This is a genomic window from Truepera sp. (assembly GCA_032027045.1).
Classification (GTDB): domain Bacteria; phylum Deinococcota; class Deinococci; order Deinococcales; family Trueperaceae; genus JAAYYF01.
In genome coordinates this window covers 1,267,649-1,324,768 of record JAVSMU010000001.1, presented here as the reverse complement: position 1 = coordinate 1,324,768, position 57,120 = coordinate 1,267,649, and the positions used below count along the sequence as shown (strand labels likewise).

Below are 57,120 nucleotides of genomic sequence, written 5' to 3'. Positions count from 1 at the left end.
CGAGCGGCTTCTCCACGGTGCAGGGGAACGCGGGCCATCCGGAGGCCACCGGTGGGAAGGATGACCTTGCACGCGGGGTAGAACGGCTGGCAGGGGTGACGCCTGCCTACAGGCCCGGCGAGAAGTGGGACTACTCGAACGCGAACTACGAGATCCTTGGTCGACTTGTCGAAGTCGTGAGCGGCCAGGAATACCAGACCTACGTAGCCACCAACATCCTGGAGCCTGTCGGCATGGACCACAGCTTCGTTTCTGACGGTAAGGTCCATGCGTCGATGGCGACCGGGCACCGACCGTGGTTCGGCAGGAAAAAGCCGCTCGCCGACAACACGACAGGCCGCGCGACGGCTCCGCAAGGCGGAATCGTGGCGAGCGCGAACGATCTGGCGCGCTATCTCGCAATGATGATGAACGGCGAGGACGATGTGCTGAGCGCCGCCGGCAAGGCGCTGATGATGCGACCCGCCAGCGCCGTATCGCCGGGGTACGGCTTTGGCTGGAACGTGTATCCCGATGACGGGGTGGTGTGGCACGACGGGGTCAGCCCCGGCGTCGAAACGCTCGCGACGATGCTCCCTGACCAACGGAGGGCGGTCGTAGTGCTCGTCAACGGCGGCAGTGGTATGGGCTTCGGAGAGACGGGGCACCTGCGCGTGGGCATCTCCGATAGGGCACTCGGTCTCAGCTACGACAGTTACGGGTCCGGCTGGTCCCGAAAGGTTCTGTTCATCAGTCTTGTGATCCTGCCGTTCATCTACGTCTTCGGCATGTTCAAGGCGTGGGTCGGCCGCGCCAAGGTTCGCGCCAAGCGCCGCGCCAAGGCCGGCGCTTTCGGCCTGTTCAGCCTCTGGTTCCCGCTGCTCACCACCAGCGCCGCGGCGTGGGTTCTCCTCGTTCTGGTGCCGAGCCTGTTCGGTACCCCGATCCGGACCCTGGTCTACTTCCAGCCCGATTTCGGTCTGGCCTTCGTTGCCTCCGCCATCACCGGTGTGCTGTGGGCCGTGTTCAGACTCGGCGTGGCCTACACCGGCGCAGCCTCGCCCGATTGAACCGGCTCGGACGCCTGGTTGATTGGCCGCGAGGTCGCACTCCTGGAGGCCGCACTATCTCGTGCTACACTGAACCCGGGTTACACGAGGAGCGGTTGGAAGATGGCGAACCTGACGATCACTGTGGACGAGGAACTGCTCAAGCGGGCGAGGATGCGCGCGCTCGAACAAGGCACTTCCGTCAACGCAGTGTTGCGCGACTACCTGGAAAGTTATGCGGGCCTAGCAGCCGAGCGTAATGCAGCGGCTAGAGCCATCCTCGAACTGTCCGAAACCGCCCAATCGCGCCACGAAGGGCCTCGTTGGACACGAGACGAGCTTCACCAACGCTAGATGGGACGCGTCTTCTTCGATACCAGTGTCCTCGTCTATCTCTTCGACCGGGCTGCGCCAGAGAAGCAAGCCCGGGCCCGGGAACTTCTTGACAGGCACAGCAGGGACGGCAGCCTCGTCTTGAGCACCCAGGTGCTACAGGAGTTCTTCGTAGCCACGACCCGCAGGCTGTCGACGCCGCTTGGCCTTTCGGAGGCCCTTGGGATAGTCCGGAAACTTGCAGTATTCCCGATCGTTCGAGTGGACCCAGACCTGATAGTTAGTGCGGGCGAGAGGACCACGCGCGAGATGGTCTCCTTCTGGGACGCCCTCATCGTCGAGGCGGCTCTGGCAGCGAGTGCAACCCGGCTGTTCTCCGAGGATCTGCAGCACGGCCAGACGATATCGAGCCTGATCGTGGAGAACCCTTTCACCTGACCGGGCCAACTTCCGGGTCGCCAAGTAGGTAGGGCTGCGCCTTAATAACGGTGCCACCAAGACGTGCCACAGCATCTGCAACCATGGTCTAGCGCCGGCGAGCACGCTCGTGACCAGCACATGGACGCTGGTCGAGTTCGCGAGCGCCCTCACTCGGCTCAAGCGAACGAACCGGCTGGAAGGCGACCCGCGGGTCATCGCCGCGACCCTCGAGAGTCATGCGCGCAACGTCTATAGGATTCTCAACCCCGATTCGCACGACTTTCTGATTTCTGAGTGCGCGTGAACTCCTGCTCCACGACCCCCGGCTCGGGCTCCGAGGCCCGGACGCCTTGCATCTGGCGGTAGTGAAGCGGCAGGGAGAAACGCTATACACGCTCGACCGGAGGCTGCTCGAGTGCGCCTGCGCCCTAGCCATCCCGGCCACTGACGCCGGCGTGTTGGAGGCGTGATCGCTGCAGGTCGGCCTGAGGCAGCTTCTTCTCGGACGATCGGCTCCGATCTGAACCGGCCCAACGCTCCTCGAGTCAAGCAGCTCTTGGCAAGCCGAAACCTATTCGCCCGTTGCCGGCACGTCCCGGCCGGCAAGCTCGAGGATGCGCCCCAGGCCGCCGGCGAAATCGTCCAACCGGGGCCAGTCCGGTGGGAAGGGCTGAGACCGGGTGACGTCGTTGGTGATCACGACCACTGGCACGCCGGCGGCCACCGCTGCGGTGGCGCCGTTCAGGGAGTCCTCCAGCGCAAGGGCCTCCTCGGGCCTTACGCCCAGCTGCGCTACGGCCAAGCTGTAGAGCTCGGGATCGGGCTTGACCCGGCGTACGTCGTCCTGGGTGGCGAGAACGGGGAAGAGCCGCAGCAGGTCGTGCTTCTCCAGCCACTCCTCAACCCAGGCCCTGCCGCTGCTCGTGGCTATCGCCAGCTTGAGACCACGCTCCTGCGCCTCGCGGATGACCTGGGGGATGCCGGGGCGCACATCCAGTTCGTTCACCGCTGCCAAGATTCCCGCGCGTAGGCCGGGGTAGAGCTCGTCGCGGCGGAGCCGGACCTCCTCGGGCAACGCGGCCCACGGGTCGAACGCCCCCCAGGTGCCGATGCCCCGCTGCCAGTCGCTCAGCTTCAGTTCCAGGCCGTGCTCCCGGTAGAACCCTTGCCAATGGCGGAACTCGGCCGTTTCGGTATCCAGGATCGTGCCGTCGAAATCGAAGATCACTGCCTGTAGCATCGGCCTACTCTACGTCGCTAAGCGATTTGTTCGGTAGGCGACCAGTCTCGCTCAAGGGTGGAGGATGGTTACGCCGACTGGCGCGAAGCTCCCCATCGACGCGAGCACCTCGCCCGCTGCCCCCAGCGGCCGCCGCGCGCCTATCAACGCCTCGAGCGGCGCGCGGCTACTGGCTATGAAGTCGAGCATCTCCGGGTAGCGCCTTGCCTGCATGCCGTGCGTGCCCAAGATGCTGAGCTCGCGCTTGATTGCAAGTTCGAGCGGTACGTTGGGAGTAGCGTCTTGCCCCAGCAATAGACCGAGCTGGAGGTGTCGGCCGCGCTTGCGCAAGGAGCGCACCCCCTGGCCGGCCGTCGACGCGCTCCCCAGTGCGTCGACGCTGACGTGGGCTCCGCCTCCTGTCAGTTCGAGGATTGCCTCTACGGGGTCGGTCTCGGAGACGTTCACGACGGCGTGGCCCCCCAATTCCTGGGCGAGATCGAGCTTCTCCTGCACCGTGTCGACGGCTATCACGCGAGCGCCCATGCGTGACGCGATCATGACGGCGGAGAGGCCCACGCCGCCGCAGCCGAACACCGCCACCGACTCACCGGGCTTCACGCGCGCGTGCGCCGTCAGCCCCGCATACGAAGTGGTGAAGCGGCAACCGAGGCTGGCGGCAACGTCGAAGCCCAACTCTTCGGGCAAGGGGACCAGGTTGACGTCGGCCCACGGGACCATCACCAGCTCCGCGAAGCTGCCCCAGCCGTCGAAGCCGGGCTGGTACTCGTGCTCACAGAGGTTCTGGTGCCCGGCCCCACACTCCACGCAGGAGCCGCAGCCGCAGCAGAACGGTGCGGTTACGCGCTCGCCGCCCTGGAACCGCTGCACTCTCGCGCCGACCGCGCGCACCACGCCGGCGAACTCGTGCCCTGGCACGTGGGGGAAGGCCACTGTCTGGTCGTGGCCCACCCAGGCGTGCCAGTCGCTGCGGCAAACGCCAGTGGCGCGCACCTCCACCAGGGCGCCGTGCGGCGGGAGGTCGGGTTCCGGCACCGTTGTGAGGACGGGAGCGGAGTTGGGGGCGTCAACGAGGATAGCGCGCATGCCCGATGCTAACCCTGTGCTTCGGCGGCCTGCGCGCGTGGTCTCCTGGCCCGGCAGCTACCTCTTCACCACCACCTCGAACTGGGCGTGCTCCACCCAGTCGTACCAGAGTGCTACTCGTGGCTCGACGGGCGACGGGTTGTCGACACGCCCCCAGTTCGCGAAGGCGAACAGGGTAACCAAGTACTCGTTCTTGCCGCGATCGAAGAAGGCTACCAACCAGGGCGGTGAAGCAGCCATCAGCGTGGGATCGCCAGGTGCACGCCAGTTGCACAACCCGTAGTAGTCGTTTACCCAGCCGGGCTCGGCTGACCCTCCAACGAACTTGGCGTTGGGATCGATGACGACCGTGTGGTTCGGCCCGCGCAGGCGGAAGTCCTGGTTGCCGTTGCGTACGTCGCCCTGGCCGCCTACACCGCGAAGGTAGATGGTGTAGCTCGTGGCGCCTTCCTCGGCCTTGAAGCGGAGGTTCATCTCGGCGCACGGGAAGCTCAAGCCGTCCATGTGCCTATCCGGATGAGTGGAGCCGTACGTGACCTCCAGCCGAGGGTCGAGGAACCGATCATCACCACGGACCTCGGCTGCCATGCGCGCGATGGGGCTCGCGCCCGCGGGGATGCTGACAGCGCCCTCCTCGACCTCGAAGATCTCGACCGTGACGGTGTCGCGGTCACTGTCCTCGATGCCGTTCGGGGAGTCATGGAAGTACCACACCTCCCGCGAGGACGTCGTGAAAGTGGTTCCGCTCTGCAGCAGGTCGTCGATCTCGCCGTGAAGACCACTGGTTGTCCAACGATAGAGGTAGTCGCCGGTCGTCGAACCCTTGGGGATGACGGTGAACCGAGCCGATGACTGGTTGCGGGAGACTATTGCGGACGCAGGCGAGAGGGCGAACAGGGCGGGGGCCGATACGGCGGTCCAGTCGATGACGCTCGGCGAGCTCGCCAGGTCGTGCATGATCTTGGCGATGTCTCCGCTGACGAGCGCGCTTTGCACCGCCGCCGCGACGGCGGTGGCACCGGCCCGAGAACTGAGGCGCTTCTCCATGGCGTCGATGGTGGCCTTGTTCTTGGTGCTCTCGTCCAGGGCGTCTTTCACGACGTTCAGCATGTCGAGCCTGTAGGTGCGGTTCTCGATCAGCTCGGCCATCAGGAACCTCAAGGCGTTGCCGTAGCCCGCCTGCCCCTGGGTCAGGTAGACGCCGAGTTGCGCGAGGTGTTTATCGTGGATGATCCGCACCCGCTCACGGGCCTTGTTCAGTTTCGCGGCGTCCAGCTTGGCCATGCTCCCGAGACCGTAGACCTCGATGAGGGGCAGGAGAAGGTCGTCGAGGAACAGCTCGACGGACTTCTCCACGACGATCTCGTCCCAGGCGTCATGAAAACCTGTGAATCGCTCGTCGGACATTATGGGCCAAGCGGCGTTGGTTGTGCTGGGTCCGATGAGGATCAGTTGGTAGTGCGTGCGGCTGGCGCCGTCGTGGCCGACCAACGCCAGCGGTGTGCTGAGTACGTGCGACCAAGGCGAAGCGCCGGTTACCACGTCTAGCAAGGCGTTAAAGAACTCCAGCTGGCCGGTAGCGGGCACCTCCACTCTGCCTACCAGCACCGGTGGATTGGTCGGGTGCTTCGTGCGATCGGCGTCCTCCCAGGCGACCTCGTAGGCGAGCAGCGCTGCAGGCCGGCGGTAGGAGTTCTGAGCGACTACTCCGGAGCCGGCGGGGTTGTGCAGCACCTTGACGCCGGCCTGAGCCGCGCTCGGTTCGATGACGATGTTGTCGCCCTCGACGGCAGCCGGAACGATCAGCTCGAAGCCAACCAGCGCTTGCGGTTCGCCGACTGCTGAAGCCACCAAGTTTGGCGGGGTGGGGGGCGCTAGGCCTGCTACTCCCGCGGCGCCCAGAACATCTCCGTGAGCGGCCTGAAGGGCAGCCAGCACCTCGTCGTCCGGGTCGGCCACACCGTTGCCGCCTGCCAGGAGCTGGCGCTCCAGTTCGGTGGCCAGCCTGGCGGCAGCGGGTGCGCCAGTCAACAGCGAGCGCACCTTGTCCTGCTGCTCCCTAGGGAGCCACATGCCACCGACCAGGTAGTAGAGGAGAGAGTCTGCCGTGCTGGCGAGCGAGATGTCGATGGAGTCGCTGCCGGCGCGGGTCTCGTCGTCGCTGTCGGTGACGCCGAGAAGGAGCAGGCGACCTGCCGCGGTCTCCACGCCGATCTCGACCGCAGCGCCGCCGAACACGTTGATGGTGAACTCACCGTTGGCCGAGACAGGTGCCGTGCCGTTCGCGCTGCTGACCGTCAGTGACGCTAGGTTGACGCCGTGGCCAGTAGGTAGCGAGATCTTGCCGGCTATCGTGCGCACCCTAGCCGGGTCGGGTTGCTTAGGGCTCGATGGTCCGCCGCAGGCGGTCAACACCGCCAGCAGAAACGCAGCCAGGATGAACGTGATGTTTAGGTGGGCCGAGCGGTTGGATTCGCGCATGCCGCAACGTACGAGGTAGCACATTAATGTGCACCTAATTTGCGCCAGTGCCGCCCGTTCGAGTGGCGGTCACACCGCAGAGACAGAGGGACTTCCATGGCCGGTGGGAGCGACATGCCTTCGGAACATCGCTATGTTGCATCAACGCATCAAGTTATGCGGTGATATGATGTGACGTGCGAACGACGATAACCCTCGATCCCGACGTTCATGGCGCCGTCCAGCAACTGATGCGCGAGCGCGGCCTGAGCTTCAAGGAGGCGGTGAACACGGCTATCCGGCTAGGGCTGATCGGCGACGGGCACGGCGATCAGTTCACGTTCCCGACGCACCGCATGGGGCGTGCCAGGATCCATCTCGACAAGTCCCTGGCGGTGGCGGCCGCGATGGAGGACGAGGAGCTGCTCCACAAGCGGCAGTTGCGCAAGTGACGGTAGTCGATGCCAACGTGCTGCTCTACGCCGTAGACGAGGAGGCGGAGAATCATGAGCTCGCGCGGAGCTGGTTGTTGGGCGGCCTCAGGAGCAGAGAGACCGTGGTGCTCCCATGGGTTTCCCTGCTCGCCTTCCTACGCATCTCGACGAGTCCTAGGATCTATCCGACTCCGCTCACGGTCGAGGAAGCCAGCGAGGTAGTCGATGCCTGGTTGAGCCGCCCGAACGTGGTGCCGGCAACGGGTGGGCGTGAGCATTGGGGGATCCTCCGCCGCCTCCTCGAGACCAGTGGCGCTGGTGGCAACCTCGTGACTGACGCTCACGTCGCCGCGTTCGCGCTCGAGATGGGGGCGACTGTCACGACCTTCGACAATGACTTCGGGCGCTTCCCGGGCGTCGAGTGGCGGCGACCGTCGTAAGTAACGGAGGCGCCCCCGAAGTCGGTGCCCGCTGACGACTTGACCGCCTCGCCGCTTCTCGCTCCGCACTTCCGTGCCTTCCATTACAATGCAACGTCAATTCCGAACGCGGAAGCCCGGAGGCACTCGTATGGGAACCCTGCTCGCCCTTTTCCTAGTGATCTCGTTGAACCTGGCGCCCGGGGGCAGCCAGTCGGTCACCATCGACAACTACGTCGTGGAGGGTGTCGGTATCTACCCGGACGCGACCACGCTCCTCATGACCAAGAACGACGACGCGACCTGGTTACTTCATGACGCACAAGGGAACCCATGGTTCACGGTCGCCGTGGACGGTCCGATGCTCTCGATTTCGAGCGCCGGTAGCAGCGGCGACGCCGTCGACATCGGAGCCGCCCTCGGACTCCCGGCAGAGCCCTGGTGGTCGGGCGACGCCGTGGAGCCCGCGGGGCTCCCCCCGATCCTCCTAACGCACCTTCCCAATGGCGTCGACGTTGCGGTCGATGGGCAACTGGCCGCCGAGATTCGGTGGTAGTCGACCCAGGACGCCTCGGGCGTGAGCAGGTCGATAACTGTTAACTGAGCGCTCCTCCCGCTAGTGGTGTACAGGGCGGGCAGAAACCAACGCATTCGCGGCTCCTTTCGGGCATAGCGCGGCAGGGGAGACCCGTGCCCCTGAAGGCGCTTTGTCGCTCCTCAAGACTCGGGTCGGGGTGCTACGTGGCTCCGTCCCTGCGCTTTGGCCCGCCGACGCGATCCGCGTTAGGGTGCCACGTAAGCCGCCGTAAGGAACGAGTCTCTCTCGAGGAGGTAACTATGAGAACCCCTAACGCCTTTCGCCTCGGGGCGTCATTCTTGATCGCCACCGCTTTCACGCTGCTGCTCGCCATGACAGCAAGCGCCATTGCGCAGGAGGGCGGTCCGGTACGTTTCGAAGATCCCGCCCTGGAGCGCGCCGTGCGTGGCCAGGTCGTCCTGGACGAGGGTGAACCCCTGCAAGCGTCGGACGTAGCGCAGATCGAGCGGCTGTGGGTGGAGTGGCCCGACGACGCAGACCGCATCGAGTCGCTGGCCGGCATCGAGGCCCTGACGGGCCTGACCTACCTGAACCTGCGCGATCACGACGTTCAGGACCTGCAACCGCTAGCGGGCCTCACCAACCTGGAGTCACTGTCTCTCGATAGGAACCGCATCACCAACCTGGAGCCGCTGGCCGGGCTCCAGAGGCTCGACCGCCTGGTTCTTAGTAGGAACCAGATCGTGGACGCCAGTGGCTTAGCAGGCCTGAACGAGCTCGAGTTCTTGGACCTGAGCGACAACCACTTGCGCGACGCCTCGGGCCTGGCGGGCCTGGACCAACTCTCGACCCTCTTCCTGCACGACAACGCACTATCAGACTTGAGTGTGTTGACGGAGTTGCCGAACCTGATGCGCGTATCCCTGTGGGGCAACCCGAACCTCGACACCTGCGCCGGTTCGGCACCGCGGCAGGTGATCGATGAACTCACGGCCCGTGGCGTGGACGTAGCCTACGTGGAGCGCGGCGCCGGCGGTGAGGCGTGCGCTGAGTATGCCTCCGCCGCTCCCGTGACGATAGCCGTGGAAACGGGTGGGCACGAGGAGTCGGTGTTGGTGGCTGGTGGCCGCCTGGCCCGCCTGAACCCCGACGGGACCCGCGTGGTCGTCTCGTGCGTGGGCACCGTGCAGCCGGTGTACGTCATCAACGAGGAACGCGGCGTCTACTGGTACGGACTCATGCAGGACCTCGCACAGGAACTCTCCAGCTTCATCGCCGTTCACCTCCTTCCGGACGATCCGGAGGTCAGGTATGCCGTCGACGTCCGCGTCGAAGAGGCCGGCGAAGAAGACGTGGCCGGGTACACCGCGCAGCACTACCGGGTGGAGTGGCGCCCGAACGAGGAGGAGGGCGGCGCCGATCACGACTGGGCGCTGATGCAAGAAGTGTGGGTGGCTCCGGAGCTGGGCAGCGAACTCCAAGCGACGGGCTGTTATCAGGTGGCCGCGTTCCTCGAGACTTTCCAGCTCCTCCAGGGCACCTTCTCGTCGCAACGGTTCTACGGTCTGGCGGGCAGCCAGGATTATGGGATGGCTGTGACTGCCGGGTTCCCCGTGCGCGCCGTCATGTACGTGCCCGCCTCGGGCGACACCGTGGTGACGGAAGTGACCGGCGTGGACGCGGTGGCGCCGGCCGCCGGCCAGTTCGATCTGCCCGAGGGCTTGAAGCGTGTGAACGGTTTAGGCGAGGTTTTCTGAGCTGAACGAGGGTCACTGAACGACAGTCACACTCGGTGTTCCCCATGGTGGCCGGGTCCTACTACCGGTTCATGCCGGTACACTGCCGCGGCCAGCCCAGTGTGCGGCGGCGTCGCCAAAGGCGTTACGGTGGTCGGTGGAGGCGGTCAGATGACAGACGTAGACGCGAGCCGCGCTGGGACGTTCCTGCTGGGTGGCGACCTCGAGGTCAACCGCATCGGCTACGGTGCCATGCGTGTCACCGGCGAGGGCATCTGGGGTGAACCCGCCGACCGTGAGGAGTGCCTGGCGACGTTGAAGTTGGTGCCGGAGCTGGGTGTGAACCTGATAGACACGGCAGACTCCTACGGCCCGCTCGTCTCCGAGCAACTCATCCGCGCGGCTCTGCACCCATACCCGCCTGGGCTCGTGATAGCCACGAAGGCGGGCCAGGTGCGGCCGGCACCGCACAAGTGGGTGCCGCTTGGCCGCCCGGAATACCTGATCCAGCAGGCGCAGATAAGCATGCGTGTGCTGGGCGTGGAGCAGATCGCGCTGTGGCAGCTGCACCGCATCGATGACCGCGTGCCACGCGACGAGCAGTTCGAAGCCATGAAGACCTTGATGGACAACGGTTGGGTGCGTCACCTGGGCCTAAGCGAGGTGACGGTGGAGGAGATCGAGGCGGCGCGCCGGTTCTTCCCGGTGGCGTCGGTTCAGAACCGCTACAGCATCACCTACCGTAAACACGAGGCCGTGCTCGAGTACTGCGAGGCGAATGGCATCGCGTTTCTTCCGTGGCGTCCGCTCGAAGCGGGCCACCTGGCGGGGAAGACGTCGCGCATCGGTGAGATCGCGAAGCGTCATGGAGCGAGCGAGATGCAGGTGGCCTTGGCGTGGCTGCTCAGGCGCAGCCCGGTCATGCTCCCGATCCCAGGCACGTCGCGCCGTACGCACTTGAGAGAGAACGTGGCCGCTGCCGCCCTCGAGCTGAGCGACGACGAGTTCGAGGAGTTGTCGGCGCTGGGTGAGTGAGGCGGGCTGCGCCACGCGCACGGTTGCAAGGGTCTGGATGCACCTGGCGGCTCGCTGCTCTAGAGTCACTTCATGCCCGGCCACCCGTTCGTACCGATCGATTTCGAGCCGCCTCTCAGCCTGGTAACGGACCGGTTCCGGCTGGAGCCCCTAGGCCCGCAGCACAACGAATCCGACCATGCGGCGTGGACCTCGAGCGTCGACCACATAGGCGCAACGCCGGGTTTTCGCAATAGCCACTGGCCCCCTCGCGAAGGGATGTCACTCGAAGCCAACCTCGCGGACCTTCGCCTTCATGCGGCCGATTTCGCTGCCCGGCGGGGGTTCACCTTCACCGTTCTAGACCCTGAAGCCGATGACGTCATCGGTTGCGTCTACCTGTATCCGGCGAAGTCCCCTGACCATGAGGTGGACGTCAGGTCGTGGGTCCGGGCCGATCGCGCGGACCTCGATGGGCCGCTTGCCGACGCGGTCGCACGGTGGCTCGAGGCGCGGTGGCCCTGGGTTCGGATCGACCGTCGCGGCCGTTGAGGGTGATCGGTGACTCTACAGACACTCATCAAGTGTGACGGCCGGCTTCGTGCGCTCCGTCGTGAGCAGCAAGGTCGAGGGAGGGGAGGGCTCTGCGTGGAGCCGACCCTGATGCTAGATGAGACTTGCTTGCTGACGAGGCACGAGGGTGGCCACATTGGTGCAGGGAGGGACCTGGGATGAATGGTACATACCGAGTCGTGGTGGAAGATCGAGGTCGAGTAGCCTTGCCGACTGAGTTGCGCGAGCGGTCCGGACTAGTAGCCGGTACAGTCCTCACGCTGTTCGAGACTCCTGCCGGTTTGGTGCTCATGTCGCGAGAGCAGCTTCTGCAGCGAGTTCGGGCGGACCTCAGCGGCCTCGACCTCGTCGGTGAGCTCCTAGACGGGCGTCGGGCTGAGGCTGAGCGCGAGGACTTCGCCTCCGATTGAGCGTCAAGAAGTTGGATGCTTCGGCTCGGCCCCGCTTTCCTTCTTGAGGTCCTTGACGCCTTCGATGCTCTTTAGCAGCTTCGAGTTCTGCCAGCCGGACCCAGCGACCTCATCGTCTTCCATGGTCGTGCTGACCACGTACTCGGTTACGTCGAGGATGCCGGGCGCCTGCATCACGCCGCCAAGGGTGAGGAACTCCTGGACGATGAATCTTCTCATGCCTCACCTTGCGTCTGGAATCGTGCCGTTTGTTGGTGGTACGCCAGCTTCCAGTGCCCGTCTTCGTTCGCGTAGACGCTAGCGACGACAGCCTCGTATTGCGCCGCGCCTCGGCGCGCGCGTGCACGGTACGAGACGACGACGCCGTCGTCACCGAGGCGCCGTACATCTGGTTCAGCGAACTCCACCTCGTCCCAGCGTGGGCCGGCGGCGATGCCGTCGATGGCCGCTTTCCTATCGACCAGGCCCATTCCCGGCAGGGCCATGCGGCAGTCGGCGGTAAGAAGCTGGCGGTAGAAGTCGGCGTCGCCGAACCAGAAGCGCCGTTCGAGTTCGAGCATGTCGGAGTCGGTCATGGTGGCGATTCTAGACGGGGCTCGCGTCCTTCGCCAGACTCTTGCACCAATCAGAGGTGAATGAAATGGTCGAGCTATTAGACGTTCCTCCCCTGATGGATAAGGCTAGTCTCGCTCTATAGGCTGAAGAATCGGCGGAGTATGGCGAGTACCTCCGAAAGCTTCACGTCCTTGACGCGCCCCACCTCGCCGATGATCGAGTCTTGCTGAATCGTGAACAACTTGCCGATGCGGATCATGCTCGCAGATGAACAGCAGCAAGGATGGCGGAACGATCGTGCAAGCTGGCCTCGTGAGTCGGGCCGGTTGCAACGCGGCCGGTGATCATGGGATTACATCTCTAGGCGGCCTTCGTCCCGGAGGCCAACCCCCGGGGCCGGCAGGCGCTCGGGCACTTTTTCAAGTCTTCGTTGCCATGTAGGCCGCCTCGACGATCTCAGCGCCGTAAATGCGCTGCAGGCGCCGCACCGTGAAGTGTCCTTTCGCAACGCTCTGATAGTAGTCGAGGAACAAAGTGTTGATGCCGGCGCCAGTGAACGCCCCCAGAACGGGCACGATCTTGGCGGTCTGCGCTTGAGTAAGCCTCACCCCGAAGCGCGTCGTGATGCGCTGGATCATCTTGACCAGCACCGGAATGGCTTCCTCCGTTGCTTTTGCACCGCCAGTGCGAGCGGCGTTCTCCGCGTACTTAGCCGCGCTGTTGATGACTTGCGCCTGCCAGGCCCGGGTCGCGAAGTACGCCGAGTCAGCAGCGTCATCATCCGCCGACCGCCCGCCCATCGAGAAGACCGCCAAGCACTCGAGGCGTGTGGCGATGAGTGTGATGTCTTCGCCGTTCTCGCGTGCAACCTCGCCGATGGAACGCATCATCGTCAGGGTCGAAGCAGGCAGCTCCACCGCAACACCCGACAAGCCGAATAGACCACCAGCCGCCCCAGAGAGCGCCACTGCGCCCTTATATCTCTGGTTGCGGGCTCGGGCTGCACCGTTCTTCATCCCAGTGAAGGCAAACCCGACCGCCTTCTCTAGCGCTTTACCAATGAGCGTACCTATCCGCTCCCTCGCGGCTTTCGGCAACTTGTCATATGCGAACTCAATGGGTCGCCCGACGGCATTCGAGAGTGAGATGACGAACGGAACGTCCTCCAGGCGCCGCTTCGCGTCCTTCAACTCGGCCAGATGTTCCTCTGATAGCGGCACGCATCCTCCCCATATACGCCCATGGCCACCGGGCGCTAACCGTGTACGAGGTGCACAAGCTTACCAACTGTCAACGCGCCAGAAGCCTCTCGCCATCAAGAGCGGGGGCGACACCCGCAGGGGAGAAGCAGCATGACCGGCTCCTTTCAGGGTTGGTTCGTCGGCGCTGACGAACCGCACAGGGACGTCGAGCGACTTCGTCGCCTGGTTAACCAAGGTGGTCTGCCTACCTGCCGGGGTCCGGTAACGGCCTGTATGAAGCGACGCGGCTCCGCTAGCCGTCGAGTGAGAACGGCGACGTGGGGGCGCTGGTAGATGGCATTCGGAACACTCATTGCGTTGAGTAATTTTACTCAATACACTGAGTAAAGCGGGGTCAAATGCCTCAGCCAGCTCGGTCCGAGGTCGTTGCGAGAATCGTTTAGGTGACCGGTCTTGCGCTTATACCAACTGATCCCTTGTCCTGCCTTCTCCCACAACGGCGAATTTTTCCGGTGAGCCGGTGTTATCCGTCCGTTTGGATCTATGAAGAACCGCTCGGTTGAGTCGAGGGAGCTCGCGTGCTCTACGTGATCTTGGGCAGAGAAGACGCCTTGAAGGTAGTGAACGGCGTATGGAACCTGACGGAAGAGCGGCCATGAACGCCCCTCTGTGGCCCAGCCGCTGAAGCAGAACTCGGGTACCGAAGTTCGTCTTTACGGAGTCCAGCGAAAGAGGGATCATCAATCAGCTATGAGGCAGCCAGTGATCGTAGCCAAGAACACCTCTAAGAACCAGATCACACTCCCAAAGGAGATCGTGGATAGGTTCCCGGGCGTCGACTACTTCGCAGTACGTTCCGAAGATGGGACCATCGTATTGGAACCGTTCGTGCAGAGCCGGGCTGACGAGGTGCGTCGCAAGCTAGCCAGTATAGACATAGGCGAAGACGATATCGCCAACGCCGTGGCATGGGCGCGGGGCCAGTAGGTAGGAGTCAGGGTCGTCATCGACACGAACGTCGTGGTATCGACGTTGGTGTTCCAAATGACCGCTTCAGCTGGTCGAGAGCCGCTTGGCGCACCGGAGAAGTGGTTCCTGTCGTTTCGCGCTAAACGGTCGCGGAACTCATGCGGGTGCTTGCCTACCCGAAGTTCCAGCTCGATGAAGCGGAGATCGCTGAGCTGCTGAGCGACTACTTGCCGTTCGCGGAGATCGTGCCTGGCCAAGTAGCACCGGAACAGTTGGGCGAGACGATGCGTGTGGCTGACCCTCACGACCAACCGTTCGTGGACCTTGCCGTTCACGCGCGGGTCGAGGTTCTCGTGTCGCGCGACGCGCACTTGCTGGCCTTGGCCGACAAAGGCGACCTCAGGGTGATGGCGCCAGCTGAGTTCCGGACCTGGTGGGCGAACCGCGCGCGTTGATGGCGAGCAAGGTGGCGGCCGCATAGCGCTTCGAGGCACCGAAGGAGTGAAAAGTCTGATAACTAGCCTTATCAGACTTATGCAATGGTGTGCGCATGAGCCCAGATGATGACCGCGACGCCGGTCCCAGCACCGCCCTCGACCGTTACACAGGCGACCAGTTGGCCCGGGCCGAAGGCTGGGCAACGCTCCCGGCCGACGAGCTCAAACGCCGCGCATCCAAGGCCGCCGCCGAGCGGGATCCGGACGAGCTGTGGGCGCTCGTCGAAGCGTACCTATTCCTGCACGGCTCCAAGGGCGCGCGCGTCAGTCAACACACGCTGCGCACCTATAGGCGCGGCGTACTGGACCTGCTGGCCGCGTGGCAAGGTGAAAACCTGTTGCGCCCGAGCCGTGATGCGGGCGTCTTGTACCTGAGGCGGCTAGAATCAGGCATCTCTCCAGGCGGTAAGCGCGCCAAGGTGCCCTCGCCGGCCACGTTACAAGTGAAGCTGTCGGCCGCGCGGACGCTCTACAAGGCCCTCAGGTGGTCGCAGGCCACCGAAGCGCGGCCATTCGAGGACGTCAGCGCGGGCAAGGACCCGACGCCTGCTTGGGAGAAACGCCGACCCTACCGGGACTCCGAGGTCGAAGCCCTGCTAGAGCTGGCCGAACCCGCCGAACGCGTCATGGTCCTCTTGGGCGCGCACGCCGGCCTGCGTATCGGCGAGATGAGCGACCTGCGGTGGACCGATCTCGAGCTGGAGCGTGGCACGCTGCGCGTACGGTCCGGCAAGGGCGGAAAGGCCGCAGACGTCAGCGTCACGCGGCGCCTCGCCGAGGCGCTGGCGGTGCTCGCGAACAGCCCGGAGACGCCCAATCGGCAACGTGCCCACGACCGCGTACTTCCTTGGGCTGCGGATCATGCCCGGAGGCGCTTCCGGAGGCTATGCGCGCGAGCCGGCGTGAAGTACCAAGGCGCAGCCGTTCATGGATTGAGACATAGTGCCGGCACAAGATATTACCAACAGACGAATGACCTTGGGCGCGTGGCGGCGCACTTGCGCCATGCAGACATCCAAACCACGCGCATATACGCGAAGATAGACACCGAAGCGATCAGCGACGACATCGAAGATTGGTGAACCGGGTCCGAGCCCGAACTGCCGTTCAGAGGCATCTCCCCCACTTACAAGGCCTCTCCCCCGCCTAGGTCAGCGGCTCGTGCCCGAACGGCGCAGAAGTACGCCGGCCGCCAAGGCGGCCACGGCGGCACCGGCCAGTATGACCAACGGACGCAACGAACCGCGTTCAGTGGCGGCAGGTTCGCCTGCTTGGGCCCCAGCGCGTGAGCGAGTCGTGGGGCGTAGCAGTCGGAGAAGCCCCGACGTCGCCCTCAGGGCCGCAACGGTCCCGGTCGCCGGCGCGGCCGCCGCACGCAATCGCGCCTTCGCACGATCTACTTCCGAGAGCTCTTCCTGTTCGCGAACCACAGCAGACCTCCTCCCAGAATGAGAAGCAGTGCGCCGCACGCCACGGTGGCCCACGCCTGCCCCCAGACCGGCGCAAGAGCCAGGTACAGCGCCCAGCCGAAGAGGGCGAACGCCAGTGTGAGCAGGAGGGCGCCGCCCGCGCTAAGGGCGAGCTTCGTGGCCGCGGCCACGAGACCCTTGCGGGCCGCGCGCCCTTCGGCTTCGAGCAGCCCCAAGAAAGCGATGGCGTAGTCGGTGAACCGTTCAAGCATCGGCTACCGCAGTCCTATTTTCGGCCCAATAACCAGCCGACCGCTAATCCGACCCCGAACACCGTGAGAACGGAAGCTACCGGGCGCTCCTCGATCTTGCTCTCGACGCCATGGAGCACTTTCTCCCCCGACTCCACCGCGCCGCTAGCCACGCCCTGAAGCTTCGATATCAGTCGTTCGGCTTCCTTCTCAAGCTTGCTCCGGAGCGCATCGACCTCGTCACCGGCGAGCCTACCCCCGCTCTTGGCGACGTCTTGCACGTCCTTCTGCAGGTCCTTCAAGGCTTTCTTGAGTTCATCGAGTTCCTTGGCAACATCACGCTCGGCCATGTTCTTACCTCCTTGGGTTCAGCCACCAGCGACGAGCACGTTCGCCTGCCTGGCGGCTAGAGCTTGTCGAGCCAATCGTCGACCTGGCGCTTTGCCTGTTCCTTGGTAATGCCGTAGCGCTCCTGAATGCGGCCTTCCAGCCGCTCCAGGTTGCCTTCGGCCTTGTCCAGGTCGTCGTCGGTGAGCTTGCCCCAACGCTGACGTACTGTTCCCTTGAGCTGCTTCCATCTTCCCGCAACTTGGTCTCGGTTCATCCGTAGCTCCTTCCGAGGTCGGTGGCGCACGGACCGGCTGCTTGCGGCGGTCCGTTCAGGCCTTTGGCCTCAGTAATCCAGCGATCAGGGAGATCACGAAGATGATGGCGAAGATGTAGAAGAGGACTTTGGCGATGCCGGCTGCGCTGGCGGCGATGCCGCCAAATCCGAACAGCGCCGCGATGATCGCGATGATCAGAAAGATGACTGCCCAGCGTAGCATGTCGTTGTTCCCTCCATCTGCGCGTCTTGCGCGCTAAGTAAGACTAGCGCCTTCCCATTGCGAGTCAGCCGCAGTGCGCACATTCTTGGAGTTGGCGGCCCGCACTCGGAGTGCGAACCAATGCAGTTCTTGCTGAGAAGGAGTATTAGCGGAGAGGGTACTGCGCGCTAGCATGTCGCTGTTGCTCCGGTGTGCCGAATAGTACCGGCACATTACACTTCGGCCCGCAGCGGCTGCGGCGTAACGCTGACGAACGAGGCTCGCCGGCGCGCCCGCAACCGGGTCTCCCGCCGAAGCTAGCGGAGCCGGCACAGTGGAGCCAGCGAGGGGCAGACCCGCGTGTAGTCAGGCTGATCCCGCGGGCGGACCCGGTGCGCCGACGACGACGTCAGCCCCAAGAAACCACACTTCCGCTAATGATCCGTTGCACCCCGGTGGGGCCCAAGACCAGAAGCGAGCCCGAAGCGTCGACGCCGTGGGCCACCCCAGCCACCTCGCCTGCGGCCGTGGCTACTACGACTTGCATTCCTGTGAGAAGGTCCAAAGCCGCGTACCGGTCGGTCAGCCGACGGTTGCCGGCCTGAGCGCTGTTCCCTGCCGGCAGGGCCTCAGATCGCGCCGATGCCGGATCGCCCTCACCTGCGCCGGGCGGCTCCACGTCGCGGGCGGCTTCGCCCAGCACGAGGTCCTCCAGCCCGCGCCTGGCACCGGCGAGGGCGAGATCGCCCACCGTGCTCACGTCCCAGCCTCCGAGGGCCCGCGCGCCGGCCGGCACCTCGTTCGCCACGTTGATTCCGATGCCCACGACCAGGTGCCCACGCACGTACTCGCTGAGCACACCGCCCAACTTGCCGTCCGCCAGGTAGAGATCGTTCGGCCACTTCACCTTCACTGGCGCGCCCGCGGCGCAAAGCGCCTCGGCGATGCCGATGGCTACCGCCAGCGCGGTGTAGGTGCGCCTCAACTGCCCGGTCGGGTCGGCAAAGGCAACGCTCTGATAGCTCCCGCCGGGCGGTCCGGTCCAGCGCTTACCCTGCCTGCCCAGGCCGGCGGTCTGTTCTCGCGCGCGAACCACCAGGCCGTCCACGCCCTCACCCCGCCGGACGCGCTCCTTCAGCAGCTGCTGGGTGGACGGCAGCGACGCATACGTTTCGGTCCTCACGGTGTGGAGCCGCGGCCGATTCTCACCGCTCCCGCTCACCGGGACTCACCGGGCCAGGTCACCGGGACTCACCGCTCCGGGCCAGCGGGTCTCACCATTGCCCGCTCATCGCAGCGCGCCGGCGGCCTCACTTGCCGCTTCTTCACGCCTGATGCTGAACACGCGGCTTACACCCTGCTCGGAGGTGATGCCCCACAACGTCTCGGCGATCTCGAAGGTGGCCTTCTGGTGCGTTATCAGCACGAACTGTGTGCCCTCTGCGGCCAGGCGGCGCACGAAGGAGCCGTAACGCCGGATGTTCGCTTCGTCAAGCGGCGCGTCCACCTCGTCCAGTACCGCCACGGGCAGGCCGCCCGCGTCGTCGGCTATGAGGGAGAAGAGGAATGCCAGTGCGCCCATCGTCCGCTCCCCTACCGAGAGGAGGTGCAGTGACTGCGTCTGTTTGCCTGGTGGCTGAAGCCGGATGCGCAAGCCGGTGGGCCGGTTGCCCTCGGCCTCGACCTCGATGCCGCCCTGGCCACCCTCGCCGAAGAGCTGCCGTACGTGGCCGCTGAACGACGCCTGGAGGCGCTGCAGCGCGGCGTTCAGGCGCGCGCTGGTCTCCTTGTCGATGCGCTCGAGGGCCGCCTGGAGTTCAGTGACGGCGAGCGCGGCCTGGACGGCCTCGACCTCGAGGTTCTCCTTGCGCTCGACCACTTCGGCTAGGTCGGTCACCGCCCTGTGGTTGACGGCGCCCAGCGCCTCGAGCGCCTCGGAGACCTCACGCAAACGGGCGCGGGCGGCGCGCTCGCTCACGTCCACCAGCTCGATGCCCGGGGAGAACGACCGCAGCTCTTCCTGGGCCAACTCCAGCGCCGTCTCGCGCCTCGCGGCCTGCACCTTGGACTCTTCGAGCTCCTGCGCGCGGCGCGCTTGGGCCTCGGTCTCGGCGGTCAGTAGCGCCTCGGTCGTCGAGAGCGCCTTGCGCGCCTCGGCGAGGGCACCCTCTTCCGGTGTTAGGTCGGCGGGGACGGCAGACTTAGCGAGGTCACGCGCAGCGGTGGCCTCCGTCAGCTCCCGCGCCAGCACGGCGCCACTCTCGGCCATCAGTTCTATCTCGGCCCGGAACTGTTCAGCGCGCTCTTCTCCGGCGGCGAACCTTGCGCGGGCTTCGGCGTACAGGCGCCACCGCTCCTCGCTCATGCTCACGGCCTGTTGGGCCTCGGCAGCAGCCAGGCGCCGCTCTTCGAGCTTGGAACGTGCCTTCTCCAACGCGGCCACGGCCTCGGTCAACCCGGCTTCGGCCGTGGCAACCGCCTCCGCAAGGTCGCTCCCGTCACCGGCAGGGCGTTCGGGCAACGCCTCGAGGTCGGCCCGCAACTGCCGGCGGCGCGCGCTCAAGTCGGCGTGGAGGCTGTCGCGGCCGGCGCGACGCTCACGTGCGGCGGCCAGTGCCTGTGCTGCAGCGCGGTGTTCCTCGGTCACGGTCTGAAGTTCGGCCAGAAGGCCGCGCGCGAGGGCCTGCTCCGTCGCGAGCCTCGTGGCGGCCTCCTCCGCGCTCGCCGAGCTGGCCGCAGCCGCGGCCTCCGCCTCTTCGAGTTCCGCCGCGGCACCCAGCACCGCGGCGTGTTGGGAACGCTTGCCGCCGCTCATGGCGCCGGTGGGCTCGACGATCTCGCCTTCTCGAGTCACGAGCCGTGGGCGGCCGCCGGGTAGCTTGGCTATGGCGGTTGCCGCGTCCAGGTCGCTGACAACCAGGGTGCCACCCAGGAGCATCTCGAAGAGTGTCTCGTAGCGCGGGTCGCTCACGATGAGGTCGGTGGCGGGAGCGACCACGCCGGGCATACCGCCGGCGCTTCCGAGTCCACGGTTGGGTTGTGCCCTCAAGAGGTCGAGGGGCAGCACGGTAACGAAGCCCCCCGCCTGCCGCACGTGGCGCAGGACCGCCTGGGCGGTGCCGGCGTCGTCCACTACCACGTACTCGGCGCGCCTGCCGAGGGCCGCCCCGATGGCCTCCTGGTGTTCGGGAGCCACGCTCAAGAGGTCGGCGACGGCGCCGATTACGCCGGCGATGCCGGAGTCGAGCGCGTTGCGGGGCCCCTGCGCGAACCCCCTGCGAGCCTCGAACGCCTGACGACTGCGGGAGGCGGCGCGGCCGCGCGACATGGCCTCGGCCGCTGCCAGCGCGTGCCGCTCGTGAGCGCTCTGCAGGGCGGCTCGGTGGGCCTCCAGGCGGGACTCGGCCGCGGCCAACCGTTCGCCGGCCGAGGCCTGCCTCTCCGCCAGCCCCGTCAGGTCGTCCTCCGTGTCCTGATCGAGCGAACCGAGTTGTGCCTCCACTTGCGCGAGACTAGTTTGGACCGCCTCGCGCCTCGAGGCGAGGCCGGCGGTCTCGCGCTCGAACGTCACGTAGGCGGCGCGCAGTCGCTCGAACTCCGCGCGGTGGGCCCGCTCGACCTCCGCTGCGGTGGACAACTCCTCGGCCGCCTCGCGCTCCGAGCTCGAGGTTTCCGCGGCACGCTCGGCCACCTCCCGCGGCGACTCGTCGGGGGGCGCGGGTGGGGTGGCTTGGGCCAACTTCTCCAGTTCGGCCTTGGCAGAGCCAGTCCTCGAGTCGAGGGCGGCGCTCCGCTCGCTTAGGCGCGCCAGGCGTTCCTCGGCAACGCGCAGGTTGCCACGGCGGTACTCCAGCTGCGCGGCGGCCTCCCGGTAACGCTCCTCGGCCCGGTCACGGTCGCCGGCTGCAGCCTTGCCCACCTCGCGCAGGTCCGCGAGCCTCTCACGACCCTCCACCAACGAGGCCTCGAGCAGACCGCGCTTCGTCTCGAGGGCCCGCAGTTCGGTAACGAGCGCGTTTTCGCGCAGGCTGGCCAGCGTGAACCTCAAGCTGAGGTGCTCTGCGCTCAGCGCGGAGTGCAGCCTGGCGCCTTCCGCCTCCGCCTCCAACTCCGAGCAGCGGCTCGCGAGCTCGTTGAGGACGTCCTCGAGGCGAACCAGGTGCTGCGCTGCGGTCTCGAGGCGCAGGACCGTCTGGTCGCGCCGGCCGGCCAGGCGTGCCACCCCTGCCGCCTCGGCAACGTAGTCGAGGAGCTTCTGCGGGTCCGCCATGAGAACCTGACTGACCTCACCCTGTCCGATGATCGCCAGGCCAGAGCGACCGAGACCGCTACCGGTGAGCGCCTCCTCGACGTCCAGGAGCCGAGCGCTGCGGCCGTTCAGGCGCAGGCGGGTGGTGCCCTCGCGGTCGATGCTACGGTAGACCTTGACACTGACGCGATCGTCCCTGAGTTCCACCTCGACCTCTGCGAGGCCCACGGAACGCTTCCCGCTGGCCCCATGGAAGATGAGGTCCGTCTTGTCCGCGGCGCGGAACTCTCGCGCTCGGCCGCCACCCGTCGTCCAGCGCAGGGCGTCGATCACGTTCGACTTGCCGGAGCCGTTCGGCCCGATGATGGCCGTCACGCCAGGCGCGAACTCGATGCTGACGCGGTTCCCGAAGCTCTTGAAACCCTGAAGGGTCAGCGACGCTAGGCGCACTCGATCAAACCCCTCACGCGCTCGCGCCTAGTCCTCGTCGTCTTGCGGACGCGGCAGGGCGCGGTTCTTCAGCGTGTCCAGGCGGTCGCGCAGCTGGCCCTGTAGGTTCGTGATCCGCCCCTCCATGCTCGCTTGCAGTTCGTCGAGGCGGTGCCTGAGGCGGATGATCTCCTCCACCCCGGCCAGGTTCACGCCGAGTTCTTGCGTCAGGCGCCTGATCTCGCGCAGCTGCTCGATGTTTCGCTGCGAATAGAGCCGCGTCTTGCCCGCGCTGCGGCTTGGTTCTATCAGGCCCTTACGCTCGTACAGGCGCAGCGTCTGCGGATGCATGTCGACGAGTTCGGCAGCCACGCTGATGACGTAGAGGGGCTTGTCCTGGTCGATGGCGCGTTGGTCGTCCACCGCTCCGCGTTCCTTATCCTGGGACTTGTCCGGCGCAACGTCATCTGCATCGTGGCCGCCGCCGCCGGCAGCGGCCGGCGCCAGCAACTCGTAGATACGTGACCAGCTCAACTGGGTTCGCCTCCTCCTGCAAGCTTACGAAACCAGCGGCCTGCCGCGCGAGCCGCACCTTCCAACCAAGAGAGTTCAAGGGTCAAGCGCAAGTCGCCCCTAATGCCACCGGACCCGGGCAATCCCTGACCCTTGACCAGGATCGTGGAACCGCCGGCGCTACCCGGGGGCACCTTGACGGGGACGCCGTCGAACATGGCGGTAGCGCCCCTCGAAGCCTCGAGCGGTGTGAGTACCAGCCGGCCGATCACATCGTTCCCGCGGGCCGTTGCGCCGACCGGCGGGACCCAACCGATCTGCACCAACACGTCACCTGGCGGGTTACCGGGCCCGCCCACACCGGCGAGGCGCAGCCTGCTGCCGACGCCCGCTCCGGCCGGCACCTTCACCTGCACCCTTGCACCGCCCCGCCGCACGCCGCGGCCGCCGCAATCCGGGCAGGCGGCGACGCTGGCAACCCTCGCACCGGCCTCGAACGGTCCCGGCGACCGGGCCCCGGCGGTGGCCGGGTCAAGGCGGCCCGTCCCCTTGCAGGTCGGGCAGACGCAGGGTCCAGGCACCGTCACCAGCTTCGAGGCGCCCGAATGGAGTTCGCCCAGGCTCAGGCCCAGCCTCAGCTCGTACGTCTGGCCGGCAACGAGCCCCGCTCCTCGGAGCATGCCCGCCATCATGCCGAACAGGGCGTCGAAGACGGCGTTACCGGTGTGAGGTACGCCTCCCCCACCACTCCAATCGACGTGGATGTCGGCCTCGCGGAAGACTTCCCTCCAATCGACGTTGCTGGTGTCGTGACGGTAGCCCGCCGGTCTCGTGGGTCCGTACCGGTCGTAACGAGCGCGCGACTCGGGGTCGCGAAGCACCGCGTACGCCTCCGAGAGCTCCTTGAAGCGTTCCTCGGCCACCTTGTCGCCGGGGTTGCGGTCCGGGTGGTACTGCAGGGCCTTCTGCCGATACGCAGCCTTCAGCGCGTCGGGCGTGGCGTCCTTGGTCACGCCTAAGACCTCGTACGGGTCGCGGGTGCTGGAACTCACAGCACTGAGCATACTTTGCTTGAGCGCTGGAGACTGAAGTCGTGGACGCCGGGCAACTGGTGATATCCTGATCGCTGGCCGAGCCCGCAGCAGTTCGCTCGCGCCAAGACGGGAGGTGAGGCGTGAACCGGAGTTCGAGGAAGCTATTCATGGCGTTGGCCCTTGCGGTGTTACTGGTAGGGGGCCTGTCGGCATGCCGTAACGAGACGCAGAACCGCATCAGGCGCAGCATCCAGGAGTACACCGCCCAGCGTATGTACATAACGGTCTATTCATACGACGGGAAGGTCGTGTTCAACGGCCTGGTCGATGGAAAAGTCACCCGGTCGGGCAACGCTTCCGAAGGCGGCACGGGCGCCGAGTCGCTCGGCGCTTATATCTACTGGTACGACGAGCGGGGCCGGTACCTGCAGACCGACCTCCCCTACCTCCTGACGAGCTACGACCGTAACGTCGACAAGGCGCCCTAGCGCGGCGCTGTCCCGGAACTCCCAACGCACGGTTAAGGGTCCGTGGGTCAAGGAGCGTCGAGGGAATGTCGCTCATTGCTAGACTCGTCAGAGAACGCAAGGAGGCCACATGAAACACAGAACCGTTGCTCTCGCCTTCGTGGCGCTGGCCGTCACCCTGCTCGCCACGGCGTGCACCGTGACCGTGCGGCCGGGGGGCTTCTCCGGCGGCGACCTCTCGCTCTCCGGAGTCATCCAGAACTTCGAGCCCACGCGCGGCCCTCGTTCCACGTATTACGTCGGTGAGGACGTCCAGTTCCGGCTCGTTACCAACCAGGCCGGGTACGTGACGCTCACGGCCCTTGACCCCGACGGCAAGGTCTACGTGTTCGAGCGAAACATCCCGGTGCAGGCCGGCACCACCTACCTGCCGCTACCCAACGCCCGGCACGTTTATTCGGTCAACCCGCCGGCCGGTTTGCAACGGGTGCGGGCGAGCTTCACGTCGCAGCGCACCGACGGTAGCGTCAGCTACTCCGGACGCTACGGCGCCGGCGAGTGGACGAGTGCCATCCAGATCGAGATCCGACCGTACCCGGTGCGCGACGTGGTGGAGACGTCCTTCTACATCCGCTGAGGCACGCCGCAAAACAACCAGCGAACGCTACTTTCGCGTCACGGCGCCGCCAACGGGCCGTGACGCTCTCTTGGTGGAGTACAATGCGAGGGCTGCGGCCGTGTGCGGCCGCGGCGCCCTTCGAAAGGAAACGCGACTTTGGCAGGACACAGCAAGTGGACCCAGATCAAGCGGAAGAAGGGTGCGCTCGACAAGCAGCGTGGCAAGGTCATCAGCAAGCATGTGCGGGCCATCCAGTCGGCCGTGCGCACAGGCAACAGCGGCGACCCAAGCGTCAACCTGCCGCTAAGGAACGCCTTGTCGGCGGCCAAGTCCGATAACGTGCCCGTCGACAACATCGACCGGGCCATCGAGCGTGCCTTAGGCGGCGGCGAGGGTGGAAACTTCGAGCCTGCCTTCTACGAGGGCTACGGACCCGCCGGAGTGGCCATGCTCGTCGAGACTCTCACCGACAACAAGAACCGCACCGCCGGCGAGGTCCGCCACGTGTTCACCAAGCACGGCGGCAACATGTCGGGTTCGACTGCGTGGCAGTTCGACACCAAGGGAATGATCACCGTCGACGACACGAGCAGCGCAGTAGAGGACGCCGCCATAGAACTGGGCGCCGACGACCTCGAGGTCGACGACGGCGTTTCGGTCATCTACACCCCGGCCGCCGAACTCTACGCGATCGTCGAGGGATTGCAAGCACGCGAGCTGCCCGTCGACGTTGTGCAGCTCACCAAGTTGCCGCAGACCCAGACGGTGTTGTCTGCCGCGGAATCCCGGAAAGTCATCACCTTCCTCGAGGCTCTCGAGGACCTCGACGACGTGCAGAACGTCTACACGACCGCCGACCTGAGCGACGTCGAGGACGACGTCGACGCCGTCGGCTAAGCCGAAGAAAGGGTGCGCATGAGCTTTCCGCTCGTCAGTTGGGACGACCTGCCTTCCATCGATGCCAACCAGATGCAACAACTGATAATGCTCGCTACCGGCAAGTTCGGGCTCGATAACCGCGTCTTGGTCGAGCACACGGCGCGCAACCTGGTTGCCCTCGTAGACGCTTTCGGCGGCGATGGACCCGTGTTGGTCGTCGCGGGCCGCGGCAATAACGGCAGCGGGGGCCTGGCGGCCGCCAGGCTGCTGGCGGCGCGTGGCCGCAGGGTCTGGGTAGTGCCGACCCACGAGGCCGAGAACTATTCGGGCACGCCGAAGGAGCAGCTGGAGCACCTCAGACACTTCGACCGTGCCAAGGTACGCACCAGCCTGCCGAAGATGAAGTTCGGGTGCGTCATAGACGCCGCCATCGGAACCAACTTGGAAGGCCCACCACGTGGCCGCACCCTGGACGTGATAACGGTGCTCAACAACCTCGCCGATAGCGTCGTCATCTCCCTCGACATGCCCACCGGCATGAGCGCCGACGACGGCAGTACTCCCGGAGACGTGGTTCACGCAACGCTGACGATGAGCATCGGGCTGCCCAAGGTCGGGGTCAAACCGGGTGGGAACGTCGGTCGGCTTTTCGTTGGCGACCTCAGCCTTCCCCCGGCCCTATACGAGAACCTGCAATTACCGCCCGTGAACCTGCCCGGATACGTTACCGAGGTCACGAGCTAGACCCGGCAACCGGGCTGGCGGCCGTACCGCCAGTTCGCTCAATCAGCCCGTGCATGCCTCGACGGAGCGTGCCCAGGTCGCCCTGCCCGCCGCCGCTGGTCGGCATAGGCGATCGCTAGCGTGATCAGCACCACCGCGGTGATGCCCGCGAAGCCGGCGATGAACGCCACCGACCAACTGCTCACCGCCAACGTGGCGAAGGCCAACGCGGTGATCATGGCGATGCCCATCGACGTGCCGATGCGCTGGCCCGTCTGCATGATGCCACCGGAACTTCCCGCGTACTCCAGCGGTACGTCGGCAAGCGTAAGCGTCTGGTTCGGGCTGATCACGGAGCCCTGCCCGATGCCGATGAAGCTCACGCTAAGCAGCAGCCACCACTCGCTCGCGAGCCCCTGCGACCTCAGCCAGACGACGACCATGCTCGCGACGAGGCCCAGGAGCGCGCTGTAGATGCCGATGATCACGACCTTCCGGCCATGCTTCACTACGTTCCTGCCGGCCAGCAGTGCCGAGAAGCCCGACACGATGGCGCTAGGCAGGCCCATGAGCCCGGTTTCCAGCGCCGTAAGGCCCAGGCCGTTCTGCAAGTAGAGGGCCAGGAGCACCCAGACGCTCGTGATGCCCACGAAGTACACGGTGATGAGCAGAGTGCCGTAGGAGAAGCTCGGCACTCTGAAGATGCCTAGATCGACCATGGGCCGGTGCCCAAGGCGCTTTTGGCGCCTCTCCCACCACAACCATAGAAGCACGAGCCCAACGCCGACGGGTATCGAGAACCAGATCCATGCGCCCGCCCTGGCCTCGACGAACGGGAGGAGCAGGGCCAGCACGGCGAAGCCGAGAAGCACTGCGCCCACCGGGTCGAGGTCACGGCTCTGCGTTCTCTCGCGGGCGTCTCGTGGCAGGTTCCTGTTGAGTAGCGGTCTGGGGAACCAGAGCAAGGCGAGCGCGATGGCCAGCATGCCTACGGGCACGTTGACGAAGAAGGTCCAGCGCCAGCCGTGCTCCACGCCGCCGGCATGGATGAGCAAGCCGCCGAGGAGCGGCCCCACGGCGACCGACACCCCGACGGCGGCGCCGAAGATGGCGAAGGCGCGGGCACGTTCGGCGCCGCGGAAGTACTGCTGCACCATCCCAACCACTTGGGGGCTGATGAGGCCAGAGCCGATCCCTTGGAACGCTCGAGCGATGTTCAGCAGCGTTGCGTCCTGCGACAGCCCGGCGGCCATGGAAGAGAGCGTGAACAGCGCCACCCCGACGATGAACAGGGGGCCCCGGCCCAGGATGTCGCCGGCCCGGCCGGCGGTCACCAGGCCCACTCCGAACGTCAGGGCGTAGCCGGACAGGATCCACTGCAACTGAGCGTCTGTCGCCCCTAGCCCCAGCTGGATGGACGGCAGAGCCACGTTCACGATGCTCACGTCGATGAGAGACATGAACAACACGATCGAAAGCACCCCCAGGGTGCGCCACCTGTGGGGGTCAGGTACGTACGCCTTTAGCTGCTGGGGATCCTCGGGCACTCTTGATGTTAGCGCGGCGGCGTCAACACTGTGATGTCAGCTACTCGATCGCTTCCCGGCAGATGACCTCGCCCTCGGGCCGCAGGTTATCGCTGCGTCGAAGCCAAGCAATAGGCGCCGCTCCAACCGGGGCGGCGCCGAGTGTGATGGTGGTAGGCGCGGACAGGATTGAACTGTCGACCTCTACAGTGTCAGTGTAGCGCTCTCCCACTGAGCTACGCGCCTTTACGATCTGACTTCTACCGGTTGGGGCTCGCCGCCGACCGGGTGGGAAGTGGAGGCGCCGACCGGAATCGAACCGGTGAATCGAGGTTTTGCAGACCTCTGCCTTACCGCTTGGCTACGGCGCCAAGCCCAGAGAAGTTACCACGCCCCGTGAGGGGCGTCAACGACGCCCGAAACGCGTTTCGCTGCTCCACTAAGTGCTCCGACCACTCCGACTGTGCCGCGTGGACCGGCACCGTGGTCTCCCCCCATCCACAAGGTGAGCGTCACGGCCAAATTGCCCGACCTCACTACCTAACGCATGCTAGCCTCGAACTAACACCTGGACAGCAGCCGCAGGGCGCCATGTCCGTCTCTCGCGCCCATTGCGGCGCGGTTGGGAGTCGGCATGCACGTAACGATGGAGATCAGGCGCTACGATCCTGAACGTGATGAGAAGCCCCACTGGGAGACTTACGAGCTCGAGGCCGAACCCGCCGAGCGTGTGCTGGACCTGCTGAACCGGGTCAAGTGGGAGCAAGACGGGAGCCTGTCGTTCCGGCGTTCCTGCGGCCATGGGGTCTGCGGCTCCGATGCCATGCGCATAAATGGCTTCAACCACTTGGCGTGCAAGGTGCTCGCCAGGGACGTAGGTCCAAGGATCAAGATCCAACCCCTGGGCGCCTTCCCCGTCCTCAAGGATCTCATTGTCGACATGGACGGCTTTCTCGACCAGTACAAGGCGGTCCGCCCCTACCTGGTCCCTGCAGAGGGTGCAGTCCCTCCGCGAGAACGGCTCCAGAGCGGGGAGGAGCGCCGGGTGTTCGACGATACGACCAAATGTATCCTCTGCGCAGCCTGCACGAGCTCGTGTCCAATCTTCTGGACGAACGGCCGTTACATCGGACCCATGGCGATAGTGAACGCCCACCGTTTCATATTCGACTCGCGAGACGCGCACCCCGAGGCGCACCTGGAGGCCATGCGGCCGCCGGATGGCGTGTGGCGCTGCCGGAAGGCATATAACTGCACCGACTGTTGCCCGCGCGGTATCCGCATCACGGAGCACATCATCGAAGTGGAGCGCTTCATCGCTATGAGCGACGCCTAAGCTTGGACGCGGGCTGAACGCGGCGACCGAAGCGAGTAGCTGACGGAGATGTGGTGGGCGCCACCGCGAGCACGGAAAGTCCCGCCTGGTTCCCGGCGGCCGCGGTTCACCGCGGTAAGCTGAGCCAATGTCCAGCTCGGGGCCCCAGCGCTTCTCACACCTGCATCAACACACCGACTACTCGCTCCTGGACGGCGCTGCGCGCATCGAGGACCTGGTCTCCTGGGTCAAGCAGGTCTCCCCCGACGACCCCGCCGTGGCCATGACCGATCACGGCAACATGCATGGCGCCGTGCAGTTCTACAAGACGGCGGTCTCCATGGGGGTGAAGCCGATCATCGGCCTCGAGGCGTACGTCGCTTCCGGCTCACGCTTCGAGAAGCGCCGCGGCTCCAGCAAGCTCGACGGCGGCTACTTCCACCTCACGCTCCTGGCGAAGAACTTCAAGGGGTATCAGAACCTCTGCCGCCTGAGCAGCCGCGCCTACCTCGAGGGGTTCTACATGAAGCCTCGGGTCGACCTGGAGCTGTTGCGCGAGCACTCCGAAGGGGTCATCGCGCTGTCGGGTTGCCTCGGCGCCCAGATCCCCAGGACCATCCTCGACATCGGTCCCGACGCGGGCGAGCAGGCGCTCCTGCAGCACCTGAGCATCTTCGGTGACGACTTCTTCGTCGAACTGCAGAACCACGGCCTGGAGGAGCAACGGCTCCTCAACCCGATACTCAAGGAGTTCGCAGACAAGCACGGCATCGGGATGGTCGCCACCAACGACGGCCACTACGTGCATAAGGACGATGCCCACGCGCACGACGTCCTCCTGGCCATCGGCACCAAGTCGCTGGTGAGCGACGAGCACCGCATGCGGTTCCCCTGTGATGAGTTCTACGTCAAGACGCCTGCCGAGATGGCCGAGGCGCTGCCGGAGTCGGATTACCCCGGGGCGCTGGCCAACTCGAACCACGTGGCCGACCTCTGCAACGTCGACCTGCCGATAGGCTCCAAGCGCACCTACCAGATGCCCGAGCTGCCGCTGCCCGAGGGGCGCACCCTCGCGGAGCAGTTGCGGGTGGACTCCTACGAGGGCGTCATGCGGCGCTACCCCCAGGTAGACGAGGGCACGATGCGCGCGTATGCCGCGCTCGCCGGTTTCGCCCCCGCCGCTACCGCTCCAATGAACGAGGTCCTGCTAGGCCTTGCTCGTGCCGGGGAGGCCGGGCGCCGGCCCAAGGCGAACGGCGAGAACGTGTCGCGGTACGTCTATCCGCACCTCGCCGCGTTCGAGGAGTCGGACGCCAACGAGACCGCGAAGACGGTGCTTGCCCGGGTGGAGTTCGAACTGGGCGTCATCGTCTCGATGGATTTTCCCGACTACTTCCTGATCGTCGCCGACTTCATCAACTGGGCGAAGCGCAACGCTATTGCGGTCGGACCCGGCCGCGGTTCCGGCGCGGGGTCGATCGTGGCGTACGCGCTCGGCATCACGAACATCGACCCGCTGGCGTTCGGCCTCCTGTTCGAGCGCTTCCTCAACCCCGACCGCGTGAGCATGCCCGACTTCGACATCGACTTCTCCGACGTGAGGAGGGGCGAAGTCATCGACTACGTGCGGGAGAAGTACGGCCACGACAAGGTGGCTCACATCGCGACGTTCGGGACCCTCGCGTCGCGTGCCGCCATCAAGGACGCTGCTCGCGTCATGGACGCGCCGTTCGCGGCGGCCGACAAGATCGCCAAGCTGATCCCCCTGCACTACGGCCGCAGCATCTCCATCGACAAGGCCCTGAGTGAGGTGCCCGAACTGAAGGAGGCCTACGAGCAGGGCGGCAACGAGTACATCGACGTGGCACGGCAGCTCGAGGGCCTGACGCGCCACGCCTCGGTGCACGCGGCCGGGGTCATCATCGCGCGGCACGAGGTTCAGGAGCTGGCGCCGGTCTTCAAGGTCGGCGACGGCCCCGTCGTGTGCCAGTACGACATGGGCTCGATCGAGGAGCTCGGGTTCCTCAAGATGGACTTCCTCGGACTGCGCACCCTGTCGTTCATCGAGGCCGCCGTTCGCATCGTCAAGGAATCGCGCGGCGTGACCTTGGACCCCGACTCGTTCCCGGCCGACGACGAGGAGACGTTCGCATTGCTCGCGAGGGGCGAGTCGTCGGGCGTCTTCCAGTTCGAAGGCTCGGGCATGATCGACACCCTCAAGCGGCTGCGGCCACGCCGGATCCACGACCTGATCGCGGTAGGGGCGCTCTTCCGGCCCGGCCCGATGGAGAACATCCCCACCTACATCCGGCGCCATCACGGCCAGGAACCGGTGGACTACTCCGACTTCCCCGACTCCGAGAAGCTTCTCGCGCCCATCCTGGCAGAGACCTACGGCATACCCGTGTACCAGGAACAGATCATGCAGATCGCGCAGTCCGTGGCCGGCTACTCGCTTGGCCAGGCCGACCTCCTGCGCCGCGCCATGGGCAAGAAGAAACTCGAGGAGATGGTCGAACAGCGCTCCGTGTTCCAGGAGGGCGCGGCGCAGCAGGGCATCGGCCAGGCCGAATCGGCGCGGATCTTCGACCTGCTCGAGCGCTTCGCCAACTACGGCTTCAACAAGTCGCACGCGGCCGCGTACGCCGTCCTGTCGTACCAGACCGCCTACCTCAAGGCGCACTACCCGGTCGAGTTCGCGGCGGCCCTCCTCACGGTGGAACGCGGCGACTCGGAGAAGGTCGCGCAGTACGTCGCCGACGCCCTTCACCTCGGTGTCGAGGTCCTGGCGCCCGACATCAACTCCTCACGCGGCGACTTCACCCCGGTGGGCGAGGTCGTGCGGTTCGGGCTCTACGGCATCAAGAACGTGGGCGACGGCGCGGTGGATCACGTTCTGGCCGAGCGCGACCGTGGGGGTCCATTCAAGGACCTCTTCGACCTGTGTAACCGCATAGACACGACCGTGGTGAACCGGCGCGCGCTCGAACACCTGATCAAGTCGGGGGCCATGGACTCGTTGGTAGCCGGCGCCGGCCGCGGAGCGGACCGCTCCGCCGCGGACACGGAGGCGCGCCACCTGCTTCTCGCCAACCTCGATACCGCCATGAAGTGGGGGGCGGCGCAACGCGAACAAGCGGCTCTTGGACAGTTCAGCCTCTTCGGTGCCGAACAAGTGCCACCGCCCCGGCTCGAGGACGCGCCGCCCATAGACCAACTGACGCTGCTGCGTTACGAGAAGGAGGCGCTGGGGCTCTACATCAGCGCTCACCCCATGAACTCGTACCCGGGCCTCGCCGACGCGGCGTCGGTGAGCGTGGACGGCATAGACCGCGCGTTCCGGGCGTTTCAGCAAGAGGTTCAGCAACCTGGTAAACCGCAGGGCGGCGGCCGCATGCGCCTCGTCCTGGCCGGGCTGCTGCAGAACGTCGTCAAGCGCCCCACGCGCAAGGGCGGCATGATGGCGCGCTTCGAGGTGGCGGACGAGTCCGGAGCTCGCGAGGTGCTGGCGTTCGGCCGCACCTTCGACTCCGTGGCGCCGCTGCTGGAGGAAGACGCGCCCGTCGTCGCGCTGGTCGAGCTCTCCGAGGAGGGCGAGGGCGTCAGGGCCATCGTCGAGCGCCTGATCCGGTGGGACACGAGGACGGCGTCCACGGGGGGCGCGCCCGAGGTCGCCGTGTTGAGCTTCGACATCGCTCAGGTGCCACGCGAGCAACTCCTCGAGCTCAGGTCCCTGATGGACGAACACTCGGGGCGGACGCCAGTGCGTTTGGACCTGAGGGTGGACGAGGAGCAGGTCCTGTACAGCCTCGCCGGGGCGGCCGTCGACCCGGACGCCCTCGACGAGCTACGGAGCAGTTGCCCGTGGCTGCAGGCAAGGTTGACGGTCGACCGCTTCGCGCTCCTGGCCGAGAAGTCGCAGGGGGCGTGGCAACAACGGAAGAACCAACCTCAGGAGGCCACCCCCTTCTGAGGCCGCTTCCGGCTCTCAGCTGGCGGCGCTCAGGTTGCGACCCACGTCCACCTGAGTGGCCGCCATCTTGAAGGCCTGGCTGCTGGTGGCGGAGGCGTAGCCGGTCTCGAAATCGATCACGCCCTCGGCGTAAAGCTCGCTCAGGTGGTCGTCGAACGACCGCATGCCGTCGAGGCGCGCCTCGCGCAGCACGTCGTAGAGCTCGGGGGTGCGGTCGGGGTCGCGGACGAGGTCCTTCACGCGTAGGGTCGCCTTAAGGATCTCGGTGGCGGCCACGCGGCCCTTCCCGCCGACCCGTGGGATGAGGCGCTGAGAGACCACGCCCACGAGCGACTCGGCGAACAGCACCCTTGCGGTGTCGCGCTCGTGCGGTGGGAACAGCTCCATGACGCGGTTGATGGTGCGCACGGAGTCCTGGGTGTGTAGCGTGCTGAACACGAGGTGACCGGTCTGCGCCGCGCTGATGGCGGCCGCGGCCGTGGCGTGGTCGCGGATCTCACCTATGAGGATGACGTCCGGATCCTGCCGCATGGCCGCCACCAGGGCCTCGGAGAACGACGGCGCGTCCATGCCCAGCTCGCGCTGGACGACGATCGAGCTCCGCGAGCGGTGAAGGTACTCGATCGGGTCCTCGACCGTGACGATCATCTTGGCGTGCTTGACGTTGATCTCGTGCACGATGCGCGAGAGGGTCGTCGACTTACCGGAACCGGTGGGGCCGGTCACCAGCACGAGTCCCTTCTCCTGGTCGCGGAAGTACTCGATGGTCTCCTGCGGCAGGTTGACCACCCCGAGCGACTCCTCGCTGGAGTTGATCACGCGCAGCACGGCGCTGACGCTGCCGCGTTGCCTGAACAGGTTCACGCGGAAGCGGCCCAGGCCGGCGACCGAGTAGGCGAGGTCGACCTGGTACTTGGCCTCGAAAGTGGCCCGGTGAACGTCGTCGCACATGAGGTCGACGAGGGCGGCCGTGAACTTGGGCGTTATGCGGGCCTCGGTTACGGGCGTGAGCTTGCCGGCCACGCGGGCCATCGCCGGCAGTCCGACGTGGAGGTGGACGTCGGACGCCCCCAGCTCTACGATGCGTTGCAGCAGCTCGTTGAAGTGCATGAACCCACTGTATTCAGCGGCTCTTACGGCTTTCTGTCACGAGCTTGTGCACTACCCCACAACCTGCCCCGCGGCGCGTCACTCCTACGTTGCGGTCGTGAGACGCCAGCGGCCCCTAACCCGCGTGACGCGGCCTCATGCGGGTAGTGGTTACACTGCCCCGTTATGAACGTTGACTCCGAAGATACTTCGCGCAAGCGGCGGGCAGGCGCACCCGACTCCTCGATGAACCCCGGAGGAAGCCAGTGAGCCGCATCGTCGCCCTGGTCGTCCTTCTCGCCGTGATAGTGGCCAGCGGCTTCTGGTTGGCGCGCGACCGCTCGGGCGGCTCCGCGGGCACCGCGCCCCAGATCGAGACGCCCGCGCCGCCCGCGGAAGATGGGCAAGCCGCCCAGGACGCGAGCACGGTCCAGCCCGATGCCGGCGTCGACACTCTGGAGCCCGGCGAGGCTGCGACTCCGGATAACACCGAGGGCGACGCCGCGCAGCAGGGCACTCCAGCTGGCCAGGCCCTTGGCGCGCTCGTCCTGCCCGAGGGCTACACCCAAGTCCCGTACCTCACCGACGCCCCGGTGCGTGAGTTCAGCGCAGCGCAGCAGGTCCTCGACCCATCCCTCGACTACGCCGCCGTCTTGCGCACCGACCGCGGCGACATGACCGTGGACCTCTACGAGGCGAGGGCGCCCAACACGGTCAACAACTTCGTGTTCCTCGCGCTCAGCCGCTTCTACGACGGCGTTCCCTTCCACCGCGTCCTCGAGGGCTTCATGGCGCAGACGGGAGACCCGACCGGCACCGGGCGCGGCGGCCCCGGCTACCAGTTCGACGACGAGATCGACCCCGACCTCCACTTCGACTCCCGCGGGGTTCTCGCCATGGCGAACGCCGGAAAGGCTGCGGACGGCGGCGGCACGAACGGCTCGCAGTTCTTCATCACGTTCGAGGCGACACCCTGGCTGGACGGTAACCACACCATCTTCGGCCACGTGACCGCCGGCGACGACGTGCTCGACGCCATCACCCGCGTCGACCCCGGCACACCCAGCGCCATCGCCTTCTTCGACGACACCCTGGCCTCGCTCGCGGACCAGGGCGTCAAGTTGCCCGGCGCGGCCGACGAGACCGTCTCGGACGCCATCGAGGCCCTGCTCGGCACGCTGCCGCTGGCCGGCCAATCCTTCAACGTGGCCGGCTACGTCGGCGCCGTCGGGCAGGCCGGTGGCCAGCCCGCCTTCGGCTTCTTCCAGGTCCCCGACCAGCTCGAAACGGTAGTCATAGCGGCGCGTCCACGGCCGTAACGCCCCCCGGTAACGGGCCCGCGGGCCCGCAAGAAAGGATCCGAACGTGAACGAACTGTTGAACGGTTTCCAGAAGGTTGAGCCCCTGGCGGCTGAGCGCAAGACACGCTTCGCCGGCGCTGAGCACGTCATCGAGGCTGGCAAGGAGTACCGCGCCGTCGTCACCACCAATAAGGGCGCGATGGTCTTGGAGCTATTCTCGGATCAGGCGCCAAATACCGTGAACAACTTCGTCTTCCTCACCCTCAACGGCTACTACGACGGCATCGTCTTCCACCGGGTCCTCGAAGATTTCATGGCGCAGACCGGTGATCCGACGGGCACCGGCACGGGCGGTCCCGGCTACACGTTCGCCGACGAGTTCCACCCCGAGCTGAGCCATGACGGCGCGGGGGTTCTGAGCATGGCGAACGCCGGGCCCGGGCCGCGTGGCGAGGGCACGAACGGCTCGCAGTTCTTCATCACGTTCGCCGCGACGCCATGGCTGGACGGCAAGCACAGCGTCTTCGGCAGGGTGATCGACGGCGCCGAGGTACTGGGCAAGATCCAGCGCGTCGACCCCGGGCGCCGCGGTGGGCCGCAGCCCGACAAGATGGAGGGCGTCGAGATCTACGCCCGCTGAGGCGCGCCGCGGTCGGTGCACGCCCCGTCCTCGAAGCAAGGGACCGTCAAGATCACCCTAGCGGCGCAACCTCCAGCACCCGAGCCTCGGACGCCTGCCGCAGGTGGGCTACGAACGCTTCGGTGGCGACGCCGTTGCGGTTGGGCTCCTTGCGGCTCCTGAAGCTGACGCTCTCGGTCGCCTCCTCCTTGTCGCCCAGTATGACGATGTAAGGGATCTTGAGGAGTTCCGCGTCGCGGACAGCGGCGTTCATGCGCTCGCCCTCGTCTGCGATACCCGCCCTGAGCCCCGCGTCCTTGAAGCGCCGCACCAGCCGCAGGGCCGCCTCGCGGTGGCGGTCGGAGATGGGCACGACCCGCACCTGCTCCGGTGCCAGCCACAGTGGCAGGTCGCCGGCGAAGTGCTCGAGCATCACTCCCATGAACCGCTCGGTGGAGCCCGTAACGGCGCGGTGTATGACGACCGGCGTCTGCTTGCTGCCGTCCTCGGCAACGTACTCACAGCCCAACCGCGCGGGTTGGATGAAGTCGACCTGGATGGTCGAGAGTTGCCACTCGCGGCCGAGCGCGTCGCGCGCCATGAAGTCGGCCTTCGGGCCGTAGAAGGCCGCCTCCCCCTCCTCCTCCACGTACGCCACGCCCTCGGCGTCGAGCGCCTGGCGTAACGCGGTGGTCGCCTGCTCCCACTTGTCGTCGTCGGTCAGGTACTTGCCCTTGTCGCCGCGCAGCGAGAGCTGCACCCGGTAATCCGTCATGCCGTACGTGTCCAGCGTCTGGCGGATGAGGCGCAGCGCCAACGCGAACTCGGAGCGCACTTGTTCCGGCGTGCAGAAGATGTGGCAGTCGTCCTGGGTGAGTGAGCGGACGCGCGTGAGGCCGGAAAGCTGCCCGGAGCGCTCGTTGCGGTACAGGGTCGCGAACTCGGCCATCCGCAGCGGCAGGTCGCGGTACGAATAGTACTGCGTGTTGAACAGCGTCATGTGAGACGGGCAGTTCATCGGCTTGAGCCGATAACTCACCTCCCCGTCAACCATGGGTGGGAACATGTCGTCCACGTAGTTCGCCATGTGCCCGCTCTTGACGTACAGCTCCTCTTTCACCATGTGACCGGTCCAGACGTGCTCGTAACCGAACGCCGTCTGTTCCTCGCGCACGAAGCGCTCCATCTCGTGACGGATGATCTCGCCGCGCGGAAGGAACAGAGGCAGCCCCGGACCCACGTCGTCCGCGAACGTGAAGAGCTTCAGTTCCTTGCCCAGCTTGCGGTGATCGCGCTTCCGGGCCTCCTCGAGCTGCCACAGGTGGTGCTCCAGCTCCTCCTTGGTGGCGAAGGCCACGCCGTAGATGCGCTGCAGCATGGGCCGGGTCTCGTCGCCACGCCAGTAGGCCCCAGCCACGTTCATAAGCTTGAAGTGAAGGGGTACGGCGCCCGTGCGCGGCAGGTGCGGACCACGGCAGAGGTCGGTGAAACCGTCCGGGCCGCCCTGCTCGTAGAAGGTGATGTGCTCCCCCTCGGGCAGGTCGTTGATCAGCTCCACCTTGTAAGGGTCGCCCTGCGCCTCGAAGCGGGCCAGCGCCTCGCTGCGCGGCAGCTCGTACTTCACGAGGGGCAGGTCGGCCTTCACCAGTTCACGCATGCGCCGATCGATGCCCTCGAGGTCTTCCGGGGTGAGGGTGCGTGGCAGGTCGAAGTCGTAATAGAAGCCGTTCTCGATGACCGGGCCGATGCCCATCCTCACCTGGTCGGCGGCGAAGCCCTCGGCCACGAACATCTCCCTCACCGCCTGAGCCATGATGTGCGCCAGCGTGTGGCGGGCGAGGAAGATCGAGGCGTCGTCCTTCTTGGTCAGGACCTCGACCCGCGCGCCCTCGGGGACCTCGCTTTGCAGGTCGGAGAGTTTCCCGTCCACGCGAACGCCCAGGGCCGCCTTGGCGAGGCCGGGGCCGATGGCGCCCGCGACGTCGGCGCCGGTCGCGTGCGGGGGCACGTCAAGGCGTTTACCGTCTGGTAGCAACACGAACATGGTTCACCTGCGATCTGGCGACCGGGCTTTACGCCTCGGCATTGGCTGCGTTTGGAAGGACGCCGGGCGGTGCCCGGCGTGGCGGCGAAGGCGTGTAAGGGCCGTGGCCTCAGCTACGCGTTCGCCGAGTGGCCCGGCACGTGCCCACCGCTCTGGTACGGCGTTTCGCACCCTGCACCGCGCGATACTACCATGAGGGACGTGTGACCACAGCACGGGATTGGTAAGCTCTGGTCCATGCATCTCGTGGCCCTCGTCACCGAAGACGCCAACCTCAAACACGCGCTTCGTGACTTCCACGACGAGTCCGGCCGCTTCCTTCTCCACCCCGTTCCCGACGGCTCCGTAAGCGAGCTGATGCGGGCCCTCCCGCGCCTGGACTTCGCCGGGGCCATCGTCCTCGACGACTCCCACCAGGCGGAGGCCAAGGCCCTCGCGTCGCGCTCCTCGCTCGACGCCGAGGAGCTCGGCGTGGCCGACACGCTCACCGTCACGCAAGCGGGCATCATGGCCGATCACACCTTCGGGCGGGCGCTGAGCACCATGCTCAGCGAGCGCCGCTGGCATGCCGACGGGGCGCACGCCGTGGTGCTCGGGGCCTCGCCCGAGGCGCGCGCCGTGGGCCGCGAACTCACGCGCCTCGGGGTGGCCTCGTTGTCGGTCCTGGCTGCGGACCGCGTGACCGCCGAGCGCGCCAGGCCCAGCGCCGCCGGCGCCACGTTCTACGCCCGCTCGGTGAGTGACCCATTGGGGCGCACGCTGCTCGAGCGAGCGGACCTGGTCGTAAGGCTCGACCCCGCCACAAGCGTGGACGACGAACTCCTCGGCCCACACCTCACCGTCATCGACCTGGCCGACGGCGGCGTCTCGGAGCTGCGTAGCCGCGCGCTGGCGCTCGGCGCGCTCACGTTCAACCGGCGCGACGTCGAGGCCTACCGCTTCGAGCTCGCCCTCAGCCAGATCCTGGGTGGTTCCGTAGGCCTGGAGCCCATCCTGACGATGTTCCATCGCCTCTGACCGAGGCCCCATCCACGACGGCGCCCTGACGGGCATGTTGCGCACGCTCATCAAAACCGCAGTTGGGCTTGCGAGACTCGCAGCGATGTTCACGCGCCGCAACCTCACCCTGTCGTTACTCGTAGGGGTGCTCGCCCTTCCTCTCGTCGTCGCACGTGGCGAGACCCCTCCTGGTACCTACTACAGGGTTCCCGACGTCGCGGTGAGGGTTGCCGATGACGCCATCACGGTAGTTCACGGTCCCTATCACGAGACCTACGTCGCCGGGCTCGGCTGGCTCTCGAACATGGACGCGGACCCGCCCGTGCTGCTTGGCGGAGAGGTGCTGTTGAACGCCAGCGTGCTCGACGCGCTCGAGATCAGGGAGCCGCGCCTAGAGGCCATCCGTTACTCGGGCAGCGTAGAGGTGCGCATAGTGCTCGACATGCCCCAGGTGAGCCCCGCGTTCCTCGCCGGCCTGAGAACGGGTGGCTCGAGAAGCGCCGGCTCGCCGCTGGTGCTCCACTTGCCACCGATGCTCGTTCCGGTAACGGCGCCCGAGGACGTTTCGGGCCTCGAACTCGAACTCACGGCTTCCAAGGCCGAGGTACAACTGCGCCTTTCCGGACCGGCGTTCGATTACGCCGTCTTCCCCCTCGAGAATCCGACGCGGTTGGTGATCGACGTGACACCACGGCGAGACCTGAGCCAGCTGGTGCAGGTCGAGCGTGAGATCGCCCCCGGCGTCACCTACCGCAAGTACCACGTGACGACGGCCAGTGGTCCTAGCGTCGTGCACTTGGTGAGCATCGCGCCCGGCTCCGGCGAGTTCCGCGTCGTGGGCGAGAGCCGGGTCCCAAGGACCGTCTCGGAGCTCGGTAACGGCGCGCTGATCGCGCTAAACGCCGGCTACTTCGACACCCGGAGCTACGCAGCCATCGGTCTCCTGAAGGTGGACTACGGGCTCCTCTCGTTGCCGAGCCGCGGCCGCGCCAGCGTGGCCTTCTCCCCCACCGGTGCTCCACTCATAGACCGCCTCGACGCGGACGTCTTGCTCTATACCTCCCGCGGCACCCTACACGTGGGCACTGCCAACTCGGGAGGTGTTGCGGTTTCCAGGACGCCGGGCACGCTGGCGGGGACCCCGTCGCAAGGCGTCCTCGTCGTCCAGAACGGCGTCGTGATCGAGAACAAGATCGGGCCGCGGCTGGTGCCGGATGACGGCTTCGCGCTTGCCTATCCGGCCAGCGACCGGGACCTCGCCCTGCTGAACCCCGGCGACTCGGTGGCGCTCGATACGGACCTGAGGCCGCCCGGGTTCGAGACGGCCCCGTACGCCGTCGAGGCCGGGCCGCTCCTGGTGCAAGATGGCGTTGCGGCGTACGACCCTGCCAAGGAAGGCTTCCAGACCGGTGAGCGGATCCTGGATGGGCTCACGCAGCAGGCGGCCGTCGGCGTCAAGCCCGACGGCACCACGCTGCTCCTGGTCGGCGAGACCATGCGTGCGGCGGACCTCGTGCAGCTCTTCTTGAGCCTGGGGGTGGACCGGGCGATGCGCTTCGATAGTGGTAGCAGCACCACTCTGGTAGTGGACGGCAAGGTGATGAACAGAACCAGCGAGCGCAAGGTCGTCAGCGCGGTCGTTTTTCTCGGAGCCTTGGCGGGCCGCTGAGCCCCCCGGACCGGCCACTAGGCGCCTGCCCAGGGCGCTACCGGCGTCGCTCCAAGGCGCCCTTATACTGCCAGTTCCAGATGACCGCGTCCCTCGTCAAAGCAAGTGAAGGCCGGCCCAGACGCTTCTTGGCCAAGCTCAGCCGCTTGCCGCTGGCTGCACTGCTGGTCGGGCTATGCCTCGCCCAGGCGGCCAGGGCGGCGGACGCCTCGGCGACTTTCACCCTCGGCGTCGCCAACCAGGTCGTGGCCGGCGCGTGGAACCATCTGAGGGTAGAGACCCGTGACCTCCCGCCCAGCACCCTGACCCTTGCGCTAGACGTCGGCACGCTGCGTGAGGGTGAGATCCCCGTGAACATCACCCATGAGCTCCGCGGCGGGGGCGGCGTGTTCACCTACGAGACGGACCTGTTCGTGCCGCCGTTCCGTAGCCTCGCCTGGCGGGTGGCTACCGCCGACCGCGTCCTGGCGAGCGGTAGCCTCTCCAGCCGCGAATCCGACCCGCGCGAACTCGTCCTGGGGCTCGCGGACCCCCGGGCTCCCGCGGCCGCAGGCGAGCTGCGTGCTGCCGTGCCGGGGGCGCGCTTCGTGAGCGTGCGCCCGTCCGACCTGCCCGTCACCCCGGCGGGCTACGACGGCGTGAGCGCTCTCCTCGTCGATCACGCAGCGCCCCCGCTGGACGCACTGGTGGCCGCCGCGGTCGCCGGGGCGAGGGTGGTGTTCGTCGGCGGGGCCGTCGACCTCTCCCCCAGCCTGGAGACGCTGCTGGGGGACGCGACCGCCTCGAGACTGGGGGCCGGTACCCTGTCCCTCACGCGAGGGGACGATCGAATGCCTCCCCAGGCGGCCGACCTCGCTGCTCTCAGGCCCCGGGAACTCCTCCTGGCGGCACTCGCCGAACCGCTCGTGGTCTATCCGAAGTCGGTGTCCGTGGGCAGCGTGCTCATCGCTTCGGCCACCTACGCCTTGCTGGTCCTCGTCCTGCTGCGCTTCGGCGGTGGGCCGGGGCTCATCTCCGCCTTGCTCGTGGCCGTTCTGGTCGGCCTCGGGGGCTGGCGGGCGCTCAGGCCCCCGGTTCCGCCCTATGAGAGCTCTGTGGCGGTGGGGGTGATCGGGGGGCAGCTTGCGTTACTGCATGAGGCACGAGAGAGCGTCACTTTGCCACCCGTGGTGCTCGATTTCGAGGCCGGAGCCGCCCCTGCCAGGCCCCAGGCGTACTTCGCCGACGACGGCGGCGTGCACGTGCCGACAGCCGCCTGGCGCTCCGTTACCATGCTGCTTCCGCCACGCGCCGTCAGCGCGCCCATCCACATAGATGGGCTGACTATCGGGAACGCTTCACGCCTCCCCCTTACCAACCTCTACGTAACCGGTCTCGGGGCTCAAAGCGACTTGGCGCCGGGCGGCACCGTCAGGCTCGAAGAGGGCGAGCTTGGTGCGTTCCCGGCCCGTTACGACTCGCTCGTGCCTCTCCTACCGGACGGAACCCTGGTGGCCCAGAGCGGCTGTGAGGACGAAGGCGCCTGCGTCTTGTGGCTAGCAGACACGGGGGCCACGGCGGGCTCCAACCCGGCTGCAGCCGGCGGAGCCATCCCGGTCGCATCCGGCAGACACGCCCCGCCGGCTGCCCGCGGCCCCATGCCGGTCGCCGGACTCGCGGAGGCAGCGCGATGAGGCAGGTGGCGCTCGTGTCGGCGCGCCTGCAGCGTCCCGACCTCCTCCAGATCGGGGGCCTGTTCCTCGTCGTGCTCGTCGTGGCTCTGAACGCCAACTGGCCCGGCTCCGGGGCCCGCGTGAACGAGTCTTGGCTGGTGGTGGCGCCACTACGCAACAGCGTGCTGGCCCTTTTGGGCCTCGCGTTCGGCGCCTATCACGCGGCTCTTCCCACCCGATCGGTGGACGCCCAGTCCGGCGGCGAGGACGCGACGCAGCCAAGCTTCCACGAAGCACGCGAGGGCACGCGGGTCACCTGGTTCGCGCTGCTCGTGATCACGCTGCTGAGCTGGCCCTTCGAGCTGGCGGCGCAGGCGGGGAGCTTCCCCGCCACTCCGGGCTACTGGCCGGCCATCGTGGCGCCCGTCACCGTGACGGGGTACTTCGGACTGGGCCTCCTCATGGGCCGGTTCCTGAGAGGGCCATTCTCGGGCGTGTTGCTGCTAGTGTGCGTGCCCGCCACCCTCGCCGGCACCATCTGGCTCGATTTCGCCCTGCACACCGTCATCGCCAACCCGTGGGCGGGACCGCTCACCGTTGCTCCCGCCTACCTGGTCTGCATGCTGGGCCTCTCCGTCGTCACCCTGATCCGTACTCGCCCCGCCACCGGGCCTCGTATACCCCCGTTGGCGCGCCGGAAGAGGACCGCATGATCTCCCCGAGCAAGCGCAGGCGAAGCGCGGCGAACATGGGCGCGGAGTTCACCCTCCACCTCACCGCGGCCAGGCGGTTGGCTACACACAAGCGGTTAAGGCGCGCCGCGGTAGGCGCCCTGGGCCTCGCACTGGTGGGGGCAGTCGTGGGCTTCTTCATGCCGGTCTCGCTGCTCGCGCAGCTTGCCGGGCTCGTGGTCGGGGCGGCGGTCGGGGCGCTGTTACCCGTCCGGCCCCAGACGCGGCCGGCCCTGTCGCACATCGCCGCCACTACGGGGCTCGCGTACGAGACGGCCTTGGGGGTCCAAGCGCACCGTGACGGTCCCACACCAGGCGCCACCGGAACAGGCGTCCGTGATCGCGTCGACGAGTACGGCTTGGAAGCCCAGCTCATTCGGCGCGCCGGGCGATCCATCCGCGACTACCGACCCGAACCGACGCCGCCTTGGTGGCTGCCCGTGGCGACCCTGGCGCTCACGGTGGTCGCGCTGTCGCGTATGGTTCCCGGTCTCTCGGAGTCCACCCGGCCGCCACCCGTTGCGGCCACCACCGATACCGCAGAAGCGGTAGCCGAGCCGCTCGAGTTCGGTGACGACCTCACGCCGGCGTTGCCGGCGGCCGGCCGCGCCGACGCGCCGAGCACCGCCGTTGCGCCGGCAGGCGGCACGGAGACGCGGGACGCCCTGCCGCCCGGCGGTTCAGACGCAGGGAACGAAGCCCTCTCCAGGTTCTTGGAGGCGCTGAGGCAGAGCCCCCCAGACGGGAGGAGCTCCGGCGAGCAGGCCGGAAGCGGTGGACCGCAGGGCGCCGGCGACGGCAGCCTCGCCGGTGATATCCGGTCCGCCCCAAGCCGGGCAGAGCCGGCGCCTGAGGCGTCCGAGGTCCCGCCCGCGACGGACCAGACTCAACAGCGAAGCGAGCAGGCACCTGGGTCGAGACAAGCGGGCGCCGAAGGCGACCGGGCCAACCAAGGGACCGACGCGAGGCAGGGTGCGGAAGCCGGCCAGGACGCCGATTCCGGCCAGGATGCGGGTGGCACGCGCGCCGACGAGTCCAGCCAGGGTGGTGGTGCTGGAGCCGAGGGGGCCGGTGCCGAAGGCGCCGATGAAGGCGCCCGACTGGACGAAGGCGGTCAGGTAGTAGCCGGCGGCGACACCAAACGGCCCGGCGAAGAGGGCGCCGGGGGCGAGGCCGGAACCGAACCCGGTGGGGCGGGGGACGATCTGGCGGGTGCCGCGGGCGCCGGCGGATCCGAGGTGCCCGACACGGGCGCGGCGCCGGAGGGCGCGCTCGCCGGCGGGGTGGAACTCCTACCCGGCGTCATTCAGGACGGGCCGCTCACGCCGGCGGGCAACGTTCGCCTGCCGGGCGACGATCAGGTGCAACTGCCGCAGGGCGTCGAGCTGGGCCATTACGCTACGGCGGTCGAGGAAGCCCTGGGCGAGGGCGATCTCCCGGCCGACTACCAGGAGATCATTCGCCGTTACTTCCGATGAGCAGGCTGCTGGCCAAGTACGGTAGCTCGGCCTCCAGGGCGGCGGCCAGCTCTGGAATCGCCTGATCTCTGAGCGCGATCACCGTCGGGTCCGACCCCACCGGAACCAACGGCTCGGCGTTGGACTCCACGCGCGAGCCTTGCGACGTCCGCGTTCTCAGGACCTGCACCACCGCGTCGGTGCGGGGATCCACTACCTGCGCTTCCAGGGCCAGCGACACGTCGACCCGTCGCGCTGCGCCGTCTCGCGACGGGGTGACGGTGCGCTCGAGGACCGGGGCCCCCACCATGATGGCGAGGTCCGCGCCTTGGCTGCGGGCGATGCGCGCGGCGCTCGGCGCCGCGCGACTGTGGAACAGGTCGTTGTGGGTCTCCAGGAAGCGCATGGTGAACTCGGAGACGTAGGTGAAGTTGGAGACGTCGCGCTCCAATATGTGCTGCACGCCATCGGCGCTGCCCGCCAGCACGGACTGCGCCGGGCCGTTCATCATGGCGACGAGCACGGTACCCGTTCGCGCGGGGGCCGGGGCGCAGGCAGCCAGGAGCGCGCCCATCAGCAGGGCCAGCGTGAGGAACTTGCCAGGCAATCTCATCATGTCCCCATGGTCGCACCCCAACCGCCCGCGTGCGGTGAGCGGCGCATAAAGGCGCCCTTAGCGGGCGTTTGCACGTCAGTCGGCGTCGGCTTGCAGCCGGGCGGTGCCTTGGGTGAGCTCGGTCAGGTCGCGCAGCAGCCCGCCTTCGTCGTGCACGGCCAGCGTCACTCGCGCCACGAGCCCGGCACCATCGAACTCGGGCGCTTCACGGACGAACGGCGCGTGCGTCTTGGAGTACGAATCGAGGAGCCGCAACACGGCATCGGTGTAAGCGAACGGCGCCCGGACGGTGACGGAGAGCGTGTCGGGAACCTCGTGCGTGCCCGCCAGGTCCAGCGCCTTCGCGAGGCTGCCGGAGTAGGCGCGTACCAACCCGCCGGCTCCAAGCTTCTTGCCGCCGAAGTAGCGCACCACGACGGCCGAAACGTGGTCAAGGCCGCGCTTGAGGATGACCTCCAGCATGGGTCTACCCGCCGTACCGCCCGGCTCGCCGTCGTCGGAGAACCGCTGCGCCGTCCCGATCTTGTACGCCCAACAGTGGTGAGTGGCGGCCGGGTGCTCGGCCCTGATGGCGGCCAGGTGGTCGGTGGCGGCGCCAACGGCACCGGCAACGTCGGCGTAGGCGATGAACCGCGATCCCTGCACCACCTCCTCGTGCATGGCGGCTCGGGCGATGGTGCTGTGGGCCACGGCGTAAGTGTACCTCGGGGCGATACGGAAGCCGCTCGGGACGTGCTAAACTCCGCGCCATGGACGTTTCCGAGGCACCCGCGGTGGTCGCCATGGTGTGCCGGCCTCGCGCCGTGTGGTGGGTGTCGACGACCGCGCGATGTCGCGGACCGCGGAACCGTTGGTAACGGCAGCAACCGGCGAGGCGCCTCGTCGACGCTCGACCCCTCGAAACATTTCTGTGACGGCCGGCCGGCCCCGGGCCGCGATCCTCGGCTGACCTCGGAGGAGTAGATGCCGCTCGAGTTCTACAACACCCTGTCGCGTTCCAAAGAGGAGTTCCGCCCAGTAGTTCCGGGCCACGTCGGCATCTACATGTGCGGACCCACCGTCTACTCGGAACCGCACCTGGGCCATGCCCGGGGCCCCGTGGTCTTCGACGTACTACGCAACTGGCTGGAACACGAGGGCTACGTCGTTCGCTTCGTGAGCAACGTGACCGACGTGGGCCACCTCGTCGACGATGCCGATGACGGCGAGGACAAGCTCACGCGCCGCGGCCGGCTCGAGCGCCTGGAGCCCATGGAGGTGGCCGAGAAGTACTTCTGGTCCTACTTCGACGCCATGGCCGCCATGGGCGTGCGCCGGCCGAGCATCGTGCCGCGCGCATCGGGCCACATCATCGAACAACAAGTCATGACGAGCGAGCTCATCGACCGAGGGGCGGCGTACGAGCGCGACGGTAGCGTCTACTTCGACGTCTCCTCCTGGCCCGACTACGGCAAGCTCTCAGGCCGAGACCCAGCGGAGCAGTTGGAGGGCACGCGCGTCGAGGTGCGCTCCGACAAGGACGACCCGCGCGATTTCGCCTTGTGGAAGAGAGCGGAAGGCGGGCACATCATGCGCTGGCCCAGCCCATGGAGCGACGGTTTCCCGGGCTGGCACATCGAGTGCTCCGCCATGAGCGTCAAGTACCTCGGCGACGAGTTCGACATCCACGGCGGCGGCCTCGACCTGGTATTCCCCCACCACGAGGCCGAGTTGGCGCAGGCGCAGGCGGCGGGAAAGCCCTTCGCGCGGGTGTGGCTGCACTGGAACATGATCACCCTGCAGGGCGAGAAGATGGCGAAGTCGAAGGGCCACTTCGTTACGCTCGCGGAGCTGTTCGCCGCCTACGACCCGATCGTCGTGCGGCTTCATCTGCTGCGCTCTCATTACCGCAGCGCCTCGGACTTCAGCGAGGTCGGTATCACGTCCACCGCCCAGGGCCTCAAGCGCCTGCGGGAGACGTACCGTGCCGCCACGCTCGGCCTGGCCGACGCCAACCTACGAGACGACGCGCCCTTCGCCGAGTACCGCGCGCGCTTCGCGGAAGCCATGAACGACGACCTGAATACGCCGCAGGCCATAGCGGTGCTGTTCGACGCCGCCCGCGCCATCAACCGCAACACCGAGGCGGGGGCCGACGACGCCTACCGGGCCGGAGCAGGAGCGTTTCTCAGGGAACACCTGACGGGCGTCCTCGGCGTGCCGGTCATCGACGAGGCCCCGAGCACGGCGGGAGACGCTCTGGCGGGCGTGGTCGAACTGCTGCTCGAGGAGCGGCAGCTCGCCCGGGACCGCCGCGACTTCGGGCGCGCCGACGCGCTGAGAGACCGCCTCGGCGAGCTCGGGGTGAGCATAGAAGACACCCCCGACGGGAGTCGCTGGAAGCTCGGCTGAAACCCAGAAGAGCTGGGCGGAGGCCTATGGCCCCTCCTGGGGGCGCGGCGAAGACCTCAGGCTGGGGGCATGACGCTGGCAGCTCACTACCTAGCCGCGCTTGGCACGCCCCAACTCGGCGTCACCCGCCTGAAGCGCTTGGTCACCGCCTGTGGCGGGTTGGAGCCGCTACTGAGCGGCGCCCGGCCCGACCACCAGCCGGACCAGCAGACGGACCGGGCGAGGCTCGAGGGCCTGCTGCCTAAGATCGGCGCCTCGACCAGGGAGTCGTTGCCCGCAGCCAAGCGGGTTGTAGCCGAGGCACGCGCCCGCGGACTGTGGGTCTCCTGTTGGGAAGACGCCGACTATCCCCTGGCTCTGCTACAAGACGAGGCGGGCTGTGCGCCCGTTCTGTTCGGAGAGGGCGAGTTGCCCCATCAGGTCCTGGGTCCCCCGGAGGACCTGATGGCCTGCGCCGTGGTCGGGACGCGCAGGGCGTCCGCGCACGCACTGGGGTTCGCGCGAGACCTCGGGCGCGCGGCGGCAAGGCACGGGCTGACCGTGGTGTCGGGCCTGGCTCTGGGCATAGACGCCGCGGCCCACGAGGGCGCCCTGGAAGCCACGGGCGCGGTGGGTCCGACGGTGGCGGTCCTCGGTGGTGGCCATGGCCGGCTTCACCCAGCTGCCAACCGCGGCCTCGCGACGCGCATAGTGCAAAAGGGTGGCTCGGTCATCTCGGAATGGCCGCCCCTGACGAACCCACAACCGCACTACTTCCTGCGCCGCAACCGCGTGATCGCCGGGCTCTCCAGGGTGGTTGCAGTGATCGAGGCCGGCAAGCCGTCCGGGGCGCTGAACACCGCGACGCACGCCGCCGAGTTGGGCCGCGACGTGCTGAGCGTTCCCGGTCGCCGGACCGACGAACGCAGCCGCGGCGCCCTCGAGCTCTTGCGCGAGGGCGCCGGCCTGTTGCTCGAGGTGGACGACCTCCTGCAGCCGTTCGGCGTGAAGCGCCTCGCGGAGGTCGTGGAGTGGCCCGCGACACGAGGGCGGATCGGGCCTTCGGCCGCGCCCGGGACGATCGGGCCTTCGGGCGCGGCCGGAACCCTCGACCCATCGGCGCCGCCCGCCACGGCCGCCATCCGCACCGCCCTCGAACTCGGCGGCGAGGTTGCGCTTGACGCCCTTTCAAGTGCGAGCGGCTTGCCGGCCTCCGAATTGCTCCCCGTGCTCGGCATGCTCGAGCTGGAGGGCCTCGTGGAGCGCACGGCGAGCGGCCGCTTCAGGTGGCGGAGTTGACCAACGTCTACTCAAGGCACGCAAATGGACAGCGAGACCCCGGGCCGCTATCCTATGGACGTACTGCGTTGCGGCCGACCGGGGGTGAGCTGCCCTGGAGCGCAACGTCCCGGCCTCTGGCCGAAAGGAGCACTCCAAGGTGAAGAAACTACTAATAGTCCTCGGCGTCTTGATCGCCACCATGAGCGTCGCCAACGCTCAAACCCTCAAGGTGTGGACCACCTGGCAAGATCAGACGCTCGACTGGCTGCGCTCCGAAGCCGCCAGTTTCACGGCGGCATTCGGGGTCGACGTAGAGATCGTGCGCCTAGACGTCAACGAACTGAAGCAGCAGGCCCTGCTGGCCGCGCCACAGGGCGAAGCCGGTGACGTCTTCGCCGGTGTGCCGCACGACCAGATCGGTGAGATGGCCGTCGGTGGCATCCTCCTCGACATGAGCTCTTACGCGACCGCCAACTACCTCTCCGACCTGAGCGAGCAGGCCCGGTTGGGCTACACCTTCGCCGGCAAGCTTTTCGGCCTGCCCATGTACGTCGAGGGCCCGGCGCTGGTCGTGAACGACGACCTCGTCAAGAGCCTGCCGGCCACCTACGACGAGACCATGGCTTTGGCGCAACAGCTCACCACTGCCGACACCTTCGGCTTCATGTACGACATCGCCAACTTCTACTTCAGCTACGCCTGGATCCACACCTACGGTGGTTACGTGTTCGGACGTGACGCCAACGGCACCCTCGACCCCACCGACATCGGCCTCGCGAACGAGGGCGCCGTCAAGGGCGGCGAGGCCCTGAAGGCGCTACGCTTCGGCCTCGACCTCATCCCGTCGGGCACCAACAACGACGTGGCCAACGGCCTCTTCGTCGACGGAGCGCTGGGGATGATCTACACCGGCCCCTGGGCGATCAGCCAGTACCAGAACGCCGGCCTGAACGTCAGCGTCCACCCCATCCCACCCCTCGCCGACGGCACGCCGTTCTCGGGCTTCATGGGCGTCCAGGGCGTCCTCGTGAACTCGTTCACGAACCTCAAGGTGGAGGCCGCCAACTTCGCCAAGTGGCTCTCGCGTAAAGACGCGCAGGTGTCCATGGCGCGCCTCTCCGGCCGCATCCCGGCTTCCATGTCGGCACTCGAACTCGTCATCGACGATCCCATCATCGCCGGCTTCGGCGCCGCGCTGGTCAACTCCGAGCCCATGCCGAACATCCCCGAGATGGGCGCCGTCTGGTCGCCCATGGGCAACGCGCTGACGGCGATCACCGAAGACGCCAACGCCAACGTCGCCGACGTTCTGCAGCAGGCTGTCGACGAGATCAAGGGCCAGTGACCCTCGGCTAGACCGATCGGTCGCGGCGGCCAGGGACGATTCGCGCCCCTGGCCGCCGCTCTAGGGGGTTGCCGCTATGGACATCTCTCGCCCCGGCAAAGACTTCCTGCCGCGCAGCAAGACCGCCGCCGGCGGCCTTCTCAAGTCATTGGGGCTCCTGGCTCTCGCGCTGTTCGTCGCGACTGCCGCCGGCCTGGCCGCCACCTATCTCGTTCAGTTACTGGCCCCCGACGCCCCGTCCTTCCTGGGCATCCCCGTAGCCGTCGTCGTCCTCGTGCTGGAACTGCGCTACATGGCGCAGCGGTTCTCCTGGCTCATGCCCTGGTACTACCTTCTTCCGGCCATCATCTTTCTACTCACCTTCACCGTGTTCCCGGTGCTCCTCACGGTCTTCTTGGGGTTCACCGACTATGCAGGCATCCGCAACGGCGAACTGAACATCAGTAGCGAGACGGGCATCGTCAGCGTCGACGGCACGCGCCTGACGATCGACAACCCGACGACCCTCGACTGCAAGAACCTCCGCAACGGCTGCAACGGCGTACGTGCCGTGGTTTACGCCTCCGCGACCGACGTGGTCGACGCCGAGTCGTTGGACGGCACGCGGCTGACGCTCGCAACGCCGCCGCCCGCGGGCCGGATCGTCAAGGCCGTCGAGCTCGAGCTGCCCGATCTCGGGTTCCCCGTCACCATCCGCGTGCTCGAAGTCGACGGCGACGTCTTGACGCTCGAGCGTGCACCGCCGTTCCCACCGGACCTCACGCACGTGACAGTAGAGCTCGACAGGGCCGCCATCCAGCGGACGATCATCAGTGAGGACGGCAACCAGCTCGTCCTGAACGAGCCGCTGCCCGCCGACGTGGACGCCACCTCCATCGCCCGCTACAACGACTTCGGCTTCGTCGGCTGGCGCAACTTCAAGCAGATCTGGGCGAGCGCGCCGAAGGCGCTCTTCCCCGTCTTCTTGTGGAACATCTCGTTCGGCTTCCTGACGGTGCTCATCAACACGGCCGTCGGCGTGCTGCTGGCCGTGCTGCTGAACAACAAGGCGCTGCGGTTCAGGAACTTCTACCGCACCCTGCTCATCATCCCGTGGGCACTGCCGAGCGTCATCACGCTGCAGGTGTGGCGCGGGTTCCTCAACCAGAACTTCGGCGCCATCAACCGCGTCTTGGCACTACTCGACGTCTCGCACGAGCCGATCAACTGGCTCCTCGGCGATCCGACGGCGGCCCGCGCGGCCGTGCTCATCGTCAACCTGTGGCTGGGCCTGCCGTTCATCATGACGGCCACGCTGGGCGCTCTGTCCGCCATTCCCGACGAGATCTACGAGGCCGCCAGGATCGACGGCGCCAACGTGTGGCAGGGGTTCTGGAGCGTCACCGGGCCGCTGCTGCGGGCCGCGCTGCTGCCCATAACGCTCAGCAGCTTCGCGTTCAACTTCAACAACTTCAACGTGATCTTCCTGCTCACCGACGGGGGCCCTCCCGTCAGCTGGGGTACGGCGACGGCGCGGGGCACCGACATCCTCATCAGCTGGGCCTACAACGAGGCGTTCAGGAGCCAGGGCGGGTACGCCTACGGGTTCGGCTCGGCCATCTCCCTGCTCATCTTCATCATCACCCTCGCCGTGAGCCTGATGAACTTCAGGGTCACAGGCGCGCTCAAGGACGAGGGGGCGCAGGCGTGAACCGCGGCAAGTCGATCCACTACGTGAGCATGGTGGCAGTAGCGGTCGTCGTTGCAGTGGCCGTCTACTTCCTGTTCGCCACGGCGCCGGACGTGATCACCCGCAACCGCATGCTGGTGGTGCCCGGCCTGTGGAAACGGTTCCTGAGCGCCTTCGTACTGGTGATCGGCGGCATCAGCGGCATCGCGTACCTCTACGGGCTTGCCACCAGACCCATGCGGGCGGCCCGCTACGCCATGACCTTCGGCACGCACATCTTCCTATGGGTGGTCATTCTCGCCGTCTTCTACCCCGTCGCCTACCTGCTGGCGGTCTCCCTCAACCGCAACGACACGCTGGCGGGCGCCCTGCCGCGCGTGGGGAACCTGCTGGTGCGCGCCGGGGTGGTGCCGAACCCGGCGGACTTCTCGCTGGTCCAGTTCCAGAAGATCCTGGCCGAGACGCACGTGTACTGGTACCAGTGGGCGCTCGCGGGCGTCATGGTACTCGGAGTGATCGTCCTGATCGTGACCTTCGCGTTGCCGCGGTTCGGCTACCTGCCCGCACGTGCCGAACAGTTGCGTACGTACGCCGGCTGGACGATCTTCGCGAGCGCGGCGGTCCTCGTGTTCTCCGTCGGTCCCGCGCAGTTCTACGGCATACGCGCCAGCGACGGGGCGCGCCTGCCCGCCAGCATCGGCGGCATGGTGCCGCTGTACATCCGCAACACGCTGCTGGTATCGGGCGTCACCGGCGTAATGGCCGTGCTCCTCTCCACCACGGCCGGGTACGCGTTCTCGCGGCTCAAGTTCGAGGGGCGCTACGGCACCCTGCTGGCGTTCGTGTTCGTGCAGATGTTCCCCACGTTCATGGCGCTCGTGGCCATCTTCTACCTCATGAGCCGCTTGGACCTCCTCAACACGTTCACCGGCCTCATCCTGGCCTACTCCGGCGGCGCCATCGCGTTCTCCTCGTGGATCTTCAAGGGCTACCTCGACTCGCTGAGCACCAGCCTGGAAGAAGCCGCGATGGTCGACGGCGCCACGCGCTGGGGCTCGTTCTGGCGGATAATCCTGCCCATCAGCCTCCCCATGCTGCTGTTCATCTTCTTGCAGCAGTTCATCGGCACTTATAGTGAGTTCATCCTCGCCAACACCATCCTCGTCGGCCAAGACCTATGGACGGTCGGGATCGGGTTGCGCAACTTCTCCACCAACCAGTTCGCCACGCAGTGGGGCGCGATGGCCGCGGCCGCCGTGCTCGGCAGCGTCCCCATCCTCGTCATCTTCTACTCGTTCCAGAACGCCCTGACGGGCCAGTTCACGGCCGGAAGCGTCAAAGGATGACCCCTTGACGGGTGGTAGAGTCTCACTTCGTGAACGCTGGAGAGAGCATCGGGTTCGGCACGCAGATCTGCTTGGACGGCGCCAAAGCCGACGTCGAAGCGCTCGCGGACGTGGAGCTGGCGAGGCGCGTGATCGCCGAACTGGCGGCGGCCGTCGAGGGCTCCAACCCCGGAGCGGCACCCGAGGGCGTGGTGGTCCTGGATCTTCAGCGAGAGGGGCACAGCGCGGCGCTGGTCGTCGGCGAGACATCCGTGTCGCTACACTCGTTCCCGTCCGTGCGCGCCGTAACGCTGAAGTTCTTCTCGGTGCGCGACCTGCCGCTCGGGCGCACCACCAAGCTGTTCCTGGAGGCTTACGGCGTGGGCCGGTACCAGAGCGCCGTGAGCGGACGCAGCCTGCTCGTGCCCCGTGACCCCGGCCGGCTCCGGCTTGCGCTGGCCGGTGAGCGCGATTACACCTGGTTGCGCGTCGTGCCCGCCGAGCGCGTGACGCTCTAGCCGTGCCACGCACGCCTGGGCTCGTCCTCGCCCTGGACCAGGGCACTACGAGTTCGCGTGCCCTGCTCTTCGACGACCAGGGGCGCGTGGTCGGCTCGGCGCAGAAGGAGTTCCAGCAGCACTACCCGCGGCCCGGCTGGGTGGAGCACGACGCCATGGACCTCTGGTCGAGCCAGGTGGGCGTCGCCAGCGAGGCGCTCGCCAGGGCCGGAGTCGACGCCGGCCGCGTGAGCGCCATCGGGGTGGCGAACCAGCGCGAGACCACCGTGGTCTACGACCGGCGCAGCCTGACACCCATCGCCAACGCCATCGTGTGGCAGGACCGCCGCACCGCGGGAGTGGTCGAGGGCCTTCGGGAGGCCGGGGTCGAGGAGCGCGTTCGCGCGAAAACGGGCCTCCTTCTCGATCCGTACTTCTCGGCCACCAAGATCGCCTGGCTCCTCGACAACGTGCCGGGGGCGCGCGAGCGCGCGGAGGCGGGCGAATTGGCCTTCGGCACGGTGGACACCTGGTTGACGGCCCGGCTCACCGGGGGCGCCCGGCACGTGACCGACGTGTCGAACGCCTCCAGGACCCTGCTGTTCGACTTAGGGCGGGGCGTCTGGGACGACGAGCTCCTGGAGCTCTTCGGCGTGCCCCGCGCCCTGCTGCCGGAGGTCGTGCCCTCCTCTCACGTCGTCGGCGAGGCCACGGTCGGACCGCTCGCGGGCGTGCCCATCGCCGCGCTCGTGGGCGACCAGCAGGCGGCCACGTTCGGCCAGGCCTGCTTCCAGCCGGGGCAGGCGAAGGCGACGTACGGCACGGGCGCCTTCATCGTCCTGAACACGGGCCTGAAGCCGCGGCCACCGGCCGGCCGCCTCCTCACTACGGTGGCGTGGCAACAGGGTGGGCCCCTCGAGTACGCCCTCGAAGGGAGCATCTTCATGGCCGGCGCGGTGGTGCAGTGGCTGCGCGACGGGCTGGGCATCATCCGCGACGTCGCCGACGCCGCTCCCCTCGCCCTCAGCGTTCCGGACGCCGGTGGAGTCGTGTTCGTGCCCGCCATGACGGGGTTGGGAGCGCCCTACTGGGACCCACGGGCCCGCGGAACCATCGTCGGCATCAGCCGCGGGACCACCGCCGCGCATGTCGCTCGCGCCGCTCTCGAGGGCGTCGCCCTCCAAGTGGCCGACGTCATGGGCGCCATGCAGGCAGGCTCCGGCATCGCCATCCCTGAGCTGCGCGTAGACGGTGGCGCCTCCCGGAACGACGCCCTCATGCAGCTTCAGGCGGACGTCATGGGCGTCCCGGTCGTGCGCTCGGCGCAGGTCGAGACGACCGCGCTGGGCGCGGCCTACCTGGCAGGGTTGGCGGTCGGCGTGTGGCCCGACAGGGCCGCGCTGGCGGCTCAATGGCGTGCCGGCGCCCGCTTCGTGCCCCGGCTATCCGACCCTGAACGGGCAGCGGTAATGGAACGGTGGGCCGAGGCCGTTTCCCGTTCGCGCGACTGGGCGCAGGACGAAGCCTGAGCGGGCTGGTTAGACTTGTGAGGAGGCGTGCTGGGGCCGACCGATGAGGGCAACTTGGCTGGCCGGAATGGCGGAACTGGTAGACGCAGCAGACTTAAAATCTGCCGCCCCAACGGGCATGCGGGTTCAAGTCCCGCTTCCGGCACCAATCTGAAAACCGTGTAAGCAGGCGGCGTGAAGGGCCGCCTCTCACGTCGCCCACATACTCCGTAAGAGCGTTGTAAGACGCCGGACGATAGAACTGCGCTCGGCGTGGCCGCTCCTACCCCCCTAACCTCCCGGCACTGCTCTTCCACCCCTCTCTGCCCGGCCTGCGGCAACGCCATCGTGCGCATAGACACGTCGGTGGAGGTCAAGTACCGCGTGCATTACGCGATCACGGCGCAAGACCTCGAGATCATCGAAGAGCAGGTGGGCGACGGCGATTGGGACGAGAACTCGGCCGCGGCCTGCGACCATTGCGGGTGGAGTGGGTCGGTCGGCGAGTTGACGGCCCGGAAGCGCTGACAGAGGACTCAAGGACTAAACGGCGGGGTGGCACCCGGGCCGGCGCCAGGTATAATCTCAGGGCCCGGCCGTGGTTTGCACGACCGGCCGCCAACGGACGTCGGCGGGCGCAAGGCGATGTAGCTCAGCCGGTGAGAGCGCACGACTCATAATCGTGAGGTCGACGGTTCGATCCCGTCCATCGCTACCAGTTGCAGGACGCGCTTCCTCGGGAGGCGCGTCCTCGTTCTTCACGGGCCAACGGCCAGCTCGAGGGGCCCGAGCGGAGCGGTGTCGTTCTGTCGAAACCGGCCCAGGCAAGAGTGCATTGTTCAACCAGGAGTTCTCACGGCTGCTGCTAGAGTGGTGCTCATGCTCGAGCCATCGCTGGACCTTTACGGTTCCACTTTCGACGCCGTCGATGGCATCTTGCGCGAGCTGCTCGCCAAGAGCCGCGCCCGTTACGCGCTGATTATCGACCACAAGGGTTTCGTGCTCATGAACGTGCGGGCCCTGTGGGCCCCGAAGCCGCCGTCCTTCGACTCTTTCGCCACCCTCGTTGCCTCCAACTACGCCGCCAACCGCGCCATCGCGCACCTCTTCGGTGAGGACGGCTTCAAGGAGACCGTGCAACAGGGCGCGGAGGTAGGCACGTACTTAGAGGAGCTGGGCGCCGAGGCGCTGCTCGTCACCGTGTTCGACAGCACCGCCCAACTGGGCCGCGTCAAGATCGCCACCAAGCACGCCGCCGACGCCATCCGCATGGCCCTCGAGCAGTCCACCGAGGCATCTCCCGCCATGGAGCTCGACGCCGACTTCCAGCAAGACGCCACGGCGTTGCTCGATGGCCTCTTCGGGACGAGGCAAGGATGAGCACGATCAACTTCTCGGCGCGCGAGATCAACTTCAAGATCGTCTACTACGGGCCGGGCCTGTCCGGCAAGACGACGAACCTCAAGCAGATCTACCAGCAGGTGCCCGCGGAGTCCAAGGGCGAGATGGTGTCGCTCGCCACCGAAGACGAGCGCACGCTGTTCTTCGACTTCCTGCCGCTCGACCTCGGCAAGGTCAACGGTTTCAAGACGCGCTTCCACCTCTACACGGTGCCGGGCCAAGTGTTCTACAACTCGTCTCGGAAGTTGATCCTGCGCGGCGTGGACGGCGTCGTGTTCGTGGCCGACTCCGATCCCGCACGCCTGCGCGCCAACGCCGAGAGCCTCCGCAACCTGCGGGAGAACCTCCAGGAGTACAACCTGCGCCTCGCCGACGTGCCGCTGGTCATCCAGGCCAACAAGCGCGACCTGCCCGATGCGCTGGACATGGAGATGCTCAGG

55 protein-coding genes and 4 tRNA genes (2 of these 59 only partly in view) are annotated in these 57,120 nt (G+C 67.0%); 37 read left to right on the top strand and 22 right to left on the bottom strand.

What is annotated here, in order from left to right:
- The 3 genes from ROY82_06070 to ROY82_06060 form a co-directional block, all read left to right on the top strand.
- Positions 1–1,049 carry the 3' portion of a serine hydrolase domain-containing protein gene (locus ROY82_06070; protein MDT3682027.1) on the top strand. It extends 409 nt beyond the left edge of the window, so the window shows 1,049 of its 1,458 coding nt (coding positions 410–1,458); its start codon lies beyond the left edge, outside the window; the stop codon is at positions 1,047–1,049.
- A 102-nt stretch (positions 1,050–1,151) separates the two neighbouring features.
- Positions 1,152–1,382 (top strand): hypothetical protein, encoded by a 231-nt coding sequence (locus ROY82_06065; GenBank protein MDT3682026.1) that lies wholly within the window; start codon positions 1,152–1,154, stop codon positions 1,380–1,382.
- A complete protein-coding gene (locus ROY82_06060) occupies positions 1,383–1,799 on the top strand; it encodes a PIN domain-containing protein (protein MDT3682025.1) in 417 nt (138 codons plus the stop codon).
- Between the two features lie 553 nt (positions 1,800–2,352).
- Here ROY82_06060 and ROY82_06055 read toward each other — a convergent pair.
- From ROY82_06055 to ROY82_06045, 3 genes are read right to left on the bottom strand one after another with little or no spacing between them, the layout of a single operon-like run.
- On the bottom strand, positions 2,353–3,021 hold the full coding sequence (locus tag ROY82_06055; protein ID MDT3682024.1) for an HAD-IA family hydrolase: 669 nt from the start codon (positions 3,019–3,021) through the stop codon (positions 2,353–2,355).
- 51 nt (positions 3,022–3,072) lie between these two features.
- Entirely contained in the window at positions 3,073–4,107 is a 1,035-nt protein-coding gene (locus ROY82_06050; GenBank protein ID MDT3682023.1) for an alcohol dehydrogenase catalytic domain-containing protein, read from the bottom strand.
- A 57-nt stretch (positions 4,108–4,164) separates the two neighbouring features.
- Positions 4,165–6,588, bottom strand: coding sequence for a hypothetical protein (locus ROY82_06045; protein ID MDT3682022.1), 2,424 nt, complete (start codon positions 6,586–6,588; stop codon positions 4,165–4,167).
- Between the two features lie 176 nt (positions 6,589–6,764).
- Here ROY82_06045 and ROY82_06040 point away from each other — a divergent pair, with 176 nt between their 5' ends.
- The 6 genes from ROY82_06040 to ROY82_06015 all read left to right on the top strand — a co-directional run bounded on the left by ROY82_06040 (position 6,765) and on the right by ROY82_06015 (position 11,260).
- Complete coding sequence (locus ROY82_06040; GenBank protein ID MDT3682021.1) at positions 6,765–7,019, top strand: hypothetical protein; 255 nt, start codon at positions 6,765–6,767, stop codon at positions 7,017–7,019.
- On the top strand, positions 7,016–7,441 hold the full coding sequence (locus tag ROY82_06035; GenBank protein ID MDT3682020.1) for a type II toxin-antitoxin system VapC family toxin: 426 nt from the start codon (positions 7,016–7,018) through the stop codon (positions 7,439–7,441). Before ROY82_06040 ends, ROY82_06035 begins: the two co-directional genes overlap by 4 nt.
- Positions 7,442–7,571: 130 nt before the next feature.
- Complete coding sequence (locus tag ROY82_06030) at positions 7,572–7,976, top strand: hypothetical protein (GenBank protein ID MDT3682019.1); 405 nt, start codon at positions 7,572–7,574, stop codon at positions 7,974–7,976.
- Positions 7,977–8,257: 281 nt separating this feature from the next.
- Complete coding sequence (locus ROY82_06025; protein ID MDT3682018.1) at positions 8,258–9,715, top strand: leucine-rich repeat domain-containing protein; 1,458 nt, start codon at positions 8,258–8,260, stop codon at positions 9,713–9,715.
- 150 nt (positions 9,716–9,865) lie between these two features.
- Positions 9,866–10,729 carry an aldo/keto reductase gene (locus ROY82_06020; protein MDT3682017.1) on the top strand — a complete coding sequence of 288 codons (864 nt, stop codon included), beginning with the start codon at positions 9,866–9,868 and terminating at the stop codon, positions 10,727–10,729.
- A gap of 72 nt (positions 10,730–10,801) precedes the next feature.
- Positions 10,802–11,260, top strand: a complete 459-nt coding sequence (locus ROY82_06015) for a hypothetical protein (protein ID MDT3682016.1) — start codon at positions 10,802–10,804, stop codon at positions 11,258–11,260.
- Positions 11,261–11,694: 434 nt separating this feature from the next.
- Here the strand turns inward: ROY82_06015 and ROY82_06010 are convergent, their stop codons facing one another.
- The 4 genes from ROY82_06010 to ROY82_05995 form a co-directional block, all read right to left on the bottom strand.
- Positions 11,695–11,910: a hypothetical protein gene (locus tag ROY82_06010; protein ID MDT3682015.1), complete on the bottom strand. Its 216-nt coding sequence runs from the start codon at positions 11,908–11,910 to the stop codon at positions 11,695–11,697.
- Positions 11,907–12,266, bottom strand: coding sequence for a nuclear transport factor 2 family protein (locus ROY82_06005; protein ID MDT3682014.1), 360 nt, complete (start codon positions 12,264–12,266; stop codon positions 11,907–11,909). The genes ROY82_06010 and ROY82_06005 overlap by 4 nt, the downstream gene beginning before the upstream one ends.
- 116 nt (positions 12,267–12,382) lie before the next feature.
- Positions 12,383–12,505: a hypothetical protein gene (locus ROY82_06000; protein ID MDT3682013.1), complete on the bottom strand. Its 123-nt coding sequence runs from the start codon at positions 12,503–12,505 to the stop codon at positions 12,383–12,385.
- A 160-nt stretch (positions 12,506–12,665) separates the two neighbouring features.
- Positions 12,666–13,466, bottom strand: coding sequence for an EcsC family protein (locus tag ROY82_05995; GenBank protein MDT3682012.1), 801 nt, complete (start codon positions 13,464–13,466; stop codon positions 12,666–12,668).
- 744 nt (positions 13,467–14,210) lie between these two features.
- Here ROY82_05995 and ROY82_05990 point away from each other — a divergent pair.
- From ROY82_05990 to ROY82_05980, 3 genes are all read left to right on the top strand, one after another.
- Positions 14,211–14,435, top strand: coding sequence for an AbrB/MazE/SpoVT family DNA-binding domain-containing protein (locus tag ROY82_05990; protein ID MDT3682011.1), 225 nt, complete (start codon positions 14,211–14,213; stop codon positions 14,433–14,435).
- A 140-nt stretch (positions 14,436–14,575) separates the two neighbouring features.
- Positions 14,576–14,872, top strand: coding sequence for a PIN domain-containing protein (locus ROY82_05985; protein MDT3682010.1), 297 nt, complete (start codon positions 14,576–14,578; stop codon positions 14,870–14,872).
- A 95-nt stretch (positions 14,873–14,967) separates the two neighbouring features.
- Positions 14,968–15,996, top strand: a complete 1,029-nt coding sequence (locus ROY82_05980) for a site-specific integrase (protein MDT3682009.1) — start codon at positions 14,968–14,970, stop codon at positions 15,994–15,996.
- A gap of 314 nt (positions 15,997–16,310) precedes the next feature.
- On the opposite strand, the gene ROY82_05975 is transcribed toward ROY82_05980, so the two are convergent.
- From ROY82_05975 to ROY82_05940, 8 genes are all read right to left on the bottom strand, one after another.
- Positions 16,311–16,595, bottom strand: a complete 285-nt coding sequence (locus tag ROY82_05975; GenBank protein MDT3682008.1) for a hypothetical protein — start codon at positions 16,593–16,595, stop codon at positions 16,311–16,313.
- Between the two features lie 14 nt (positions 16,596–16,609).
- The gene (locus ROY82_05970; protein ID MDT3682007.1) at positions 16,610–16,924 is read right to left on the bottom strand and encodes a hypothetical protein; all 315 of its coding nucleotides are present in this window, start codon (positions 16,922–16,924) and stop codon (positions 16,610–16,612) included.
- 56 nt (positions 16,925–16,980) lie between these two features.
- A complete protein-coding gene (locus tag ROY82_05965; protein MDT3682006.1) occupies positions 16,981–17,178 on the bottom strand; it encodes a CsbD family protein in 198 nt (65 codons plus the stop codon).
- Between the two features lie 55 nt (positions 17,179–17,233).
- Complete coding sequence (locus ROY82_05960) at positions 17,234–17,401, bottom strand: DUF1328 family protein (GenBank protein ID MDT3682005.1); 168 nt, start codon at positions 17,399–17,401, stop codon at positions 17,234–17,236.
- Positions 17,402–17,789: 388 nt separating this feature from the next.
- Positions 17,790–18,563 carry a biotin--[acetyl-CoA-carboxylase] ligase gene (locus ROY82_05955; protein ID MDT3682004.1) on the bottom strand — a complete coding sequence of 258 codons (774 nt, stop codon included), beginning with the start codon at positions 18,561–18,563 and terminating at the stop codon, positions 17,790–17,792.
- 105 nt (positions 18,564–18,668) lie between these two features.
- Positions 18,669–22,079: a chromosome segregation protein SMC gene (smc, locus tag ROY82_05950; protein MDT3682003.1), complete on the bottom strand. Its 3,411-nt coding sequence runs from the start codon at positions 22,077–22,079 to the stop codon at positions 18,669–18,671.
- Between the two features lie 27 nt (positions 22,080–22,106).
- Positions 22,107–22,592 (bottom strand): helix-turn-helix transcriptional regulator, encoded by a 486-nt coding sequence (locus ROY82_05945; GenBank protein ID MDT3682002.1) that lies wholly within the window; start codon positions 22,590–22,592, stop codon positions 22,107–22,109.
- On the bottom strand, positions 22,589–23,623 hold the full coding sequence (locus ROY82_05940) for a DnaJ domain-containing protein (GenBank protein ID MDT3682001.1): 1,035 nt from the start codon (positions 23,621–23,623) through the stop codon (positions 22,589–22,591). The genes ROY82_05945 and ROY82_05940 overlap by 4 nt, the downstream gene beginning before the upstream one ends.
- A 149-nt stretch (positions 23,624–23,772) precedes the next feature.
- Here ROY82_05940 and ROY82_05935 point away from each other — a divergent pair, with 149 nt between their 5' ends.
- The 4 genes from ROY82_05935 (at position 23,773) to ROY82_05920 (ending at position 26,314) form a co-directional block, all read left to right on the top strand.
- Complete coding sequence (locus tag ROY82_05935) at positions 23,773–24,093, top strand: hypothetical protein (GenBank protein MDT3682000.1); 321 nt, start codon at positions 23,773–23,775, stop codon at positions 24,091–24,093.
- A gap of 109 nt (positions 24,094–24,202) precedes the next feature.
- Positions 24,203–24,709: a DUF4384 domain-containing protein gene (locus tag ROY82_05930; protein MDT3681999.1), complete on the top strand. Its 507-nt coding sequence runs from the start codon at positions 24,203–24,205 to the stop codon at positions 24,707–24,709.
- A gap of 138 nt (positions 24,710–24,847) precedes the next feature.
- Complete coding sequence (locus tag ROY82_05925) at positions 24,848–25,588, top strand: YebC/PmpR family DNA-binding transcriptional regulator (GenBank protein ID MDT3681998.1); 741 nt, start codon at positions 24,848–24,850, stop codon at positions 25,586–25,588.
- An 18-nt stretch (positions 25,589–25,606) separates the two neighbouring features.
- The gene (locus ROY82_05920) at positions 25,607–26,314 is read left to right on the top strand and encodes an NAD(P)H-hydrate epimerase (GenBank protein ID MDT3681997.1); all 708 of its coding nucleotides are present in this window, start codon (positions 25,607–25,609) and stop codon (positions 26,312–26,314) included.
- 38 nt (positions 26,315–26,352) lie between these two features.
- Here ROY82_05920 and ROY82_05915 read toward each other — a convergent pair whose 3' ends face one another.
- The 3 genes from ROY82_05915 to ROY82_05905 form a co-directional block, all read right to left on the bottom strand.
- Entirely contained in the window at positions 26,353–27,840 is a 1,488-nt protein-coding gene (locus tag ROY82_05915) for an MFS transporter (GenBank protein ID MDT3681996.1), read from the bottom strand.
- 150 nt (positions 27,841–27,990) lie between these two features.
- Positions 27,991–28,065, bottom strand: a tRNA-Val gene (locus ROY82_05910).
- Positions 28,066–28,115: 50 nt separating this feature from the next.
- Positions 28,116–28,190 (bottom strand) — tRNA-Cys (locus ROY82_05905).
- A gap of 263 nt (positions 28,191–28,453) precedes the next feature.
- On the opposite strand from ROY82_05905, the gene ROY82_05900 reads away from it, so the two are divergent.
- Positions 28,454–29,155 (top strand): succinate dehydrogenase iron-sulfur subunit, encoded by a 702-nt coding sequence (locus ROY82_05900; GenBank protein ID MDT3681995.1) that lies wholly within the window; start codon positions 28,454–28,456, stop codon positions 29,153–29,155.
- A gap of 127 nt (positions 29,156–29,282) precedes the next feature.
- Complete coding sequence (dnaE, locus tag ROY82_05895) at positions 29,283–33,107, top strand: DNA polymerase III subunit alpha (GenBank protein ID MDT3681994.1); 3,825 nt, start codon at positions 29,283–29,285, stop codon at positions 33,105–33,107.
- A gap of 15 nt (positions 33,108–33,122) precedes the next feature.
- Here the strand turns inward: dnaE and ROY82_05890 are convergent, their stop codons facing one another.
- Positions 33,123–34,217 (bottom strand): PilT/PilU family type 4a pilus ATPase, encoded by a 1,095-nt coding sequence (locus ROY82_05890; protein MDT3681993.1) that lies wholly within the window; start codon positions 34,215–34,217, stop codon positions 33,123–33,125.
- Between the two features lie 245 nt (positions 34,218–34,462).
- On the opposite strand from ROY82_05890, the gene ROY82_05885 reads away from it, so the two are divergent.
- Both ROY82_05885 and ROY82_05880 read left to right on the top strand, forming a co-directional pair.
- On the top strand, positions 34,463–35,515 hold the full coding sequence (locus tag ROY82_05885; GenBank protein MDT3681992.1) for a peptidylprolyl isomerase: 1,053 nt from the start codon (positions 34,463–34,465) through the stop codon (positions 35,513–35,515).
- A gap of 46 nt (positions 35,516–35,561) precedes the next feature.
- Positions 35,562–36,137 carry a peptidylprolyl isomerase gene (locus tag ROY82_05880; GenBank protein ID MDT3681991.1) on the top strand — a complete coding sequence of 192 codons (576 nt, stop codon included), beginning with the start codon at positions 35,562–35,564 and terminating at the stop codon, positions 36,135–36,137.
- 52 nt (positions 36,138–36,189) lie between these two features.
- Here the strand turns inward: ROY82_05880 and thrS are convergent, their stop codons facing one another.
- The gene (gene thrS, locus ROY82_05875; protein ID MDT3681990.1) at positions 36,190–38,160 is read right to left on the bottom strand and encodes a threonine--tRNA ligase; all 1,971 of its coding nucleotides are present in this window, start codon (positions 38,158–38,160) and stop codon (positions 36,190–36,192) included.
- Positions 38,161–38,397: 237 nt separating this feature from the next.
- Here thrS and ROY82_05870 point away from each other — a divergent pair, with 237 nt between their 5' ends.
- The 5 genes from ROY82_05870 to ROY82_05850 all read left to right on the top strand — a co-directional run bounded on the left by ROY82_05870 (position 38,398) and on the right by ROY82_05850 (position 44,689).
- On the top strand, positions 38,398–39,177 hold the full coding sequence (locus tag ROY82_05870) for a hypothetical protein (protein ID MDT3681989.1): 780 nt from the start codon (positions 38,398–38,400) through the stop codon (positions 39,175–39,177).
- Positions 39,178–39,262: 85 nt separating this feature from the next.
- On the top strand, positions 39,263–40,828 hold the full coding sequence (locus ROY82_05865) for a phosphodiester glycosidase family protein (GenBank protein MDT3681988.1): 1,566 nt from the start codon (positions 39,263–39,265) through the stop codon (positions 40,826–40,828).
- An 80-nt stretch (positions 40,829–40,908) separates the two neighbouring features.
- Positions 40,909–42,501: a hypothetical protein gene (locus ROY82_05860; protein MDT3681987.1), complete on the top strand. Its 1,593-nt coding sequence runs from the start codon at positions 40,909–40,911 to the stop codon at positions 42,499–42,501.
- Entirely contained in the window at positions 42,498–43,193 is a 696-nt protein-coding gene (locus ROY82_05855; protein MDT3681986.1) for a hypothetical protein, read from the top strand. Before ROY82_05860 ends, ROY82_05855 begins: the two co-directional genes overlap by 4 nt.
- Positions 43,190–44,689: a hypothetical protein gene (locus ROY82_05850; GenBank protein MDT3681985.1), complete on the top strand. Its 1,500-nt coding sequence runs from the start codon at positions 43,190–43,192 to the stop codon at positions 44,687–44,689. Before ROY82_05855 ends, ROY82_05850 begins: the two co-directional genes overlap by 4 nt.
- Here ROY82_05850 and ROY82_05845 read toward each other — a convergent pair.
- Together ROY82_05845 and ROY82_05840 are read right to left on the bottom strand one after the other, a co-directional pair.
- Entirely contained in the window at positions 44,667–45,284 is a 618-nt protein-coding gene (locus tag ROY82_05845; GenBank protein MDT3681984.1) for a hypothetical protein, read from the bottom strand. The two genes, ROY82_05850 and ROY82_05845, sit on opposite strands and share 23 nt — an antisense overlap.
- A 75-nt stretch (positions 45,285–45,359) precedes the next feature.
- Positions 45,360–45,974: a YigZ family protein gene (locus ROY82_05840; GenBank protein ID MDT3681983.1), complete on the bottom strand. Its 615-nt coding sequence runs from the start codon at positions 45,972–45,974 to the stop codon at positions 45,360–45,362.
- Between the two features lie 273 nt (positions 45,975–46,247).
- Here ROY82_05840 and cysS point away from each other — a divergent pair, with 273 nt between their 5' ends.
- The 12 genes from cysS to ROY82_05780 all read left to right on the top strand — a co-directional run.
- Entirely contained in the window at positions 46,248–47,675 is a 1,428-nt protein-coding gene (gene cysS, locus ROY82_05835; protein ID MDT3681982.1) for a cysteine--tRNA ligase, read from the top strand.
- 69 nt (positions 47,676–47,744) lie between these two features.
- On the top strand, positions 47,745–48,953 hold the full coding sequence (locus tag ROY82_05830; GenBank protein MDT3681981.1) for a DNA-processing protein DprA: 1,209 nt from the start codon (positions 47,745–47,747) through the stop codon (positions 48,951–48,953).
- A gap of 139 nt (positions 48,954–49,092) precedes the next feature.
- A complete protein-coding gene (locus ROY82_05825; protein ID MDT3681980.1) occupies positions 49,093–50,280 on the top strand; it encodes a maltose ABC transporter substrate-binding protein in 1,188 nt (395 codons plus the stop codon).
- A 76-nt stretch (positions 50,281–50,356) separates the two neighbouring features.
- On the top strand, positions 50,357–51,970 hold the full coding sequence (locus ROY82_05820; GenBank protein ID MDT3681979.1) for an ABC transporter permease subunit: 1,614 nt from the start codon (positions 50,357–50,359) through the stop codon (positions 51,968–51,970).
- On the top strand, positions 51,967–53,295 hold the full coding sequence (locus tag ROY82_05815; protein MDT3681978.1) for an ABC transporter permease subunit: 1,329 nt from the start codon (positions 51,967–51,969) through the stop codon (positions 53,293–53,295). Before ROY82_05820 ends, ROY82_05815 begins: the two co-directional genes overlap by 4 nt.
- 29 nt (positions 53,296–53,324) lie before the next feature.
- Positions 53,325–53,792 carry an S-adenosylmethionine decarboxylase gene (locus tag ROY82_05810; GenBank protein ID MDT3681977.1) on the top strand — a complete coding sequence of 156 codons (468 nt, stop codon included), beginning with the start codon at positions 53,325–53,327 and terminating at the stop codon, positions 53,790–53,792.
- A 2-nt stretch (positions 53,793–53,794) separates the two neighbouring features.
- Complete coding sequence (gene glpK / locus ROY82_05805) at positions 53,795–55,300, top strand: glycerol kinase GlpK (protein ID MDT3681976.1); 1,506 nt, start codon at positions 53,795–53,797, stop codon at positions 55,298–55,300.
- Between the two features lie 61 nt (positions 55,301–55,361).
- Positions 55,362–55,448 (top strand) — tRNA-Leu (locus tag ROY82_05800).
- Between the two features lie 104 nt (positions 55,449–55,552).
- On the top strand, positions 55,553–55,807 hold the full coding sequence (locus ROY82_05795) for a hypothetical protein (protein ID MDT3681975.1): 255 nt from the start codon (positions 55,553–55,555) through the stop codon (positions 55,805–55,807).
- A gap of 113 nt (positions 55,808–55,920) precedes the next feature.
- A tRNA-Met gene (locus tag ROY82_05790) sits at positions 55,921–55,997 on the top strand.
- A gap of 161 nt (positions 55,998–56,158) precedes the next feature.
- Positions 56,159–56,659, top strand: a complete 501-nt coding sequence (locus tag ROY82_05785; protein MDT3681974.1) for a roadblock/LC7 domain-containing protein — start codon at positions 56,159–56,161, stop codon at positions 56,657–56,659.
- A protein-coding gene (locus tag ROY82_05780; protein MDT3681973.1) for a GTPase domain-containing protein crosses the window boundary here: on the top strand, positions 56,656–57,120 show its 5' portion. Its footprint extends 126 nt past the window's final position; 465 of the gene's 591 nt are visible here — the first part of the coding sequence; it begins with the start codon at positions 56,656–56,658; the stop codon falls past the right edge of the window. Before ROY82_05785 ends, ROY82_05780 begins: the two co-directional genes overlap by 4 nt.

Bases quoted from the DNA above. Each gene is read 5' to 3' on its own strand.
- ROY82_06065 (MDT3682026.1), top strand. From the start codon at position 1,152: ATGGCGAACCTGACGATCACTGTGGACGAGGAACTGCTCAAGCGGGCG.
- ROY82_06060 (MDT3682025.1), top strand. From the start codon at position 1,383: ATGGGACGCGTCTTCTTCGATACCAGTGTCCTCGTCTATCTCTTCGAC.
- ROY82_06055 (MDT3682024.1), bottom strand. From the start codon at position 3,021: ATGCTACAGGCAGTGATCTTCGATTTCGACGGCACGATCCTGGATACC.
- ROY82_06050 (MDT3682023.1), bottom strand. From the start codon at position 4,107: ATGCGCGCTATCCTCGTTGACGCCCCCAACTCCGCTCCCGTCCTCACA.
- ROY82_06045 (MDT3682022.1), bottom strand. From the start codon at position 6,588: ATGCGCGAATCCAACCGCTCGGCCCACCTAAACATCACGTTCATCCTG.
- ROY82_06030 (MDT3682019.1), top strand. From the start codon at position 7,572: ATGGGAACCCTGCTCGCCCTTTTCCTAGTGATCTCGTTGAACCTGGCG.
- ROY82_06025 (MDT3682018.1), top strand. From the start codon at position 8,258: ATGAGAACCCCTAACGCCTTTCGCCTCGGGGCGTCATTCTTGATCGCC.
- ROY82_06020 (MDT3682017.1), top strand. From the start codon at position 9,866: ATGACAGACGTAGACGCGAGCCGCGCTGGGACGTTCCTGCTGGGTGGC.
- ROY82_06015 (MDT3682016.1), top strand. From the start codon at position 10,802: ATGCCCGGCCACCCGTTCGTACCGATCGATTTCGAGCCGCCTCTCAGC.
- ROY82_06010 (MDT3682015.1), bottom strand. From the start codon at position 11,910: ATGAGAAGATTCATCGTCCAGGAGTTCCTCACCCTTGGCGGCGTGATG.
- ROY82_06005 (MDT3682014.1), bottom strand. From the start codon at position 12,266: ATGACCGACTCCGACATGCTCGAACTCGAACGGCGCTTCTGGTTCGGC.
- ROY82_06000 (MDT3682013.1), bottom strand. From the start codon at position 12,505: ATGATCCGCATCGGCAAGTTGTTCACGATTCAGCAAGACTCGATCATC.
- ROY82_05985 (MDT3682010.1), top strand. From the start codon at position 14,576: ATGCGGGTGCTTGCCTACCCGAAGTTCCAGCTCGATGAAGCGGAGATC.
- ROY82_05980 (MDT3682009.1), top strand. From the start codon at position 14,968: ATGAGCCCAGATGATGACCGCGACGCCGGTCCCAGCACCGCCCTCGAC.
- ROY82_05975 (MDT3682008.1), bottom strand. From the start codon at position 16,595: ATGCTTGAACGGTTCACCGACTACGCCATCGCTTTCTTGGGGCTGCTC.
- ROY82_05970 (MDT3682007.1), bottom strand. From the start codon at position 16,924: ATGGCCGAGCGTGATGTTGCCAAGGAACTCGATGAACTCAAGAAAGCC.
- ROY82_05965 (MDT3682006.1), bottom strand. From the start codon at position 17,178: ATGAACCGAGACCAAGTTGCGGGAAGATGGAAGCAGCTCAAGGGAACA.
- ROY82_05960 (MDT3682005.1), bottom strand. From the start codon at position 17,401: ATGCTACGCTGGGCAGTCATCTTTCTGATCATCGCGATCATCGCGGCG.
- ROY82_05935 (MDT3682000.1), top strand. From the start codon at position 23,773: ATGGCGTTGGCCCTTGCGGTGTTACTGGTAGGGGGCCTGTCGGCATGC.
- ROY82_05930 (MDT3681999.1), top strand. From the start codon at position 24,203: ATGAAACACAGAACCGTTGCTCTCGCCTTCGTGGCGCTGGCCGTCACC.
- ROY82_05920 (MDT3681997.1), top strand. From the start codon at position 25,607: ATGAGCTTTCCGCTCGTCAGTTGGGACGACCTGCCTTCCATCGATGCC.
- ROY82_05900 (MDT3681995.1), top strand. From the start codon at position 28,454: ATGCACGTAACGATGGAGATCAGGCGCTACGATCCTGAACGTGATGAG.
- dnaE (MDT3681994.1), top strand. From the start codon at position 29,283: ATGTCCAGCTCGGGGCCCCAGCGCTTCTCACACCTGCATCAACACACC.
- ROY82_05890 (MDT3681993.1), bottom strand. From the start codon at position 34,217: ATGCACTTCAACGAGCTGCTGCAACGCATCGTAGAGCTGGGGGCGTCC.
- thrS (MDT3681990.1), bottom strand. From the start codon at position 38,160: ATGTTCGTGTTGCTACCAGACGGTAAACGCCTTGACGTGCCCCCGCAC.
- ROY82_05870 (MDT3681989.1), top strand. From the start codon at position 38,398: ATGCATCTCGTGGCCCTCGTCACCGAAGACGCCAACCTCAAACACGCG.
- ROY82_05865 (MDT3681988.1), top strand. From the start codon at position 39,263: ATGTTCACGCGCCGCAACCTCACCCTGTCGTTACTCGTAGGGGTGCTC.
- ROY82_05860 (MDT3681987.1), top strand. From the start codon at position 40,909: ATGACCGCGTCCCTCGTCAAAGCAAGTGAAGGCCGGCCCAGACGCTTC.
- ROY82_05855 (MDT3681986.1), top strand. From the start codon at position 42,498: ATGAGGCAGGTGGCGCTCGTGTCGGCGCGCCTGCAGCGTCCCGACCTC.
- ROY82_05850 (MDT3681985.1), top strand. From the start codon at position 43,190: ATGATCTCCCCGAGCAAGCGCAGGCGAAGCGCGGCGAACATGGGCGCG.
- ROY82_05845 (MDT3681984.1), bottom strand. From the start codon at position 45,284: ATGATGAGATTGCCTGGCAAGTTCCTCACGCTGGCCCTGCTGATGGGC.
- cysS (MDT3681982.1), top strand. From the start codon at position 46,248: ATGCCGCTCGAGTTCTACAACACCCTGTCGCGTTCCAAAGAGGAGTTC.
- ROY82_05830 (MDT3681981.1), top strand. From the start codon at position 47,745: ATGACGCTGGCAGCTCACTACCTAGCCGCGCTTGGCACGCCCCAACTC.
- ROY82_05820 (MDT3681979.1), top strand. From the start codon at position 50,357: ATGGACATCTCTCGCCCCGGCAAAGACTTCCTGCCGCGCAGCAAGACC.
- ROY82_05785 (MDT3681974.1), top strand. From the start codon at position 56,159: ATGCTCGAGCCATCGCTGGACCTTTACGGTTCCACTTTCGACGCCGTC.